Annotated in this window: 66 protein-coding genes, 1 other RNA gene and 1 pseudogene (2 of these 68 running past the window's edge); 20 read left to right on the top strand and 48 right to left on the bottom strand. The window is 35.3% G+C overall.

Annotation, left to right across the window (positions count from 1 at the left end; translation table 11 throughout):
• Positions 1–28, top strand: a transfer-messenger RNA (tmRNA) gene (ssrA, locus tag IEW94_RS10150); it begins 367 nt to the left of the window's first position.
• Positions 29–114: 86 nt separating this feature from the next.
• Here ssrA and IEW94_RS10155 read toward each other — a convergent pair.
• From IEW94_RS10155 to IEW94_RS10165, 3 genes are all read right to left on the bottom strand, one after another.
• A complete protein-coding gene (locus IEW94_RS10155; protein WP_188652596.1) occupies positions 115–387 on the bottom strand; it encodes a hypothetical protein in 273 nt (90 codons plus the stop codon).
• A gap of 49 nt (positions 388–436) precedes the next feature.
• Positions 437–1,942, bottom strand: a complete 1,506-nt coding sequence (locus tag IEW94_RS10160) for a coiled-coil domain-containing protein (RefSeq protein WP_188652597.1) — start codon at positions 1,940–1,942, stop codon at positions 437–439.
• A gap of 298 nt (positions 1,943–2,240) precedes the next feature.
• Positions 2,241–2,450, bottom strand: a complete 210-nt coding sequence (locus IEW94_RS10165; protein ID WP_188652599.1) for a hypothetical protein — start codon at positions 2,448–2,450, stop codon at positions 2,241–2,243.
• A 473-nt stretch (positions 2,451–2,923) separates the two neighbouring features.
• Here IEW94_RS10165 and IEW94_RS10170 point away from each other — a divergent pair, with 473 nt between their 5' ends.
• Positions 2,924–6,037: a cytochrome c biogenesis protein gene (locus IEW94_RS10170; protein ID WP_188652608.1), complete on the top strand. Its 3,114-nt coding sequence runs from the start codon at positions 2,924–2,926 to the stop codon at positions 6,035–6,037.
• A gap of 72 nt (positions 6,038–6,109) precedes the next feature.
• Here the strand turns inward: IEW94_RS10170 and IEW94_RS10175 are convergent, their stop codons facing one another.
• From IEW94_RS10175 to IEW94_RS10230, 12 genes are all read right to left on the bottom strand, one after another.
• Entirely contained in the window at positions 6,110–6,898 is a 789-nt protein-coding gene (locus tag IEW94_RS10175; protein WP_188652610.1) for a GW dipeptide domain-containing protein, read from the bottom strand.
• Entirely contained in the window at positions 6,895–8,523 is a 1,629-nt protein-coding gene (locus IEW94_RS10180; protein ID WP_188652612.1) for a hypothetical protein, read from the bottom strand. Before IEW94_RS10180 ends, IEW94_RS10175 begins: the two co-directional genes overlap by 4 nt.
• A gap of 14 nt (positions 8,524–8,537) precedes the next feature.
• Positions 8,538–10,184, bottom strand: coding sequence for a hypothetical protein (locus IEW94_RS10185; protein ID WP_188652614.1), 1,647 nt, complete (start codon positions 10,182–10,184; stop codon positions 8,538–8,540).
• A complete protein-coding gene (locus IEW94_RS10190; protein WP_188652616.1) occupies positions 10,163–12,010 on the bottom strand; it encodes a cytochrome c family protein in 1,848 nt (615 codons plus the stop codon). Before IEW94_RS10190 ends, IEW94_RS10185 begins: the two co-directional genes overlap by 22 nt.
• Positions 12,011–12,015: 5 nt before the next feature.
• A complete protein-coding gene (locus IEW94_RS10195) occupies positions 12,016–13,356 on the bottom strand; it encodes an NAD(P)-binding domain-containing protein (protein WP_188652617.1) in 1,341 nt (446 codons plus the stop codon).
• Positions 13,356–14,177 (bottom strand): hypothetical protein, encoded by an 822-nt coding sequence (locus tag IEW94_RS10200; protein WP_229669503.1) that lies wholly within the window; start codon positions 14,175–14,177, stop codon positions 13,356–13,358. Before IEW94_RS10200 ends, IEW94_RS10195 begins: the two co-directional genes overlap by 1 nt.
• Before the next feature lie 376 nt (positions 14,178–14,553).
• Positions 14,554–15,084 carry a hypothetical protein gene (locus IEW94_RS10205; RefSeq protein WP_188652619.1) on the bottom strand — a complete coding sequence of 177 codons (531 nt, stop codon included), beginning with the start codon at positions 15,082–15,084 and terminating at the stop codon, positions 14,554–14,556.
• Between the two features lie 109 nt (positions 15,085–15,193).
• Positions 15,194–15,478, bottom strand: a complete 285-nt coding sequence (locus IEW94_RS10210; protein ID WP_188652621.1) for a hypothetical protein — start codon at positions 15,476–15,478, stop codon at positions 15,194–15,196.
• A 281-nt stretch (positions 15,479–15,759) separates the two neighbouring features.
• The gene (locus tag IEW94_RS10215) at positions 15,760–16,170 is read right to left on the bottom strand and encodes a rhodanese-like domain-containing protein (protein ID WP_229669504.1); all 411 of its coding nucleotides are present in this window, start codon (positions 16,168–16,170) and stop codon (positions 15,760–15,762) included.
• A 9-nt stretch (positions 16,171–16,179) separates the two neighbouring features.
• A complete protein-coding gene (locus tag IEW94_RS10220) occupies positions 16,180–16,488 on the bottom strand; it encodes a rhodanese-like domain-containing protein (protein WP_188652623.1) in 309 nt (102 codons plus the stop codon).
• Positions 16,489–16,572: 84 nt separating this feature from the next.
• Positions 16,573–17,157, bottom strand: coding sequence for a thioredoxin family protein (locus tag IEW94_RS10225; RefSeq protein ID WP_373286599.1), 585 nt, complete (start codon positions 17,155–17,157; stop codon positions 16,573–16,575).
• Positions 17,158–17,190: 33 nt separating this feature from the next.
• Positions 17,191–17,739, bottom strand: coding sequence for a TlpA disulfide reductase family protein (locus tag IEW94_RS10230; protein ID WP_188652627.1), 549 nt, complete (start codon positions 17,737–17,739; stop codon positions 17,191–17,193).
• 257 nt (positions 17,740–17,996) lie between these two features.
• Between IEW94_RS10230 and IEW94_RS10235 the strand changes: the two genes are divergently transcribed.
• From IEW94_RS10235 to IEW94_RS10315, 17 genes are all read left to right on the top strand, one after another.
• On the top strand, positions 17,997–19,400 hold the full coding sequence (locus IEW94_RS10235; RefSeq protein ID WP_188652629.1) for an anthranilate synthase component I family protein: 1,404 nt from the start codon (positions 17,997–17,999) through the stop codon (positions 19,398–19,400).
• Between the two features lie 7 nt (positions 19,401–19,407).
• Positions 19,408–19,974 carry an anthranilate synthase component II gene (locus tag IEW94_RS10240; RefSeq protein ID WP_188652631.1) on the top strand — a complete coding sequence of 189 codons (567 nt, stop codon included), beginning with the start codon at positions 19,408–19,410 and terminating at the stop codon, positions 19,972–19,974.
• Between the two features lie 3 nt (positions 19,975–19,977).
• Complete coding sequence (trpD, locus tag IEW94_RS10245; protein ID WP_188652633.1) at positions 19,978–20,970, top strand: anthranilate phosphoribosyltransferase; 993 nt, start codon at positions 19,978–19,980, stop codon at positions 20,968–20,970.
• Complete coding sequence (gene trpC / locus IEW94_RS10250; RefSeq protein ID WP_188652635.1) at positions 20,967–21,752, top strand: indole-3-glycerol phosphate synthase TrpC; 786 nt, start codon at positions 20,967–20,969, stop codon at positions 21,750–21,752. The genes trpD and trpC overlap by 4 nt, the downstream gene beginning before the upstream one ends.
• Complete coding sequence (locus IEW94_RS10255) at positions 21,749–22,444, top strand: phosphoribosylanthranilate isomerase (protein ID WP_188652637.1); 696 nt, start codon at positions 21,749–21,751, stop codon at positions 22,442–22,444. The genes trpC and IEW94_RS10255 overlap by 4 nt, the downstream gene beginning before the upstream one ends.
• Positions 22,441–23,622: a tryptophan synthase subunit beta gene (gene trpB / locus IEW94_RS10260; protein WP_188652639.1), complete on the top strand. Its 1,182-nt coding sequence runs from the start codon at positions 22,441–22,443 to the stop codon at positions 23,620–23,622. The genes IEW94_RS10255 and trpB overlap by 4 nt, the downstream gene beginning before the upstream one ends.
• A 10-nt stretch (positions 23,623–23,632) precedes the next feature.
• On the top strand, positions 23,633–24,406 hold the full coding sequence (trpA, locus tag IEW94_RS10265; protein WP_188652641.1) for a tryptophan synthase subunit alpha: 774 nt from the start codon (positions 23,633–23,635) through the stop codon (positions 24,404–24,406).
• Positions 24,407–24,544: 138 nt separating this feature from the next.
• The gene (locus IEW94_RS10270) at positions 24,545–24,688 is read left to right on the top strand and encodes a hypothetical protein (RefSeq protein ID WP_188652644.1); all 144 of its coding nucleotides are present in this window, start codon (positions 24,545–24,547) and stop codon (positions 24,686–24,688) included.
• A gap of 144 nt (positions 24,689–24,832) precedes the next feature.
• A complete protein-coding gene (locus IEW94_RS10275; protein WP_188652646.1) occupies positions 24,833–26,113 on the top strand; it encodes an NAD(P)/FAD-dependent oxidoreductase in 1,281 nt (426 codons plus the stop codon).
• Positions 26,114–26,266: 153 nt separating this feature from the next.
• On the top strand, positions 26,267–26,887 hold the full coding sequence (locus IEW94_RS10280; RefSeq protein WP_188652648.1) for a TetR/AcrR family transcriptional regulator: 621 nt from the start codon (positions 26,267–26,269) through the stop codon (positions 26,885–26,887).
• Positions 26,877–28,202, top strand: coding sequence for a TolC family protein (locus tag IEW94_RS10285; RefSeq protein WP_188652650.1), 1,326 nt, complete (start codon positions 26,877–26,879; stop codon positions 28,200–28,202). Before IEW94_RS10280 ends, IEW94_RS10285 begins: the two co-directional genes overlap by 11 nt.
• 13 nt (positions 28,203–28,215) lie before the next feature.
• Positions 28,216–29,298 carry an HlyD family secretion protein gene (locus IEW94_RS10290; RefSeq protein ID WP_188652652.1) on the top strand — a complete coding sequence of 361 codons (1,083 nt, stop codon included), beginning with the start codon at positions 28,216–28,218 and terminating at the stop codon, positions 29,296–29,298.
• A 3-nt stretch (positions 29,299–29,301) separates the two neighbouring features.
• Entirely contained in the window at positions 29,302–30,879 is a 1,578-nt protein-coding gene (locus tag IEW94_RS10295) for a DHA2 family efflux MFS transporter permease subunit (protein ID WP_188652654.1), read from the top strand.
• A 131-nt stretch (positions 30,880–31,010) separates the two neighbouring features.
• Positions 31,011–31,742, top strand: coding sequence for an SIMPL domain-containing protein (locus IEW94_RS10300; protein WP_188652656.1), 732 nt, complete (start codon positions 31,011–31,013; stop codon positions 31,740–31,742).
• Between the two features lie 175 nt (positions 31,743–31,917).
• Entirely contained in the window at positions 31,918–33,441 is a 1,524-nt protein-coding gene (locus IEW94_RS10305) for a carbon-nitrogen hydrolase family protein (protein WP_188652658.1), read from the top strand.
• A 40-nt stretch (positions 33,442–33,481) separates the two neighbouring features.
• A complete protein-coding gene (locus IEW94_RS10310) occupies positions 33,482–33,844 on the top strand; it encodes an EF-hand domain-containing protein (RefSeq protein WP_188652660.1) in 363 nt (120 codons plus the stop codon).
• A gap of 97 nt (positions 33,845–33,941) precedes the next feature.
• Positions 33,942–34,397 carry a tRNA (cytidine(34)-2'-O)-methyltransferase gene (locus tag IEW94_RS10315; protein ID WP_188652662.1) on the top strand — a complete coding sequence of 152 codons (456 nt, stop codon included), beginning with the start codon at positions 33,942–33,944 and terminating at the stop codon, positions 34,395–34,397.
• Between the two features lie 4 nt (positions 34,398–34,401).
• Here the strand turns inward: IEW94_RS10315 and IEW94_RS10320 are convergent, their stop codons facing one another.
• Both IEW94_RS10320 and argS read right to left on the bottom strand, forming a co-directional pair.
• Positions 34,402–35,037, bottom strand: a complete 636-nt coding sequence (locus IEW94_RS10320) for a cation efflux transmembrane domain-containing protein (RefSeq protein ID WP_188652664.1) — start codon at positions 35,035–35,037, stop codon at positions 34,402–34,404.
• Positions 35,038–35,093: 56 nt separating this feature from the next.
• Complete coding sequence (gene argS, locus IEW94_RS10325; RefSeq protein WP_188652666.1) at positions 35,094–36,878, bottom strand: arginine--tRNA ligase; 1,785 nt, start codon at positions 36,876–36,878, stop codon at positions 35,094–35,096.
• Positions 36,879–37,328: 450 nt separating this feature from the next.
• Here argS and IEW94_RS10330 point away from each other — a divergent pair, with 450 nt between their 5' ends.
• The gene (locus tag IEW94_RS10330) at positions 37,329–39,383 is read left to right on the top strand and encodes a tetratricopeptide repeat-containing sensor histidine kinase (protein WP_188652668.1); all 2,055 of its coding nucleotides are present in this window, start codon (positions 37,329–37,331) and stop codon (positions 39,381–39,383) included.
• 1 nt (position 39,384) lies between these two features.
• Here IEW94_RS10330 and ctlX read toward each other — a convergent pair whose 3' ends face one another.
• The 31 genes and pseudogenes from ctlX to rplW all read right to left on the bottom strand — a co-directional run.
• Entirely contained in the window at positions 39,385–40,323 is a 939-nt protein-coding gene (gene ctlX / locus IEW94_RS10335) for a citrulline utilization hydrolase CtlX (RefSeq protein WP_188652670.1), read from the bottom strand.
• A 122-nt stretch (positions 40,324–40,445) separates the two neighbouring features.
• On the bottom strand, positions 40,446–41,360 hold the full coding sequence (locus IEW94_RS10340) for a dimethylarginine dimethylaminohydrolase family protein (protein WP_188652672.1): 915 nt from the start codon (positions 41,358–41,360) through the stop codon (positions 40,446–40,448).
• Positions 41,361–41,422: 62 nt separating this feature from the next.
• Positions 41,423–42,709: a citrate synthase gene (locus IEW94_RS10345; RefSeq protein WP_188652680.1), complete on the bottom strand. Its 1,287-nt coding sequence runs from the start codon at positions 42,707–42,709 to the stop codon at positions 41,423–41,425.
• 175 nt (positions 42,710–42,884) lie between these two features.
• Positions 42,885–44,177 (bottom strand): phosphopyruvate hydratase, encoded by a 1,293-nt coding sequence (gene eno / locus IEW94_RS10350; RefSeq protein WP_188652682.1) that lies wholly within the window; start codon positions 44,175–44,177, stop codon positions 42,885–42,887.
• A 154-nt stretch (positions 44,178–44,331) separates the two neighbouring features.
• Complete coding sequence (gene carA, locus IEW94_RS10355; protein WP_188652684.1) at positions 44,332–45,435, bottom strand: glutamine-hydrolyzing carbamoyl-phosphate synthase small subunit; 1,104 nt, start codon at positions 45,433–45,435, stop codon at positions 44,332–44,334.
• An 84-nt stretch (positions 45,436–45,519) separates the two neighbouring features.
• Positions 45,520–46,002 (bottom strand): 50S ribosomal protein L17, encoded by a 483-nt coding sequence (gene rplQ, locus IEW94_RS10360; protein ID WP_188652686.1) that lies wholly within the window; start codon positions 46,000–46,002, stop codon positions 45,520–45,522.
• A gap of 59 nt (positions 46,003–46,061) precedes the next feature.
• The gene (locus IEW94_RS10365; protein ID WP_188652688.1) at positions 46,062–47,054 is read right to left on the bottom strand and encodes a DNA-directed RNA polymerase subunit alpha; all 993 of its coding nucleotides are present in this window, start codon (positions 47,052–47,054) and stop codon (positions 46,062–46,064) included.
• A 98-nt stretch (positions 47,055–47,152) separates the two neighbouring features.
• Positions 47,153–47,758: a 30S ribosomal protein S4 gene (gene rpsD, locus IEW94_RS10370; RefSeq protein ID WP_188652690.1), complete on the bottom strand. Its 606-nt coding sequence runs from the start codon at positions 47,756–47,758 to the stop codon at positions 47,153–47,155.
• A 144-nt stretch (positions 47,759–47,902) separates the two neighbouring features.
• Complete coding sequence (rpsK, locus tag IEW94_RS10375; protein WP_188652692.1) at positions 47,903–48,286, bottom strand: 30S ribosomal protein S11; 384 nt, start codon at positions 48,284–48,286, stop codon at positions 47,903–47,905.
• A gap of 8 nt (positions 48,287–48,294) precedes the next feature.
• Positions 48,295–48,669: a 30S ribosomal protein S13 gene (rpsM, locus tag IEW94_RS10380; protein WP_188652694.1), complete on the bottom strand. Its 375-nt coding sequence runs from the start codon at positions 48,667–48,669 to the stop codon at positions 48,295–48,297.
• Between the two features lie 2 nt (positions 48,670–48,671).
• Positions 48,672–48,788, bottom strand: a complete 117-nt coding sequence (ykgO, locus tag IEW94_RS10385; protein WP_013305171.1) for a type B 50S ribosomal protein L36 — start codon at positions 48,786–48,788, stop codon at positions 48,672–48,674.
• Between the two features lie 4 nt (positions 48,789–48,792).
• Positions 48,793–49,009: pseudogene (gene infA / locus IEW94_RS10390) on the bottom strand (translation initiation factor IF-1).
• Positions 49,010–49,020: 11 nt separating this feature from the next.
• Positions 49,021–50,367 carry a preprotein translocase subunit SecY gene (gene secY, locus IEW94_RS10395; protein WP_188652696.1) on the bottom strand — a complete coding sequence of 449 codons (1,347 nt, stop codon included), beginning with the start codon at positions 50,365–50,367 and terminating at the stop codon, positions 49,021–49,023.
• Positions 50,368–50,380: 13 nt separating this feature from the next.
• Positions 50,381–50,833 carry a 50S ribosomal protein L15 gene (rplO, locus tag IEW94_RS10400; protein WP_188652698.1) on the bottom strand — a complete coding sequence of 151 codons (453 nt, stop codon included), beginning with the start codon at positions 50,831–50,833 and terminating at the stop codon, positions 50,381–50,383.
• Between the two features lie 14 nt (positions 50,834–50,847).
• Positions 50,848–51,030 (bottom strand): 50S ribosomal protein L30, encoded by a 183-nt coding sequence (rpmD, locus tag IEW94_RS10405; protein ID WP_188652700.1) that lies wholly within the window; start codon positions 51,028–51,030, stop codon positions 50,848–50,850.
• A gap of 11 nt (positions 51,031–51,041) precedes the next feature.
• Positions 51,042–51,566, bottom strand: a complete 525-nt coding sequence (rpsE, locus tag IEW94_RS10410) for a 30S ribosomal protein S5 (protein WP_188652702.1) — start codon at positions 51,564–51,566, stop codon at positions 51,042–51,044.
• 6 nt (positions 51,567–51,572) lie between these two features.
• Positions 51,573–51,929, bottom strand: a complete 357-nt coding sequence (gene rplR / locus IEW94_RS10415; protein WP_188652704.1) for a 50S ribosomal protein L18 — start codon at positions 51,927–51,929, stop codon at positions 51,573–51,575.
• A gap of 10 nt (positions 51,930–51,939) precedes the next feature.
• Positions 51,940–52,482 (bottom strand): 50S ribosomal protein L6, encoded by a 543-nt coding sequence (rplF, locus tag IEW94_RS10420; protein WP_188652706.1) that lies wholly within the window; start codon positions 52,480–52,482, stop codon positions 51,940–51,942.
• Between the two features lie 11 nt (positions 52,483–52,493).
• Positions 52,494–52,892 carry a 30S ribosomal protein S8 gene (gene rpsH, locus IEW94_RS10425; protein ID WP_188652708.1) on the bottom strand — a complete coding sequence of 133 codons (399 nt, stop codon included), beginning with the start codon at positions 52,890–52,892 and terminating at the stop codon, positions 52,494–52,496.
• Between the two features lie 68 nt (positions 52,893–52,960).
• Positions 52,961–53,230, bottom strand: a complete 270-nt coding sequence (rpsN, locus tag IEW94_RS10430; protein WP_188652710.1) for a 30S ribosomal protein S14 — start codon at positions 53,228–53,230, stop codon at positions 52,961–52,963.
• Between the two features lie 3 nt (positions 53,231–53,233).
• On the bottom strand, positions 53,234–53,785 hold the full coding sequence (gene rplE, locus IEW94_RS10435; protein WP_188652712.1) for a 50S ribosomal protein L5: 552 nt from the start codon (positions 53,783–53,785) through the stop codon (positions 53,234–53,236).
• A gap of 2 nt (positions 53,786–53,787) precedes the next feature.
• Entirely contained in the window at positions 53,788–54,099 is a 312-nt protein-coding gene (gene rplX, locus IEW94_RS10440; RefSeq protein ID WP_188652713.1) for a 50S ribosomal protein L24, read from the bottom strand.
• Between the two features lie 11 nt (positions 54,100–54,110).
• Positions 54,111–54,479, bottom strand: coding sequence for a 50S ribosomal protein L14 (gene rplN / locus IEW94_RS10445; protein ID WP_116038984.1), 369 nt, complete (start codon positions 54,477–54,479; stop codon positions 54,111–54,113).
• A gap of 2 nt (positions 54,480–54,481) precedes the next feature.
• Complete coding sequence (rpsQ, locus tag IEW94_RS10450; RefSeq protein WP_072399584.1) at positions 54,482–54,739, bottom strand: 30S ribosomal protein S17; 258 nt, start codon at positions 54,737–54,739, stop codon at positions 54,482–54,484.
• A gap of 14 nt (positions 54,740–54,753) precedes the next feature.
• Positions 54,754–54,945 (bottom strand): 50S ribosomal protein L29, encoded by a 192-nt coding sequence (rpmC, locus tag IEW94_RS10455; RefSeq protein ID WP_188652715.1) that lies wholly within the window; start codon positions 54,943–54,945, stop codon positions 54,754–54,756.
• Positions 54,946–54,958: 13 nt separating this feature from the next.
• Positions 54,959–55,378: a 50S ribosomal protein L16 gene (rplP, locus tag IEW94_RS10460; RefSeq protein WP_188652717.1), complete on the bottom strand. Its 420-nt coding sequence runs from the start codon at positions 55,376–55,378 to the stop codon at positions 54,959–54,961.
• Between the two features lie 21 nt (positions 55,379–55,399).
• A complete protein-coding gene (rpsC, locus tag IEW94_RS10465) occupies positions 55,400–56,125 on the bottom strand; it encodes a 30S ribosomal protein S3 (RefSeq protein WP_188652719.1) in 726 nt (241 codons plus the stop codon).
• 9 nt (positions 56,126–56,134) lie between these two features.
• On the bottom strand, positions 56,135–56,542 hold the full coding sequence (gene rplV, locus IEW94_RS10470) for a 50S ribosomal protein L22 (protein ID WP_188652721.1): 408 nt from the start codon (positions 56,540–56,542) through the stop codon (positions 56,135–56,137).
• 6 nt (positions 56,543–56,548) lie between these two features.
• On the bottom strand, positions 56,549–56,827 hold the full coding sequence (gene rpsS, locus IEW94_RS10475) for a 30S ribosomal protein S19 (protein ID WP_188652723.1): 279 nt from the start codon (positions 56,825–56,827) through the stop codon (positions 56,549–56,551).
• A 3-nt stretch (positions 56,828–56,830) separates the two neighbouring features.
• Positions 56,831–57,655 carry a 50S ribosomal protein L2 gene (gene rplB, locus IEW94_RS10480; RefSeq protein ID WP_188652725.1) on the bottom strand — a complete coding sequence of 275 codons (825 nt, stop codon included), beginning with the start codon at positions 57,653–57,655 and terminating at the stop codon, positions 56,831–56,833.
• A gap of 10 nt (positions 57,656–57,665) precedes the next feature.
• Positions 57,666–57,671: the 3' portion of a 50S ribosomal protein L23 gene (gene rplW, locus IEW94_RS10485; protein WP_188652726.1), read on the bottom strand. Its footprint extends 285 nt past the window's final position; only the last 6 of its 291 coding nucleotides appear in the window; its start codon lies off the right edge, out of view; the stop codon is at positions 57,666–57,668.

Below are 57,671 nucleotides of genomic sequence, written 5' to 3' on the forward strand. Positions count from 1 at the left end.
CCGAGTTCGAATCTCGGCGACTCCACTTTAAACCTCAAACACTACTACATTGATAATCTTCAATGGTGTTTGGGGTTTTAATTTTATATACTTCTTAATCTTCTTCCTTTAGTTTTAATCTATTACACATCCTAAACATATTCCTAAGAAGAATAAAATTATAATACCCAAACTAGTCACCAATAAATCTTTAATAAGTTGGTTAAAGCCTCCTTCTTTTTTATAGGCAATATAAGTCCTTATTGAACCAAAGACAATGTATATTAAAAAACACCCATGTAAAAAAACATAATACTTTCCTCTAATAACATATACCAATATTGCTCCGGTTAAGGCTGCTAAAGTAGCTAATGGAAGTGCCACTCTACCCAATGAAAATTTTTTCAAAATAGACATTATTAAGCCATGACTTTTTTAGATATAATAAAAGACGACATCAATCAAGACATTTTAGTTTATCCATAAAAAACTCTTTATAATCTATTTGCTCAATATATACAGAATGTTTTGTACCATTAAGACTTATGGACTTGATTGGTGATTTTTGCAAGATATTTATTTGAGAATTGGACATGACTCCTTTAAACCTAAAGTTTCCGCAATCAATATTCCATGAATGGAAAAAGGTAACTACTTGATTGTTTTCAAGGGTGACTTTTACATATGATCTATTACTTGGTAAATAACTGGCACAACCCAAATCTTGGGACAAATTAAAAAACACCTGTTTGCTATTGCCTCTTTTATACAACTCTGCGGTTAAGCTTGTATTGATTTTATAGGGTTCAGTTCGTATAATCCTTACATTATCAAAAATATCAATTTCATTCATTACATAATGACAGGTATTTCTTAATTCTTTTGTTTCAGGATTTAAATCTTTTTGTTGTTTGCTTTCCAACTCTTGTGCGGCCAGTTCTTGCCTTTTGGTTTCCAGTACTTTGGTTATGGAATCTTCAAGACGCTGTTGTCGCAATTTTTCAGCTTGTTTTCTGGCAAGCTCTGCTGCGGCTTCGGCCTGTTTTTTGGCCTCTAACACTTTCTCTATGGAATCTTCACGTCGTTGTTGGTTGAGCGCTTCCTGTTGTTTTCTTGCCAACTCTTGTGCGGCCAGTTCTTGCCTTTTGGTTTCCAGTACTTTGGCTATGGAATCTTCAAGACGCTCTTGCCGTAATTTTTCAGCTTGTTTTCTGGCAAGCTCTGCTGCGGCTTCGGCCTGTTTTTTGGCCTCTAACACTTTCTCTATGGAATCTTCACGGCGTTGTTGGTTGAGTGCTTCCTGTTGTTTTCTTGCCAACTCTTGTGCGGCCAGTTCTTGCCTTTTGGTTTCCAGTACTTTGGCTATGGAATCTTCAAGACGCTGTTGTCGCAATTTTTCAGCTTGTTTTCTGGCAAGCTCTGCGGCAGCTTCGGCCTGTTTTTTGGCCTCTAACACTTTCTCTATGGAATCTTCTCGGCGTTGTTGGTTGAGCGCTTCCTGCTCTTTCCTTGCCAACTCTTGCGCTACTTGTTCTTGCCTTTTGGTTTCCAGTACCTTGGCTATGGAATCCTCGCGGTGTTGAGGATTTTTTTCCTCTTCGGCTTTCCTTATAATTTCCTGTATTTTCCTTTTTCTGGCTTCCTCTGCTTTGATGGCCTCTATTCGTTCCCGTTCTTGAAAGGCATAAAACAAATCCATCATGTCTTCATTAATAACCAAATATTGAGAATCCACAATACCCTGCCAATCTTTATACTTTATTTTGTATTTTTCCTTACCTAAATAGTCAATAACAAGACATGGCTCATCACTTTGAAACTGAGTCAAAACTTGAACTGGTTCTTCTAGGCTTTTATAGAGTTTCCCATCTTGTGAAAACTCCGTTGGAATACTTATTTCTTGTGAATATAAATGTGACGAAATGATTGTGGTTACAAAAAGAAAATAAAAATATTTACCCATAATAGATCATTGAAACAATGCTTTTTTAAATATATAAATATTAGAATGATTCCTTTTTAAATAGAAATTCATAACACATTTAGAATGTTAAAACTTAAGTAGGAAACTGCAATACCAATATTGGTCTTTGCAATGTCATGTTCATGTATATTTAAAAAGTCCAAATTATATTTCATTAACAAAGATATTCAATAAATAACAAGTCAATTGTGGTTTTTAAAACTTTTCATTTTCACTGCAAACTAAAAACCATAATCTAACAATGGATTATGGTTTTCAGCTTTTTTGCAATATTAATTTACCAATATTTTTTTTCAAGCGTTCTGATTTTATTCAAAATATAATCAGAATTTTTGTCCATCCATTCTTTTTGCTCATCGCTGGCCTTTAAGTATTGGCTGGAATAGCTGGAATAGGCTTTTTGTGCTTGATTAGCATCTTTTTTAAAATATTCTGATTGCTTCAGGATATTTAATTTTTTCAGAAAAATACTTTCAATCTTTGGCATTTTGATGATGTTTTATTAATCTATTAATTTAAGTAAAAAAAACAGGTTTCAACATGACAAAAGTCATTTTAAAAAAGCTTATTTATTAGTTAATTAGCGTTGTAATATTGAGGTTTCCTGAGAAAGGAGCATCAATCTTGATATTATGGAGGAAAAAGGAAGTGCATTACGATGTGTTTCCTTTTTCTATTTAAAACCTTAACATATTAATAATTAAGTATTTAAAAACACTTAAGAAATAAATTTCTTTTTTATACTTTTTTTAATTTTATTTAAAACTATCCAACTAGCTCCCACTAATTTGCTGTTAGGGTTTTCTCTTTGTTAGTTGTAATATCATTATACTAAATCTGTAAAATACCGTTTATAGAGTATTCACATAAAAAATTTGATCTTTTTATCGATTAATGGTGTTTATTTTTACCCCAACCGAATAATAGTTTTATTTTTAAATACATGTTTATTAACACTTTATGAAGAAATATATCCAAATCGCACAAAAATTTATAACCTCAATGTTTAACACCAGGGCAGCTGGATTATATATCTTATTGTTTGCCGCCTCAATAGCCATTGCAACATTTGTTGAAAATGATTTTGGCACTAGTGCCGCACAAAAGATTATTTTTAAATCCTGGTGGTTTGAGCTTTTGCTTATTTTATTTGGAATTTCCATTCTTGTAAATATTTTTAAATTCAGAATGATCCAACAAAAAAAATGGCCCTTGCTCCTCTTCCATTCAGCAATCATAATCATTTTAATTGGAGCCGGTGTAACTCGTTATTTTGGTTATGAAGGTGTCATGCACATTCGTGAGAATGGCTCATCAAACAGTTTTTTGTCTGCTAACAGTTATTTGAAATTTCAGGTAAACAAAGACAATAAGACGTATAACTTTGATGAAGAAGTTCTTTTTGCATCGCTTGGCAACAATCATTTTAAAGAATCCTATAATGTTGATGGCGAAATAATTGATGTTGAAGTCAAAGATTTCATTCCAAACCCGAAGCAAATACTAGAAACCAGCAACGACGGAAAACCTACTCTAAAAATAGTTGTTTCTGGGATGAATGGACGAGAGGAATATTTTTTAACTGAAGGTGACACCAAACGCATCAACAATATCCTATATAATTTTAATGACAATGATATTCCAAATGCTTTTAATATCATGTTCAAGGGTGATTCTTTGTCTTTTAAAACCAACACAACCTTTTCGCAAATGGTCATGGCTACACAAACCCGTGATACCATTTACCCATCAAACCAATACAAACCATTAAGATTGCGGGCATTGTATTCAAACGGCACCAACAATTTTGTGTTTCCAGAATTTAATCCGAAAGGTATTGTTAAAATGGAGTCTGAAAGTGTCAAAGTCAAAAATGAGAGTACAACTGCGGTAGTCTTAGATATTTCCGTAAACGGCTCAAAACAAGAAACTACAATATATGGTGGAAAAGGAAATCCGGGAACTCCCAAAATTCTGAACTTTAATGATTTAGACTTAGCGGTTTCTTACGGATCAAAAAACATCTATGTACCTTTTACAATTACCTTGAAAAAATTCATTTTAGATAAATATCCCGGAACTGAAAGTGCGTCTTCTTATGCTAGTGAAGTGGTTCTTACTGATAACAATAACAACGTAAATATGGATTTTAGGATTTTTATGAACAATATTCTAAACTATGGTGGCTATCGGTTTTTCCAGTCATCTTTTGATAAAGATGAAAAAGGAACCTATTTAAGTGTTAACCATGATTTTTGGGGTACAAAAATTACCTATTTAGGCTATATTCTGCTCACAATTGGTTTGCTTTGGACCTTGTTCAGCAAAAAAACAAGATTTCATCAAGTCATTCAAAAAATCAAAAAACTAAGGGCTTCAAGTTCAACTTTTATTCTGATAGTTGGTTTCCTGTTGTCTTCACAATGGGCTATGCCCCAAACCCAAATATCACATCTCAAACATTCAGCCGTAAACGCTAAACATGCTGAAGCTTTTAGTGAACTTGTGGTGCAGGATTACAAAGGCAGAATGAAACCTGTTCATACGCTGTCAAGAGAGCTTATGCGGAAAATTTACAGAAAAGAGAGCTATAAAGGTCTTAATGCCGATCAAATTTTGTTAAGTATGTTGGTGAACAGCCAAGATTGGTATGGTGAAAACATTATCAAATTAGGAAACCATCAAGATATTCTAAAAGCTATTGGAGTTAGAGGCGATTATGCGTCTTATGAAGATTTTTTTGATGCTAATGGCAATTATAAATTAAGGGATGAAGTCAGGCGTGTTTATAATTTAACCCCAAAAGACCGAGGTGTTTATGAAAAGGAATTATTAAAAATTGATGAAAGACTCAATATTTTAAACATGATGTTTACCGGTGGACTATTAAAAATAATCCCAGATACCAATGATGAAAACAACACCTGGATTTCAAATCATAGCCACGGCAATGGGCATGATAGCCAGATAGCTACCAATTTTTTCAATTCGTATACAGTGGCTCTTAAAAAAGGCATTGAAACAAAAAACTATTCAGATGCTAATAGCTTGGTTGCACAGTTGAAAAACTACCAATTTAAAAACGGTGGTGATATCATGCCAAGTACAACAAAAATTCATGCCGAAATACTATTGAACAAGCTCAATGTTTTTAATAGGTTAGCACTATTATACTTTTTATTGGGTATTGCTTTCTTGTTCTTTTTATTCCTATCTGTTTTCAAACCCAGAGTTAAATTAAAAACCATTTACAAGATTTTGTTCACATTGGTAGTTATTGGATTTGCATTTCATACCATTGGATTGGGATTACGTTGGTATATTTCTGGTAGAGCACCTTGGAGCAATGGCTATGAATCCATGATTTATATTGCATGGACAACTACCTTGGCAGGCATTATTTTTACAAGAAAGTCATTTGGTGGCTTGGCGGCAACCATGGTTTTGGCCGCTACGATTCTTATGGTGTCCATGCTAAGCTTTCTAGATCCGGAAATTACGCCTTTGGTTCCTGTTTTAAAATCATATTGGTTAACTATTCATGTGTCATTAGAAGCTGGCAGTTATGGATTTTTAATGCTAGGTGCCATTATTGGCTTAATTAATTTATCGCTTCTCATTTTTACCAATAGCACAAATAAGGAACGCATTAAAGCTATCATTACCGAAATGTCTTATATAAGCGAATTAACCTTAACCGGTGGTTTAATAATGGTTAGCATAGGAACCTATTTAGGTGGTGTTTGGGCCAACGAATCCTGGGGACGCTACTGGGGTTGGGATGCCAAAGAAACATGGGCGCTTGTAACTGTTTTGGTCTATGCCTTTATACTGCACATGCGAATCATACCAAAGCTAACGGGCCTGTTTGCTTATAACGTTTCTACTATTTTTGGTCTAGCAACAGTTATTATGACTTATTACGGTGTTAATTACTATTTGTCAGGATTACATTCATACGCAACAGGTGATCCCGTTCCCATTCCAAGTTGGGTTTATATTGTTGTAGCCTGCATTGTTACCATTACCATTTTAGCTTACATTAAAAAGCGTAAGTACAAAGTTATTTCTTAAGACTTGTAGTTTATAAATAAAAAAGAGCCCAAACAAAACGTTGTTTGGGCTCTTTTTTTTAAGGCATTAGGATTATTTTACCAAAACACCGTTTTCCAATATAATATCATATTTATATCCTGCACCAAAATCTTTATCCAGTGTTACAACCGCTTTAATGGTAAAGGCCGCTCCTTCTGGAACAAAAGCATCTGATGTCACTACCAAATCAAAATCATCTTTACTGCCGTCTTTGACATGAATCCAGTTTCTGTCCATAATTCCAGCGTTTATTTTGGTACAAATACCGTCTATCTGAACTGTTTTCCCTTCGTATTTTTTGGGATTGTTGACCAATTCTGCAATTTTCATGGATCCTTGATGCTGTACCACTTTTTCAGTGTGCATAGGAATATCTTCTTTTTGAACCTCAGATGGTTTTGCGTTTCCATAATCTGTGGTAGATTGAGATACGGCATTGCCTCCGTGAACTGCCGGCACCAAAGCGCCTACCAAATATACTTTATCAAATACTCTGTTGTATTCTTTGCTTTCAAAATTGGTTTTTAATAGACCACCTTTAAAATAATAGGTCTCACCTACTTTAGCCTCCATTTTTCTGGTAGCTACCCAATACGTTTCGTCACCTTCAGTTACATGAAGATATACATATTTTGAAGTGGGCAAAACTTCCTTAACAACAACCGAATGAAGTTCATTCGTCATTGCTTGGCCAGAATCTGAAGAACCAGGTGCTGAAAACACTCCTGATGGGTCTGAAGAGCCATCTGGACTTGAGGTTATTGGAACTACCTTTGGCTCGTTTTTACATCCTATAAAAACACTTGCAATTAATACTGTAACTAATACTTTTATTTTCATCTTTTACTGTTTTTTCTGCTCATAAAAAAGCGTTTAATGATTTGAGTGTTTACCCTATAATTTGTTTCGTTATTGTATTTTGACATCTCACCTGATAAACCAATAGTGAACGATCGGTCAATATAATATGATAAATATCCGCCTATGTAGTGCTGATTAAAATCGGGCACATTGGTTGTATATTTATAATTTACAAATCTATAATAAATATCTGTACTAAACCTACTATCCCAGAACTCTCTTGAGTATCTTACAGACGCAATATTACTTTTCAAATAATTAGATGTATTCATATTGTAAGTAAATGACAACCGACCGTCTATAGGAAGCTTAGACAAGCTCATATAACCATAAATATTGTCAGATTTGTTTTGGTTGTCACTTTGAAATCGTTTACTGTAACTAAATCCGCTGTAAACATATTTAAACGGTCTAATGTTTAGTCGAGCTCTAAAGCCTTGCCTAGCTATATCTTCATCCAAAAGTTGTTCAATATCAGTTTCGTAGGTCTTATAATAAATGATGCGCTTTCTTGAATCGTAAGACAAGCTTAAATTAATTTTGCTATTAAAACGATAGCGCCCAGACACATATAAATTGGTGATTCTAGTATTATCTCTTACTGAATCGTTGACTTTATTGTACAAGTCAACTTCAAGGGTTGAAAACAAATTGAATTTCTTAAATATTGTACTTGAATGCTGAAAATAAGCAAATCTTCTGTCAATTTCGTTATTGTTTTTTTGTTCGGCAAAGCCCAATGTGGTTTGAGAGCGGAAATTCTTGTTATTAGTTAATTGACCAACATATCCGCCATATTGCAATAAATTGGAATTAAATCCATAATCATAAATATCTGGCCTAAAACCTGCAATGGCGCCTATGTAGCTATTTCCAAAAAACTTTTCTGCTTGCAATCCATCAATGGCTCCTATTGATGATATTTTATAATTGATTTTTCTACCAGCAGTTATGGAAAATGTAGAGTCTACATCATACTTTACAGCTAAATTATAAACGTTCAAATCACTTTTACTTAAAGTTCTGGTTGTATCCTTTGGATAAATACTTTGCCTATAATTAAGATAGGTTTCAACTGAAAATCTTGAGTTATTTATATGATTTGCTTCCAAAGAAAATCGGGTCATTAACCTATGGTTGTCATCACGAACTTGGGAAAAGTCACTATATGTAGCGGCAGATAACCGACCAATTATTTTTTCTTTATAGTTGGTTTTTTTCTTTGTACTCTCTATTGCCTGAATAGAGTCGTTAAAACTTATTCCAATATTTTCTTGAATCTCTTCGGTTTCAAGAATTTTATTATCTGTTTCAACTTGATATACATAAGTAATCTTATCATCTTTGTTAACTTGGCAATTATTCAATTTTAGGCAAACTACTGAGTTTGATGATTTATTGGTCACCAATAAACATTTTTCTTTATTGGGAGCTTGAAGTGTGTCGCCAATTTTAACAACGTTGGTGTTATCAAATTTCACATAAGCATTTTTTGAGGTCACAAAAGTCACCTTACCTATGATGGTTTGAAGATTATCTTGGGCCAATGCATTACCCGACAATGCCATATATAATATGGGAATAAAATAAAACGTATATCTCATGGTAATGTTTCTCCTTAATCTGCTCTTCCTGTTGGGTGACACTCATAGCATCTTTGGTTGCCTAAGTTCGTGTTGTGATCACGAGTATGACAATGAATGCAATCAAATTGCGAATAGTCATTAGGGGTTGTATGACATTCAACACAAGTATCCCATGTTTGTCCCTGCCTATGTTTACCCGAATAAATTGGGAAATACTGGTCATGATCAAAAGTTGCTGGTGTCCATCCTGGGTTTGTGGTATGACATGACGCACAATCTGTTGGGAAGCTTGATACAATATGGTTTGGATTCGTTGTATTATTATAATCCGTTTGATGACAACTTACGCATTCTGGCGAAGCATCCGCATAACTATTTGTTGTATGGCACTGCTTACAATCCTGTATATCATGACCCAATGTCAATGGGAAAAAGTCATGGTTTATGGTTGCCGGTGTCCATCCCGGGTTTGTAGTATGGCACGATGCACAATCTGTTGAGAAACCAGCATCTCTATGGACCGGGTTTTGGGTATTATCATAATCCGTTTGATGGCAATTCACACATTCCGGTGAAGCATCCGCATAATTGTTGGTTTTGTGGCATTGCGTACAGTCTTGAATATCATGACCCTGTGTTAAAGGAAAAAAGTCATGGTTTATGGTTGCTGGTGTCCATCCAGGGTTCGTGGTATGGCATGATGCACAATCTGTTGAGAAACCAGTGTCTCTATGAACTGGATTTTGAGTATTATCATAATCCGTTTGATGGCAATTAACACATTCTGGAGAAGCATCTGCATAACTGTTTGTTGTATGGCACTGTTTACAGTCTTGTATATCATGTCCCAGTGTCAATGGGAAAAAGTCATGGTTTATGTTTGCTGGCGTCCATCCTGGGTTTGTGGTATGGCAGGTTGCGCAATCTGTTGAAAAACCAACACTTGAATGATTAGGGTTATTTGTGTTATTGTAATCTGTTTGATGACAGCTTATACATTCCGGAGAAGCATCTGCATAATTATTGGTTTTATGACATTGCTTACAGTCCTGGATATCATGCCCCTGCGTTAAAGGGAAAAAGTCATGGTTTATATTTTGCAAATCCCAACCTGGCCCCAAAGGAGAGTGACATTCTATACAATCTGTTGAAAACCCAAGCTCTCTGTGATTCGGACTTCTAGTTGCATCATAGTCTTGTTTATGACAGCTTATACATTCATTTCCAATTCTATCAAACCTTAAATTTGTTTCAGAGGTGTGACATTCTGCACAACTTACAGCATTATGCGCACCAATAAGTGGAAAGCCATTTTCTTCATGAATTTCAGGAATATTATTTACAATCCACGTTTTGGTGGTATGACATTGTGTACAATCATTTCCAACTGACATACTATGAATATCTTTGTGGCATGAAGCACATTGATTTGGAGCTTCGTTGAAAACCAAGCTCTCATGACATGCTTTGCAATCCGTCTGCATGTGAGCGCCTTCCAAATTAAAATTGGTTTTTTTATTATGGTCAAATCGCATGAGATAAATATCCAATTCCCAACCTGATGGATTGTGGCATTGGTCACAGCTTATCTTTAAATTTTTACCATGTGGCGATTGTGCCATAACTGGAGAAAATATCAAGAAACCTATTGATAATATTATGTATGACAGTCTATGCATTCAAACTTTTTTAATTTATATATAACTTGGGTTTTCCCGTTAATGGTTTCACTTATGTGACAAGCCTTGCAATCTATTTCAGCGTGCTTACCTTCCAGAGGGAAATTGGTGGCGTTATGGTTGAAATTCTCTGGGAACCAACTACTTGTTACATGACATCTTGTACAGTCTGTCACACCATCAATTGCAAAAGTATCGCCATGCTTATTTTCATGGCACGATGCACAATCTGAATCCAAATTAGCAAATTTTTGAGTCATAACTGCATTGTTATCAGACTTTTCGATGAAATGACATGACTTACAATCAACTTCTTTGTGTTTACCATCTAACTTAAATTTAGTTCGGCTATGATCAAAATTGTTTATTTGGGACCAACTGTCGTTGCTATGACATATTTTACAGTCTTTATCAGGATAAAATTTCTTACTTATAAAACCTTCATGAATGTCTTTATGGCAATTATTACAATCAGGCCCAAGATTTTTAAATGTCCATCGCTGTTCCTTTTCACCTACATGGCAGGCAAAACATGGTGTAGCAACGTGCGCTCCTTTTAATGGAAACGTGGTTTCTTGGTGTTTTTCTAGCGTAAACAAACTGTAATCAAAGCCTTCTTGTAATGAATGGCATTCTTTACAATCGGGTGATATACCATTTTCCTTGAACTCGCCTTTGTGATAATCTTGATGACATTTATTACACGCCGAAAAATCAATGGTCTTGGTATAACTACCTTTATGGCATTGCCTGCAATCTACATCCAAATGTTTTCCTTCAAGCGGGTAATCTGTGAGGTTATGGTCAAACGCGTTCATACTTTTCAACGCCAGAAAAGTATTTTCAGTATGGCATTTGGCACAATCATTTCCAAACTTACCTTCATGGACATCTTTATGGCATTTCACACAATTATTTTCTTTAATGCGTAAATTGTCCTGAAAGACTTTTGTGGGATCTGTTGATTCTTTATGGCAGGTAAAGCAATCAACCTCTGAGTGCTTGCCTTTTAAAGTAAAATTGGTAGTATTATGATCAAATTTTCCTTGACCACTGAATAATTTAAAATCCGTTTCTGTGTGACAGGATTTACAATTGCCCGGTAACTTACTTTCGTGTGGGTCTTGATGACAGGATTTACAATCTTCGAATGCTAAGCCAATAAACTCTTGAAATTTCTTTCCGTTTTGTGTAGTTTCCTTATGGCATTTTATACAATCTACTTCAACGTGTTTTCCTAATAATTTAAATTTTGCATCATCATGATTAAAATTAGTTGCTGGTCTAAACGCATTAAAATCATGACACTGTTTACAATCTTTTGGAAGCGTATTTTGATGGAAATCATCATGACATGTTAAACAGTCTTGGTTTAATCCTAAAAAGGTCTTATTACGCTTTTTTAATTCTGGATCTTTAATAAACTCAGATTTGTGGCATTCTTTGCAATCAATGGTTTTATGTTTTCCTTCTAATTGATAGCCTGTTTGGTTGTGCTTAAAATTATCTTGGTCAAAACGAACCATGTCAAACTTGCGTCCGTTGTGATCACTATGACATTGAAAACAGTCCTTTTTAACAACATCTGGATTGGCATGCAATCCTTTTTTATTGTTTATGAGCGATTGAATTTCTTTGTGGCATTCCAAACATTTACTATCCAATACTTTTTCTCCAATTTCATGACATTGGGTACAATTGGTCATGCCTTCTAACTTGGCATGGGCTTGGGACAAATCTCCAGGAGATATCTGAGAATAACTGTGTGTTGCTGAAAGTAATAACAGCAAAACCAAAAGGACACTATGTTTTATAAATGCTCTCAAATCAACTAATCATGCCTTTTCATTACATACCCAAAACGTTTTGTAATATTAACACCAGACTTTTGTAAAAACCCTGTTGGCAATTCACCTCCAGCAAAAATGTAAACCAAATCATTGACGAGTTGTTCTGGTTCACCGTCATTGATTTTCATCATCACATAATCATCATGTATTGAGGTTACATTTGAATTATAAATGACTCTAACACTTCCATCTTGAATAGCTTCCTCTATACGTTCTTTGTTTTTTGGCTTGAGTCTTGAAAACTTATCATTTCTATAAGAAAGCGTAGCTTCATTTTCATCCTTCAATAGTAGAACAGTTTCAATGGCAGAATCCCCACCACCAACAACTAAAACCTTTTTGTTTTTAATTCTTTCAGGCTCAAGTAACCGATAAGCAACTTTTGTGGATTGCTCCCCTGGAATATTGAGTTTTCTTGGGGTTCCGCGTCTTCCAATGGCCAATAGTACATGGTTGCATATATATTCATCGCCCATTAATGTGGTCACTTTAAACGTGTCATTTTCTATCGGAATGATTTGCTCAACTTTTGTGTTCTCTGTGATTTTTATGTCTTGCTCCGTAATCACTTTCTTCCACAACTGCAATAATTCATCTTTTGATGTATCATATAATTTTGCTTTGCCATAAAGTGGCAAATCCATAGGAGCTGTCATCACTATTTTTGATCTGGGGAATGTATAAACAGTACCTCCTAATGAATCTTGTTCTAAAGTAACACTAGTTAACCCGTGTTGTTTTGCGGCTAATGTTGCTGAGATTCCTGCCGGTCCTGCTCCTACAATTACAACATCAATAACATTTGGTTTTGATGGTTTTTTACTTTTAACAATACTTTCAATAGCCTGTTGCCCTTGCTCAACACTGTTCTTTATCAATCCCATACCGCCTAACTCTCCTGCTATAAAAATCCCTTTTGTATTCGTTTCAAAATTTTGATTAATATGTGGCAAATCCACTCCTCTTGTTTCCGTACCAATTCTAAGTGAAATGGCTTCTACAGGACAGGCATGAAAACAAGCGCCATGACCAATGCAGTTAGCCGTATTTATAACAGTTGCCACACCATCAACTATCCCTAAAATATCTTTTTCAGGGCAATCGGCCACACAAGCGGCACTGCCAATACATGATTTTAGGTCTATGTGTGGATATAAAGAAACTGGCTCAAACAATCCTTCTTGTTTGGCTACAGTAACTTTCTTTTCTATGTCTTTTGACTTGACCCGTTTCTTTCTTGTGTAGAAAAAAACAACAATGGCACATAGCAAGAAGACTACACCATACACAATTACCTGTTCTAAAAATACTTCGTCTTCCATTAGAATATCCATTTATAACCAAACGCCAAAGTAACCGCGACATGAATGACCACAATCACCAACATAATCAATGCAAATGGCAAGTGTGCTACATGCCAATATTTAAAAAGTTTTTGCATGAGCAATAACCTACCTATCTTTCTGGATAAAGACATATCATCTTTTACCAGTTTCAAAATATAATGCCTGTCTTCTTTTGGGAAATTTTTTCTTTTAAGTTCTCTTTTAAGTTTTCTAACATCGCTAGACGATGGTTTTTCAGCATTTGATATGTTAAGAATTAATTGTTTGGTTTGGTCATCCACTTCAATCTCTTCATGAATTGTTGTGGCCAAATCAGTCTTTAATCCTTTTACCTCATTAAGAGTAAGCTCTCTTCCTTCAAGCGTTCTAGGTATTTGAATATAAATAAATCTACCTACCACACCACTTAAAACAACCGCAACCATACTCCAAAATGCAATAGACACAATCCCTCCAAATTTAAATGCCGTATGAAACAGAACCAATATTGGCCCTAACGTGCACAAAAAAATATGAAACTCTAAAAGATATTTTAACCGGATCAGTTTTGACAAAAAGTTATAGCGTTTTCTGGCAATATAAATGACAACTCCAAAAAGAATCAAAAGCGTCCCCACTATTCCCAATCCGTGTCCATAAATGCCGCTTGGCTTAAACCACTTATGTTGAGGATGGTAAAAACGTTCCTCTAAGGGTGTCATATAATAGGTGTAACCCACATAGCTTAAATAGGCAGTAACAGCTATGATTATCAAAACCATTAAGGTTATATAGGCCTTATGTACTTGTTTGTTCAATTGGTTAGTTTTTCAATTTGGGTTTGATTATATACGTGCATTGACAAGTATTTGGATTTTTTGTTTTCTGGCTGATTATATTACAACTATAAACCACTATACCCTACTCAAAATACATGTTTTAACAATTATCACTTAAAACCAATTCTGAGTTTAACAATGCTAATCACTTACTTTCTTTACTATAAACTATTAAAGCAAAACAAACATAACTAATCAAAATAAAATATATTTTATCTTTTTTGTTAATATTTAATTGATTTTATCGAATTTTAGTTAAAAAACTAAATTTTTTATATACAAAATCATAATACAAAACAAAAAAACCATGTAAGAAATAATCTTACATGGTTTTTTTGTAATGTGAAATTAAATGCTACTCTTCCATGGAATCCTGATCATCATCTCCATATAATGCATCCATAAGACCACCAAAGTCACCATAACCTTGTTGGTAGATTATTTTACCATCAGCATCAAAATCAAAAGACTCATAATATTTTAAAACTGCAGATTTAGCTTCGGTTGAATCAGTAGCAGGAACAGTAACTTGCCAATTACCATAATATCTCACTGACCCATCTGGCTCTTTTGTCTGTGGGTTAACACCCGGCAATAACACAATAGGATCTGTTAAAAATTTAAAGTCTAAATTCTTAAAAAGCATCTTATCGCTCTCCTTCATCTCTGCTAGGCTCAAGGAGTCTTTACCATTGATACCGGTGTCGCGAAGTACAAATTTATCAGAATACGTGGAATAATCCGGTGTTTCATTTTGCCAATTTTGAATATTGGCCATTACAGTCTCTGAGTTTTTGGCAAATGCTTCGTTTGCGGAATTGTCTTTTTTTTCTTGACATCCCATAAAAAGGATGACAGAAAACAACATTAAAAAAAAGTGTTTCATGTGATTTTGTTTTAGTTAGTTAATTTATAAAGTTACGATTTTTTTTACACAAACAACATAACTAACTTAAAACAAAAGTTTTAAGAAGTCAAAACAGCGGAGAAATTGTTTAACTTATTTTAAGTCTCTTAACTTCTTGTTCATTTTTCTTTTCTTCCAACTTTTGTAATTCAAGCTTGATTTCTTCGCTGCGCTTAAGTAGTTGACTTGTTTTTTCGTCTCTAATTTTTTGTTTTAAAGCCTTTTCTTCAAGTCTTAATGCTTCTTTCTTAAGCTCTAGCTTTTTAGCTTTTTTTTCCTGAATTTTTTCTAAAGCAACAGATGCATATGCATATCCATACATGCTTAAAAACAACAAAGCGATAATACCCAAAATGACGTAACCGTTTTCCATAAAACCAATAATATTAAATTATTAAAAAAATGCTTTAAAAATTAATTCTATTAAAATTTTTAAGACAATTATTAAGAATGCATAAACTTTCAGCAAAAATATAGAAATAGATTTCTGGAATAAAAATTAATAGTTGAAGGACTTAAAAAGTAGTTAAAATAAATATTTAGGGCTCAAAAACCGTTTTTCAGGATAAAATAAACGATTGGTTTACCTTTTGAGTATGAGGCAAAAACGATTAAATAAGAAGATTTTTTTTATTTTTGATAATGGTTTTCAATTTAATTGGGGTTGTTAATTTTCAACCCTTCATGTTGCCATTGGGTAATACCACCCTCTAAATTATAGATTTTAACAAAACCTGCTTTTAGCAATTTTTCAGAGCATTTGGCACTTCTCCCGCCAGACTTGCAATACACAATCACTGGTTTTTCTTTATCCAGCTTTTTTATATCCTCATCAAAAGTTGGGGAAAAATAATCAATGTTTTGGGCATTGGCAATAAACCCGGTACTGTATTCTTCAGGCGTTCTAACGTCAACTAGTTGCACGTTATCCATTTGAAGCAAGGTTTGCATTTCTTCAACGGTGACATCTTTTATTATGTCGGTATCGTGCTGCCCTTTGCAGCTAGATAAGACAGCAAAGGAAATCATCAAAAAAACAATCGCTAAACTTCTAATATTACCCATTAAATTTATTTATTCTATATCACCTTCCCACTGCAACATACCGCCCATGAGATTGTAGGCGTTTGCAAATCCTAATTGGCTCATAATCTTACAGGCTTGACCACTTCGGTTGCCTGATCTACAATAGACGTAATAATTTTTGCTTTTATCAAGCTTTTCCAATTCAGAAATAAACTCTTGCCCTCTATAAATATCAATATGGATGGCATTGGGTATTTTGCCGTCTTCTACTTCATCATCAGTCCTTACATCCAAAATAACAGCATTATTATCATTTTCAAGCTGTTCTACCCATTCTTCTTGTGTTAAATCTTCCATTTTTTTGAAATTATGAGCTACAAAAATAACATATCTTCACGACTTATAACATAATTTTTATAAGTCTTTGGAGTGAGTAAACTTTTAAGCTTTTATTGAACAACCAATGGCTTTTGTTTCTTGTTGCTTGACCTCTTCGCCTTTTAACAAAGCGTCAACAGCTTCCTCAACGTACTTGGTTTTAACAGCCGTGGGATCTTTATAATTATCATCAATGGCTCCAATGTACCTCACTATATTTCCTTTCTTGGTTTTTTGAAGCACAAACATGTGAGGTGTTTTGGTAGCACCAAATTCGGGATACACATGCTGCCCTTCATCAACCAAATAAGGGAATGTATAGCCTTTTTCTTTAGCTCTGTCCTGCATAGCCTTAAAACTATCGCCAGGCTGTACCTCAGGGTTATTTGGGTTGATAGCTATTACCGGATATCCTTTGGATGCATATTTTTTGTCTAAATCCATAATTCTACCTTCATAAGCCTGTGCAAAAGGACATGTGTTACAGGTAAATGCAATAATAAAACCTTTAGCATCTTTATAATCTGACATGGAAACCATATTTCCATCAACATTTTTTAACTCAAAATCTGATACTACATCGCCTATTTTGTAACTGTTATTTATAGTAACATCATTACTAATATAATCACTAAAAAAAGTGACCATCACAATTGAAATGAATACAGGTGTTTTCATAGGTTATTTGTTTAAAATTTTTAGCGTTTCTACTTCTAATAATTCATAAGTAAATGATTGCTCAAAAAATTTACTCGTTTTATTCTTGTAAATAATAGTTGCTGGAATGGAACCCGACCAATCTTTATCAATTTGCGGTATCCATGCGTTCATATCCACATCATCCAAGGCAATAACTTTTGATTTTAAATGGTTTTCAACAATAAATGGTTTTAATTTAGAATCATATAAGTGTGGGAAATCCAAGCTCACCAAAATAACCTTGACTTTTTTATCAATATATTTTTGATTTAATTTTTCAAAATAAGGCAACTCCTTAACACATGGTGCGCACCAGGTAGCCCAAAAATTAATGACATACGTTGTGTCATTGGCTTTGTTTAAAAAGTTTTTGAAATCATTAAAATTATAGACATCCAGCTTAACGGTTTTGGCTTTACTGGAAACATCTTGGATTTCAGTGCTACTTTCTACATTTGAATTACTTGAAGATTTCTTGTCTTTACAACTTGAAAGAACACCTAATAAAATTAACAACCATATGTACTTCATATTGCTAAAATTAATTATTACTTGATGATATGTTGAGAGTTTAACAAATTTTTAAACAAAAAAGCATAAAGTATTGTGTAATTATATTTTGATTTCTATATTTGAACCGCAATAAAAAAACAATGAATACAATTTTAAATAATACTTGGTGGTGGAGCTTTCGAAACGTCATTTCGTGAAGTAGTCGCTTGGTATATTTAAAAATTAAAATACATAAAGGCTTGTCATTCACGACAAGCCTTTTTTAATGAACAAAAATGAAAACATTTAGCTTACACACTCATTACAAAAAAATTCTGGCGGATACCATCACACCAGTTAGCATCTATTTAAAAATAAGGGATAAATACCCTAATAGTATTCTTCTGGAAAGTAGTGATTATCATGCCAATGACAACAGTTTTTCATACATCTGTTTTAACCCCATTGCCTCTATAAAGGTTGAAAACGAAACCGTTTTTCAAACATTTCCAGATGGCAGTTCCACAAAAAAAACAATTGATGAACACACCAATGTCACTGAAGAAATCCATCAATTTACCAAACGGTTTAAGATACATTCAGATACTGATTTTAAGTTCATCAACAATGGCATATTTGGTTACATAGCCTATGATGCCGTAAGATATTTTGAAGATATAACCATTTCTAAAAAAGAACATTCTGTTAACATTCCTGATATTTATTATGCGGTTTATCAAAATATTATTGCCATAAACCACTTTAAAAATGAGGCTTATATTTTTGCGCATTGTTATGACAGTGATGATACTATTGATGATATCTTACAACTGATCAAAGCCAGGAATTTTGCTTCGTATGCATTTTCTTCAAAAGGAGATATGCACTCGAATTTAACCGATGATGAATACAAACACCATGTGGAATTAGCCAAGAAACATTGTGCCAGAGGGGATGTATTCCAATTGGTTTTATCAAAAAGTTTTGCACAAGAATTCAAAGGTGATGAATTTAATGTGTACCGTGCCTTAAGAAGTATCAACCCATCACCCTATTTGTTTTATTTTGATTATGGCAACTTTAAAATATTTGGAAGTTCCCCAGAAGCCCAATTGATTGTGAGCAATGGAAAAGCTGAAATCCACCCTATTGCAGGAACATTCAAACGAACAGGAAACGATTTACAAGATGCCGAACTGGCCAAACAATTAAAGATTGATGACAAGGAAAATGCCGAACATGTTATGCTGGTTGATTTGGCCAGGAATGACCTGAGCAGAAATGGAAGTCACGTTACCGTTGACACGTATCGTGAAGTACAATTTTTTTCCCATGTTATTCATTTAGTTAGCAAGGTTACCGGGCAAAAGCACACCGATGTTCCAACCATGCAAGTGGTGGCAGACACATTCCCTGCAGGCACTTTAAGTGGCGCGCCAAAACACAGAGCCATGCAACTCATTGAGCAATATGAAAAAACGAGTCGCTCGTTTTATGGCGGCGCTATTGGTTTTATGGATTTTGAAGGCAACTTTAACCATGCCATTATGATCAGGACCTTTTTGAGCAAAAACCACAAATTGCATTGGCAAGCTGGCGCTGGTTTGGTATCTAAGTCAAATCCAGAAACTGAATTGCAAGAAGTATATAACAAATTAGGAGCATTAACAAAAGCTATTGAACTAGCAGAAAACATATAAATTAGAAATGACAAATGTATTAGTAATAGATAATTACGATAGTTTTACCTATAATCTGGTCCATTATTTAGAGGATTTGGATTGCATGGTCACTGTGTTTAGAAATGATAAATTAACATTGGAAGATGTTAAGCCTTTTGATAAAATTGTATTGTCACCCGGCCCTGGAGTTCCTAATGAAGCTGGTTTGTTAAAATCAATTATAGAACGATTTGCTCCTACCAAAAGCATCTTAGGTGTTTGTTTGGGACAACAGGCCATTGGTGAAGTTTTTGGTGGCACACTCATTAATTTACAAGATGTCTATCATGGTGTGTCCACAAAAGTGACCATTACTGTTGATGACGAACCGCTGTTTAAAGATTTGGAGAAAACCATTGAAGTAGGCCGCTATCACTCATGGGTTGTCAACCCCAATTTACCTGACTCATTAGAGGCTACATCTTTTGATGAAAACGGGCAAGTCATGTCCTTACGTCATAAAACCTATGATGTTAAAGGTGTACAATACCATCCAGAATCTGTTTTAACTCCAGATGGAAAACAAATTCTTAAAAATTGGATAAATAGTTAAGTCATGAAGAATTTACTAAATAGACTGATAAATCATGAAAGCATCTCAAGCGAAGAAGCCAAACAGGCCTTGGTCAATATATCAAATGGTATGTACAACCATAGTCAAATAGCTTCGTTTCTCACGGTGTACATGATGCGCAATATCACACTTGAAGAACTTAGGGGTTTTAGAGACGCCCTTCTGGAATTGTGTATTGCCATTGATTTAAAAGAATTTAACGCCATTGATTTATGCGGAACAGGTGGTGACGGAAAAGACACGTTTAATATTTCTACTTTAGCGTCTTTTGTAACAGCTGGTGCTGGCGTGAATGTGGCTAAGCATGGGAATTATGGCGTATCATCGGCCTGTGGATCATCAAATGTTATGGAATATTTAGGCATTAAATTTTCAAATGATGAAGATTTCCTAAAACGCTCTATTGATAAAGCAGGTATTTGTGTGTTACATGCACCGTTATTCCATCCTGCCATGAAAAACGTGGCTCCCATCAGACGTGAATTGGGTGTCAAGACTTTTTTCAATATGTTGGGCCCCATGGTTAATCCATCGTTTCCAAAAAACCAAATGGTCGGTGTTTTTAATTTAGAATTATTGCGTCTTTACGGATATTTATATCAAAATACGGATAAGAACTACTCCATAGTTCACGCTTTGGATGGCTATGATGAAATTTCATTAACTGGTAAGGCCAAAGTGATTTCAAACCAATCAGAGCGTATGTTTGCACCAGAAGATCTAGGGGTTTCACAAATAAATGAGGACGCTATTTTTGGAGGTGACTCAATTGAAGAGGCTGCCAAAATATTCATGGATGTGATACAAGGAAAAGGAACCGAAGCCCAAAACAATGTGGTTTGTGCCAATGCCGGTTTGGCCATCGCCACAACCAAGCAAATAGACCACAAACAAGGTTTTGAATTAGCCAAGGAATCATTACTTTCCGGTAAAGGACTGAAAGCGTTACAAACATTAATTGAGTTGAGCAAATGACCATTCTAGATAACATAGTAGCTGATAAGCGGATAGAAGTTGATTTAAAAAAATCAATAATTCCTGTCAAACAATTGGAACAATCTGCCTTGTTTAATAGAAATACAATATCATTGGCAAACAATTTAAAGAACAGTGATTCGGGCATTATAGCAGAACACAAACGCAGATCACCCTCAAAATCTATAATCAATCAAAAATCAAATGTATTTGATGTAGCAAAAGGCTATGAAAACGCTGGTGTTTGTGGCATGTCTGTATTAACCGATGGCAAGTATTTTGGTGGTTCATTAGACGATTTGTTGGTTGCAAGAGCCAGTTGTAATTTACCATTGCTACGGAAAGAATTTATAATTGATGAGTATCAAATCATAGAAGCCAAAGCTTATGGCGCCGATGTAATTTTATTGATTGCAGCTATTTTAACCAGACATGAAATCAAGCAATTTTCTGAATTGGCCAAAAGCTTACAACTTGATGTCCTTTTAGAAGTCCATAATGAAGAGGAACTCCACAAATCCATTATGCCAAGCCTGGATATGTTGGGTGTGAACAACAGAAATCTCAAAACCTTTGAAGTCAGTTTAGATATTAGCAAAACCTTGAGTAAGCTTATCCCAAACAACTTTGTAAAAGTGTCTGAAAGTGGCATTAGCTCAATAGAAGCTATTAAAGAACTAAAACCTTACGGCTACCAAGGATTTTTAATAGGTGAAAATTTTATGAAAACAGACAATGCAGGAGAAAGCTCTAAACAATTCATTAAAAACCTGACAAAATGAAGCTAAAAGTCTGTGGCATGAAATATCTGGATAACATAGAACAGGTTGCGGCTTTGCATCCAGACTATCTGGGCTTTATATTTTACGAAAAATCAGCACGCTACTTTGATGGTGAAATTCCTAAAATTTCAAAATCCATAAAAAAAGTAGGCGTATTTGTTAATGCTGAAATAAATGATATACTTGAAAAAATAAATGCATATCATTTGCAGGTTGTACAACTTCATGGTCATGAATCTCCAGAGTATTGTGAAAAATTGAAACGTCATTACGAGGAGGGAAACGACGAAGTAATCCCTTCAAAAGATACAGATTGCTTCAACTCAAAAAAAGAGTCTCGCAATGACAACCAATTAGAAATCATCAAAGTATTTTCAATCAAGGATCATTTTAATTTTGATTTGTTGGAACCCTATGAATCCGTTTGTGATTACTTTTTGTTCGATACCAAGGGCAAATTACCAGGAGGCAACGGCTATACATTTGATTGGACTATTTTAAACAAATACCCATCTAACAAACCATTCTTTTTAAGTGGTGGCATTGGCTTGGAAGCATTAGAAAACATCATACAATTTCAAAAAAATAAGGCTTCAAAATATTGTTTCGCTATCGATGTGAACAGTCAATTTGAAATAGAGCCTGGATTAAAAGACATTGAAAAACTAAAAGAATTTAAATCTCAACTATGAGCTATAATGTAAACGAAAAAGGATACTATGGTGAATTTGGGGGAGCTTACATCCCTGAAATGCTCTATCCTAATGTAGAAGAATTGCGCCAAAACTATCTTAAAGTCATGGCCGAACCTTCCTTTAAAAAAGAGTTCAACCAGCTTTTAAAAGATTATGTGGGACGTCCTTCACCTCTTTATTTCGCCAAGCGATTAAGCGAAACATATAACACCAAAATTTATTTAAAACGTGAGGACCTCAACCACACAGGAGCCCACAAAATCAACAATACTATTGGACAGATTTTAATGGCCAAACGATTAGGAAAAAACAGGATTATAGCCGAAACCGGTGCCGGTCAGCATGGTGTGGCAACTGCTACTGTTTGTGCCCTTATGGGATTGGAGTGCATTGTGTATATGGGTGAAATTGATATTGCACGACAAGCACCCAATGTAGCCCGAATGAAAATGCTTGGAGCTACCGTTGTGCCGGCCTTATCGGGTAGCAGAACGTTGAAAGATGCTACTAATGAAGCCATTCGTGATTGGATTAATAATCCTGTTGACACACATTATATTATTGGTTCTGCAATTGGCCCACATCCCTATCCTGATATGGTAACACGGTTTCAGTCTGTTATTTCAGAGGAAATCAAATGGCAGTTACAAGAACATGAAGGCCGTGAAAACCCTGATTATGTGGTGGCGTGTATTGGTGGTGGCAGTAACGCTGCCGGAACCTACTATCATTTTTTGCATGAAGACGATGTAAATATCATTGCTGTGGAAGCAGCTGGTTTGGGCATTGACTCTGGCGAGAGTGCCGCAACATCTGTTTTAGGTAAAGAAGGGATTATTCATGGTTGCAAAACCCTGTTGATGCAAACCAAAGATGGACAAATCACAGAGCCCTACTCTATTTCCGCTGGATTGGATTACCCTGGCGTTGGCCCCATGCATGCTCATTTAGCAAAAACCGGGCGCGCCGAATTTATGTCAATTACCGATGATGACGCCATGAAAGCAGGTTTGAAATTATGCCAGTTGGAAGGCATTATTCCCGCCATTGAAAGCTCACATGCCTTAGCTATTTTTGAACATAAAACATTCAAACCAGATGATATAATTGTCGTTAGCTTATCTGGAAGAGGTGATAAAGATTTAGATACCTATATCAATTATTTTAAACTTTAAGTTTTTTTCGATGAATAGAATACAACAAAAATTACAAGAAAACAAAAAACTGCTTTCTATATATTTTACGGCTGGTTATCCTAATTTGGACGACACGGTTTCCATCATTCAAGACTTAGAAAAAAACGGTGTTGATATGATTGAAATAGGCTTGCCCTTTAGCGATCCACTGGCTGACGGACCAACCATTCAAGCTAGTTCTACACAAGCTCTAAAAAATTGTATGACCACAGAAGTCCTTTTTAACCAATTAAAGGATATCCGGAAAACGGTTCAAATTCCATTAATCATTATGGGCTATTTCAACCCAATGTTACAATACGGTGTAGAAGCATTTTGTGAAAAATGTAAGGAAATTGGCATAGATGGCTTAATCATTCCTGATTTACCTGTTGATGTGTATAGTGAACAATACCAAAGCATCTTTGAAAAATACGGCTTAATCAATGTCTTTTTAATTACGCCTCAAACCAGTGTAGAACGCATCAACTTTATCGATTCCATTTCAAACGGATTTATCTACATGGTCAGTAGTGCCAGTGTAACAGGAAGCCAGTCTGGTTTTGGAACAGAACAAACGGATTACTTTAAACGAATTGCAGCTATGAACCTAAAAAATCCACAAATTATTGGGTTTGGAATTTCAGACAATAAGACCTTTTCGCAAGCCACAGAATATGCAAAAGGAGCCATTATTGGTAGTGCTTTTATAAAACATTTAAACAGTAATGGAACACGTTCAATCAAATCTTTTTTACAATCAATTTTAATTGATAAAAAATAGCTAAACAGATAATTAACTAGGCTGGTAGTTCGCTTTTTATCAAAAATTTTAACAATTACATCAAGGGTTTTAAGACGTTTTTAATAAAATTTCGCCTCAATATTTTTATCTTATGATTGAATCTTAAAAAGAAAAATTATGGGAATTATAAAAGACAAAAAGAAATTTGAACGATCTAAAGAACAAAAAAATCCAATTGATACAAACATCGATATTGACAACCATAAGGAAACATTTGATATTGACGAAAAAACAATAAAAAAACAGCAAAACAAAAAATAATGAGTATCCGACTTTTTTCATCAGAAAAAGTTTTATTAAAAATTAAAAAGGCACCATATAGTTTGGTGCTTTTTTTAAAGATTTAACAAGAAAAAGTCGTCTTTCTAACGACTAATTGAGAACTTTGTAGTTCAAAAAATTGCCATGGATACTGTTCAAAAAATAGTTATTGTCGGAGCTGGATTTGCCGGATTGCGGCTTGCTCAAGACTTAATAAACAACCCAAATTTTGAAATTTACTTAATTGACAAGCACAACTTTCATCAATTTCAACCATTGATGTATCAAGTAGCCACGGCTCGGTTGGAACCTGCAAGTATTTCTTTTCCACTGCGGAAAGTATTTCAAAAGGCTAAAAATGTTAAGATTAGAATTGCCAAGGTGAAGCATGTTGATTACAACAAAAAATTCATAACAACATCAATTGGAACATTTGATTATGATCATTTAGTAATCGCAATAGGCTGTACCACCAATTATTTTGGAAATAACAATTTGAAGGATTATGCTTATCCCATGAAAACCATTCCAGAGGCCATTCAGCTTAGGAACCGTATTCTGCAAACTTTTGAAGATGCTTTAAATACCACGGACCAAGACAAACTTCAATCCTTATTAAATTTTGTGATTGTTGGCGGTGGCCCAACCGGAGTTGAGTTGGCAGGCGCTTTATCAGAAATGAAACGTTATATTCTTCCTAAGGATTATCCTGATAAAGATTTCTCTAAATTAACCATTTACCTATTGGAAGGTGCACCCCACACACTGAACCCCATGAGTGAAGGTTCAAAAAAAATGTCCCAAAAATATCTAGAAGAGTTGGGGGTTATTGTTAAAACCAATACGATTGTTAGCGATTATGACGGCTCGGTCGTTACTTTGAACAATGGCGAGAAAATACATTCTAAAAATGTTATTTGGGCAGCCGGTGTTACTGGTAACTTTATTGAAGGGTTTCCTAAAGAAAGCTTTACAAGAGGAAACCGATTAGTCGTCAACCGATTTAATGAAGTTAAACATTTAGAACATGTTTATGCCTTGGGAGATATTGCCTTTATGGAAACCCAAAAGTATCCACATGGGCACCCTCAGGTTGCAAGTGTTGCACTTCAGCAGGCTGAACTGTTGGCTAAAAACCTTAAAAGCATTAGTAAACAAAAAGCCAAAAAAGAATTTGAATATACCGATAAAGGCTCCATGGCCACTATAGGCAAACGCAAGGCAGTTGTTGACCTACCCAAGTTCAGTTTTCAAGGGCGCATGGCCTGGTTTACCTGGATGTTTATCCACCTCATGCTGATACTGAGCGTTAAAAACAAGCTTTTAATTTTTATGAACTGGACCATTAGCTATTTTAATAACGACAGCACCTTGAGAATCATCATGAAACCTGCCAAAAATAAGGTTAAAACCAAAGTAGATTAATTCCCTTAAAATCAGTTCTCTCCTAACTATTTAAATCATTCAGCTTATAAGCGAAAAGGTTATAGTGTTAAAATTCTATAAAAATTAATTTAAACAAACGTTTAATTTAAACAAATGTTTAAATTTGCGTCGTAATTTCAAAATTTAAGTGTTGTGGAATTAAACGATAAGCAAATTCAAATTCTGGAAACCGCCGAAAAATTATTTTCAGAAAACGGTTTTGATGGTGCTTCTGTTCGCCAAATAGCAAAAGCAGCAGAGGTTAACATAGCCATGATTTCATATTATTTTGGATCAAAGGAAAAGTTGTTGGAATCACTTTTCTTATACAGAATGTCTGATTTTAAAATGCAATTGGAGTCTGTAATTTCAAAAAACACTTCTTACATTGAAACTTTGGATGCTATCATAGCCTTAATTGTTAAACGTGTTCACCGAAATAGGCGCACCCATAAAATCATCAATTTTGAGTATTCCAATAGTTGTCGACAAATTGACTTTGAAAGTTACTTGGAACAGAAAAAGGAAAACCTAAAGGTGATTGAGACCTTTGTTAAAAACGGCCAAAAAGAAGGCGTGTTTATCAAAAACGTAAATATCAATTTGCTAACGCCTACCATTTTAGGGACCTACTTTCATTTTTATTACAACAAAAAATATTACAAAACCTTATTGAATCTGGAAGATGATAATTCCATTGAACAGTATGTTCATAACGAACTTACGCATCATATACAAAACACAGTAAAAGCATTACTCACTTATGACAAGTAAATTTTTAACCAGCCTTGTTATTGTATTTATTAGCATATCAAACCTCAAGGCACAACAGATACAACCAATAACCCTTGAAGAGGCCGTACAGATGGCTTTGCAAAACAGTGACGCCTCAAAACTGGCGGACACAAAGGTTTTATCTGCCCAAAACGAATTAAACGTTACCAAAAACCTGCAATATCCCGATGTAAAATTATCAGGACAGTACCTGTATTTGGCCAATGCAAATGTCGATTTAAAAATAAATACAGGCAATAACTCTGGTTCAAGCAACACAGGAAACAACAATGCTCCAAATGTCCATCAATTATTACTTGGACAAGCAAATGTTTCGCTTCCTTTATTTTCTGGTTTTAAACTTAATAACACCATTAAGGCCAGTGAAAGTTTGTATAAAGCAGCCGATTATAAATCAAAAAACGACAAGGAACAACTCAGCCTTGAGGTCATTAACGATTATTTGAGCTTATACAAAGCAAGGCAAACCATTATCCTTATTGAAACTAATTTAAAAAGTGCCCACCAGCGTGTCGTTGATTTTTCAGCAAAGGAACAAAACGGTTTACTGGCAAGAAATGATTTACTGAAAGCCCAAATCCAAGAATCAAACATTGAATTATCACTTGAAGATGCCAAAAAAAATGAAGCTATTTTAAACTATCGGTTAGCGATGCTTTTAAAACTTCCGGAAGGCACCAAAACTGATATTGTTGCTCCAGAATTTGGCTTGGTTTCAAACCAACCTGTAACAGATGTTATCAATAGAAATGATTTGGAAGCCCTTCGGTATCAAGAACAAGCTGCTGAACAGCAAATAAAAGTGGCCAAGAGCAAATATTTTCCATCGCTAGCATTATCAGGCGGTTACATTGCTTTGGATTTACAAAACGCATTGACCGTTACCAATGCCATGAATATTGGTATTGGTGTTTCGTATAACCTATCGGATTTATTCAAGGCTAAAAGTGATGTTAGGTTGGCCAAGACGAAAACCAAAGAACTTCAGTATACAATCAATATGAAGACCGATCAAATAAAGGTTGACATAGAAAATGCCAAACAAGATTATCAATTGGCAATAAAAAAATATCATGTGTATACAGAATCACAAATACAAGCCGAAGAAAATTATCGCATTGTAAAAGACAAGTATGACAATGGTTTGGCCGATACCAATGATTTACTGGAAGCTGACGTTGATCAACTTCAAGCCAAACTAAATGTAGCTTATGCCAAGGCAGGTATTACCCAAAAATATTACGAATTATTGGCCGCTCAAGGTCAACTCAACAACACATTAAATCAACAATAATTCTTTTATCAACATGGAACAAAAGAAAAAGACCAATAAAAAATTTATCATCATTATTTCTGTATTAGTTTCCATAGGAGTTATTTATGGAAGTTACAAATTCATTCACTCCTTATCACACGAAGAAACCGATGATGCCCAAATAGAAGCCAACATGAATCCCATAATTCCGCATGTAGGAGGTTATATTAAAAAGGTATATGTTACAGACAATCAAAAAGTACAAAAAGGCGACACCCTATTTGTGATTGACGATAGGGATTACGTGGTTCAACTTGAGCAAGCCAAAGCTCAACTGGCAGCTGCTGAAAGTGGTTTAACAGTCTCGCAAGTCAGCATTGGCTCTTATAAAGCTAATACGTCAACTGCAGAAGCTCAGGTAAACTCAACGAAGAGTACCATTGAAACTGCAAAAACCAAATTATGGCGAGCTACTAATGATTTTGAGCGTTATGAAAATCTGTATAAAAACCATTCCATAACGGCTCAACAATATGAACAAGCATTGGCTGCCAAACAAGAAGCCGAACAGCAATTAGAAACATTACAAAGTCAGCAAAAAGCAACACAAAGCCAAAAGAATGCTGCAGTACAACAAACCCAAATTTCAGAAAAACAAGTATCTGTTGCAGAGGCCAATGTAAAAAGCGCCCAAGCTCAAGTAGATGCTGCAAAACTGAATTTAAGCTATACGGTTGTCACTGCTCCTATTGATGGGCAATTGTCAAATGTAAGCATACAAACCGGACAGTTTGTTCAACCGGGACAAGCATTGTTCTATTTGGTTAACACTCAAGAAAAATGGGTAGTGGCTAATTTTAAGGAAACCCAACTGGAAAAAATGGAAATTGGCCAAAAAGTAAGCATTAAGGCCGATGCGTTTCCTGGTGAAACATTCCAAGCTGAAGTATCAGCTTTCTCACCAGCCACAGGGGCTCGTTTTTCATTGTTGCCGCCGGATAATGCAACTGGAAACTTTGTAAAAACCATTCAGCGGTTACCGGTAAAAATAGACTTCACAAAAAACAACGATTCCAATAAATTACAAAAATTACGTTCAGGAATGAACGTGGTTGTCGATGTCCATTTAAAATAAATTATGCTACAAGACGAAAACGACTTAGTAGAATACGGCTTCAGACGGGTTATTATAACTATTACGGCTATTCTGTGTGCCCTTTTGGAAATAGTGGATACAACCATTGTCAATGTGGCGCTCAATGATATGCGTGGTAGTTTGGGAGCATCGTTAACTGATATTGCTTGGGTAATAACCGCTTACGCTATTGCCAACGTCATCATCATACCCATGACCAGTTGGCTGTCAAAACAATTTGGCAGGCGCAATTATTTTGCCACCTCAATTATCATTTTCACGATGGCTTCCTTTTTATGTGGTAACGCTGATAATATTTGGGAGCTGGTCATTTTTAGGTTTATTCAAGGTTTAGGTGGTGGTGCGCTGTTAGTTACGGCCCAAACCATCATTACCGAAAGTTATCCAGTTGCGAAACGTGGTATGGCGCAAGCCATTTACGGCATGGGTGTTATTGTTGGACCAACTTTAGGGCCTCCTTTAGGTGGTTATTTGGTAGATAATTACTCATGGCCTTACATCTTTTATATCAATCTCCCTATTGGTATTTTAGCTGCTTTTTTGACTTTTATTTATGTTAGAAGTCCAAAATACGGCAAAAAACTAAGAGCAAATCAAGTCGATTGGATAGGGATAGTGCTTTTGGCTACGTTTATTGGGTCTTTACAATTTGTCTTGGAACACGGTCAACAAGACGATTGGTTTAACAATGGTCTTATTGTGGCCTTAAGCGTCGCTTCATTATTTGGTTTAATTCTTTTTATATGGCGCGAAATGACCTACGAACATCCCATTGTAAATTTAAGGGTACTAAAGGATGGCAATCTAAGAATAGGAACCATTATGACTTTTATTATGGGATTTGGTTTGTATGGTTCAACGTTTATCATTCCTATTTATACGCAATCCGTTTTAGGTTTTACAGCCACAGATGCCGGTTTGCTACTCATCCCCAGCTCAATTACCACGGGAATCATGATGCCGTTTATTGGTAAGATGTTACAAAATGGTGTGCCTCAAAAATATCTGGTCACTGGTGGATTTACCATCTTTTTCATTTATAGCTTATGGATGTATCTCATTATGACCCCAGATACTGGAGCGGAACATTTCTTTTGGCCTTTAGTGGTTAGAGGTATTGGTTTGGGACTACTATTTGTACCTATCACCACACTGTCATTATCCACATTAAAAGGCAAGGATATTGGGGATGGCGCAGCGTTTACTGGTATGACACGGCAATTGGGCGGTTCCTTTGGAATAGCTATCATCACAACATTTATTGCTCGTTGGACTCAACAACATCGCGTGGATTTGTTGCCAAACATAACGGCCGTGGACTTTAACGTACAACAACGCCTACATGGTTTGCAGCAACTTTTTATAAGTAAAGGGTATGCTATCAATGAAGCCTTAAATAAAGCCTATAAGATGTTGGATTATACAGTTAATAGACAAGCCACCGTTTTATCTTATATGGATGTTTTTATTTTTCTGGGTGTTTTATTCTTGCTCTGTGTTCCTTTTGTGCTATTGATAAAAAAGGGAGCTGGAAAGATAGATACCAGTGCAGCTCATTAGATAGATTTGTATAAGAATAGATTGAATACAGTAAAATACCTCAAACATTTCAAAACGTTTTGTTATTTTAAAAAAACTAAAAACAATATTTTTAACGTATATTTTATATTATCAATCTTAATTCTGTAAACATGAAAAAAAACCTTAGTGCCATTGTATTTGCCATTGCCATTGTTATCGCCTCAGTTATATTGGGACATGCCGTAATTAATAGAAACAAAAAAGCAGGAACCATATCAGTTACAGGATTGGGAAAAACCGATTTTACTTCAGACCTTATTGTTTGGGAAGCCAAATTTTCGCAAGTAAACAGCGATTTAAAACAGGCCTATGCCGATTTAAAAAAAGACAAGGAAACCATTTCTGAATACTTCAAATCAAAAGGATTAAGTGATAGCGTCATTGTTTTTAACGCTGTTGAAACCAATAAAAACTTCAAACAAAACTACACCTCAGACGGGAAATATCTGGGACAAGAATTTACTGGCTACACATTAAGCCAAACGGTTCAGATTAATTCTAAAGATGTTGAAAAAGTCGAAAAAATTTCCAGGGAGGTCACAGAACTGTTAAACAAAGGCATTCAACTGTATTCCATGGCGCCAAGATATTATTACACAAAATTGGAAGATCTAAAAATTGAAATGGTTTCCAGAGCGACTGAAAATGCACGCTTACGAGCCAAAAGCATTTCAGAGAATTCTGGAGCTAGCTTAGGCGAACTATCCACTGCGCAAATGGGAATTTTTCAAATTACTGGACAAAACTCCAATGAAGACTATTCTTGGGGAGGTGCCTACAATACCTCATCAAAGGAAAAAACAGCTTCCATTACCATGAAACTCACCTATTTGGTGAAATAACTTTTAACATCATAAAACACCTTTCACTTTTTATTGGTCTTAGCTTTATGATATTACCATAAAATTCATTATCATTAAGACTATGAAATGTCCGTTAACAATTAATTTCAAACCAAGCAAAATGATAATTGGGGCATTCCATCTGACCTTTAAAAAAGCATATAAGTATTAACAGATGAAAGACATTGAAAATATTGAACTGGCTTACCTGAGTTTAGACGACTATCAGGAACTTAAAAAAGCCATGATAGCATCTTACACAACCATGCCAGATGCCATTTGGGATGAACACCACATTAGGACGTTGATTAAAAAATTCCCGGAGGGCCAGGTTGTTATAAAAATAAACAATCATATAGCCGGCTGTGCCTTATCCATTATTGTAGATTACAGCAAATTTGATGACAACCATACCTACAAAGAAATAACGGGAAATTACACCTTTAATACGCATACCAATACTGGAGACATGATGTATGGAATTGACATATTCATCAAACCAGAATTTAGAGGATTGCGTTTAGGCAGACGACTTTACGACTACAGAAAAGAGCTGTGCGAACGATTAAACTTGAAAGGTCTTGCTTTTGGTGGAAGAATTCCTAATTACCATAAATATTCAGATGCCCTAACACCTAAAGAATATATTGAAAAGGTTAGACGAAAAGAAATCCATGATCCGGTTTTGAACTTTCAAATATCCAATGATTTTCATCCAGCTAGGATTTTAAAAAATTATTTGGAAGGGGATGCCTCATCGCAAGAATATGCCGTACTGCTGGAATGGGACAATATTTATTACGAAAAAAACAACAAAAAGGCTACTACAGTAAAAAAAATTGTTCGACTGGGCTTGGTGCAATGGCAAATGCGGTTGTATAAAGACTTGGATGAATTGATGCAGCAAGCCGAGTTTTTTGTGGATGCTGTTTCTGGATATCGCAGTGATTTTGCATTGTTTCCAGAGTTTTTCAACGCCCCTTTAATGGCCGAAAACAATCATTTATCAACTCCTGAGGCCATTCGTGAATTAGCAAAACACACCAATGAAATAGTACAGCGCTTTTCAAGATTGGCCATCTCATACAACATCAACATCATAACAGGAAGCATGCCCGAAATGGTTGGCAATACACTTCACAATGTCGGTTATTTATGCCGTCGTGATGGTAGTATGGAACGTTATGAAAAATTACACGTTACACCCGATGAAGCCAAGGTTTGGGGTATGGTTGGTGGCAACCAGTTAAAAGCGTTTGATACGGATTGTGGTAAAATAGGCATCTTGATATGTTACGATTCTGAATTCCCCGAATTAAGCAGGTTATTAGCTGATGAAGGCATGGATATTTTATTTATTCCCTTTTTAACCGATACCCAGAATGGCTTTTCCCGCGTGAGGCATTGTGCCCAAGCCCGTGCCATTGAAAACGAATGCTATGTAGCCATTGCAGGCAGTGTTGGTAATTTACCAAAGGTTCAAAACATGGATATCCAGTTTGCACAATCCATGGTATTTACACCTTGTGATTTTGCGTTTCCTACCAACGGTGTTAAGGCCGAAGCAACCCAAAATACCGAAATGATTTTAATAGCAGATGTTGATATTGATTTGTTGAGAGAGCTCAATCAGTTTGGAAGTGTGAGAAACTTAAAAGATCGACGTAAGGATCTTTTCGAACTAAAAAAATTACCATAATTTTTAACTTTAAAAATAAACAAACCATTTCCATTAAACCTTGTTGAAAAAAAAATGTCTTATGCATCGTATTAACAATTTAAAACAATATCCAATGAAATTCAATAGCTTAACAATCGTTATTCTGGCATTAGGTTTAATTGGCTTTACCCAAGCAAACGCCCAAAACAAAAAACCCGATCCCCAAAAAATGTTTAACAGCATTGACACCAACAAAGATGGTTCTATCTCTTTAGAAGAATTTAAAGCAAAAAAAAGAAAGCAAGAAGTAAAACCAGAGGTGTTAGAAAAAAGATATGCTCACATGGATGCTGACAACAATGGTTCTGTTACTTTAGAAGAATTTAAAGCTGGGCTTGCAAAAGGCAAAGGCATGAAAGACAAAAAGAAAAAAGAAAAATAGACATTCTGTTTATCCTTGATTTTTAATATAACCCATGAGCATTCATGGGTTATATTTTTTTTACATTTGGCCATGTTTTTATTTTAATCAACAACCAATGCCATTAAACATTGTTCTTATTGAACCCGAAATTCCCAATAACACAGGTAACATAGGTCGGTTAGCACTAGCAACCGGATCAAAATTGCATTTGGTAAGACCTTTTGGTTTTGAGATTGATGATGCCCGTTTGAAACGCGCTGGATTGGATTACTGGCAACACCTTGAAGTCATTTATTATAACAACACTGAAGAATTTTTTGATAAAAACAAAAATGCCAATATGGTGTTTTTGTCCAGTCATGGTACACAAAACCATTGGGATATTAAATATTTGGACAATATGTTTTTGGTATTCGGAAAAGAATCGGTTGGATTGCCAAAGCCCATACTAAAAGAACACGCCGAAAATTTGTTTAAAATCCCAATGTACAGTTCTAAAGTGCGCAGTCTTAACCTAGCGAACGCTGTTGGAATCGTTGTATATGAAGGTTTAAAATTTTTGGATTTGTAGTTGATTAACAACTGATACAACCACAATATTTATCACTCTTTGCCTTTTCAAAACATTCTTTGCCTTCTTTAAACGCAAAATACGAAAGCGCCAAGGTTCCAATACTATCTATGTAAGATATTTGAAATAGTTCGTAAATTCCACTACTCAACAGTAAAATAACAGACATGTAAATGCAAACCATGGTGCAATTTGCATCTGCTAGAATAGGTTCAGAATTTAATTGATTTCCAACCTTTCGTTTCCAGGCAACCAGTATCCACATTACCAGTATTGAAAGAACCGATATAATCAATCCCCAAAACGTCGTTATAGGCTTATGGTCAATCCAAATATTATAGAAGCTTGTTATAACTAACCCAATTACAAGTAAATAAAAAGCATACCCAGTAACTTTTAAAGCCGTTCTTTCAAAGTCATCCCGTTTACTATCTGGATTCTTTTTTATTCTGATGATCATATGTGCTATTCCAAGTCCGGAAATGACTTCTATAAAACTATCTGAACCAAAACCAAACAAGGTCAAACTTTCGTCTTCAAACCCCAAAAACGTTGAAACCACACCTTCAGCTATGTTATAAACTATAGTGAAAATGGCTAATCCAAAAGCTATTTTATACAATTGCTTTGTATCTGGCATGAGTTATTGTGCTTTAATTCTTTTAAAATTACGAAAAAAACAAGCACTTCAAGATTTTACATACGTTCTGGCACATTAATACCCAATAGGCCAAAGGCGCTCTTGATGGTCAATGCCACTTTTTTGGATAGCTGAACCCTAATGATTTTTTCATTTAAGTCATCGGCACCTAAGATGGATACATTCTGGTAAAACGAATTGAATTCCTTAACCAAATCATAGGTATAATTGGCTATCAAAGCAGGGCTGTGGGTGTCTGCGGCATTTTGTATAACTTCAGGAAATAATTCCAACTGTTTGATTAATTCCTTTTCTTTTTGATGCAAAGACAGCTCGTCTGCGTTCAGGGTTATATTATATTCAAAATCGGCTTTCCGGATTATGGATTGTATCCTGGCGTAAGTATATTGAATAAAAGGTCCTGTATTTCCTTGAAAATCTATGGATTCTTTAGGATCGAACAGAATTCGCTTTTTAGGATCCACTTTCAAAATAAAATATTTTAACGCTCCTAAACCAATGGTTTTGTAAAGGTCCTGTTTTTCAGTTTCAGAATACCCATCAAGTTTACCAAGCTCTTCAGATATTTCTCCTGCTGTAGCTGCCATTTCATCAATTAAATCATCGGCATCAACCACGGTTCCTTCCCTACTCTTCATTTTTCCCGAAGGTAAATCAACCATACCATAACTTAGATGGTATAGGTTATCGGCCCAATCAAATCCTAATTTCTTTAAGATTAAAAACAACACTTTAAAATGGTAATCTTGCTCATTTCCAACGGTATAAACCATACCGCCAACATCTGGAAAATCCTTGATTCGCTGAATGGCCGTTCCGATATCCTGGGTCATGTAAACCGCTGTTCCATCTGCTCGCTGCACAATTTTTTTATCCAAACCATCTTGGGTCAAATCGCACCAAACCGAACCGTCTTCCTCTTTTTCAAAAACGCCTTTTTTTAATCCTTCTGCCACAAATTCCTTTCCTAACAAGTAGGTATTGCTTTCATAATACAGCACATCAAAATCAACACCTAAATTTTTATAGGTAATATCAAAACCATCATACACCCAATGGTTCATCATGTTCCATAAAGCCACGATTTCTTTATCTCCAGCTTCCCATTTTTGAAGCATGTTTTGGGCATCTAACAAAATTGGTGCTTGTTTTTTGGCTTCTTCTTCTGTTTTACCTTGACCAATCAAGATTTCAATTTCTTTCTTGTATTCTTGGTCAAACTTCACATAATAATTACCAACCAATTTATCACCTTTTAAGCCTGTACTTTCTGGCGTTTCACCGTTTCCAAATCGTTTCCATGCCAACATACTTTTACAAATATGGATGCCTCTATCATTAATGATTTGGGTTTTGTAAACTTTCTTGCCAGATGCCTTTAAAATTTCGGCTACACTATAGCCTAATAAGTTATTCCTAATATGACCTAAATGAAGCGGTTTATTGGTATTTGGCGAGGAGTATTCAACCATGACGGCTTTATCCTGTGCTTTGGGCCGTACAAAACCATATTGGTCATCCGTATAGATAGTATTGAAAAACTGAATGTAATAGGCGTCTTTAATTTCAATGTTCAAAAATCCTTTCACCACATTAAATGCCTTGACCTCACCTACATTATAAACTAAATAATTACCAATATCCGTTCCTATTTGCACGGGATTTCCTTTAACAAAACGAAGCATTGGGAAAATAACGACTGTAATATCTCCCGCAAATTCCTTACGGGTAGCTTGAAATTCCACAGTATCTATTGAAACACCGTAAGATGATTGCACCGCTTGTTTGACGTGGTTTAATAAGGTTTCTTGAAGATTCATTAATCGTGTTTTTTTAGGTGAGCAAAGATAAAACTTTTATCAATGTTTGTTTGCTAAAATGCGCTTTAATAGTCATCTGCACACAAAAGAAGTACAGTACCGCAATTTGAAAAATTCTGCCTCTGAAAACAACTCAAAAGAATATACATTTATTTGTACAAAAACAATTTCAACCTTGCATTTTTTCTATGTTTTTTGCCGTTCATCTATTCGTCGATTTTTTGATAAATGATCATGTTCATTTAATCTAATTTATTGGTAGAAAAACGCAGAAATTAGATTTTTAAAATGGTTTTTGCAACTTTTGTTTGTGTATTGCTATTATAATTCAAAAATATATTATTTATTTTTTAAAACTAACTAAGTACAACTCAAGTAACGTAGTCTTAATTCCCTCAACAAGAAACATTATATGATTATAATATTACCGGTTGTATTCTAATATATTGTATGAGGAAAATAATTACTTTGATTCTATTTTTATCGGTGTTCTTTGGTTTTTCTCAAACTAAAGAGATAGATAGTCTTTCCTTACAATTAGCGTTTCAAGAATCAGATAGTTTAAAAGTTGAAACCTCCATAAAACTTATCAAGAAGCTTTATGATATCCAAGAATACGATAGAGCATTAAAATATATCTTTGAAAGTGAAAAGCTTTCAAGTAACATAAATTACACGTTGGGCATTGCTGAAGTGACCTACTACAAATCCTTAATTTACGCCAAAAAGGATGATTACATCAATGCTATGTCTGGTTATACCAAATCAAAAGCCTTATTTGGTCAATTACAAGACACTCTAGGTATAGCAAAAGTCAATAATAGTATAGGATTAATTGAGATTAATAGGGGCAATTACATAAAAGGGTTGCAATATTCTTTAGCTGCCATAAAAGAGCTGGAGAAAAACCATTTATATCCAGACTTGTCTTCTGCATACTTTAATGTGGCTAGGGCCTATTACAAAATGAATGCCTATGATAAAGCCATTGACTTTTACCAAAAAACACTGGAACTTCAAAAGCAATTGAACAATACGGATGGCATAATAGAGTCCAATAGCCGATTGGCCGAAATGTACTCCATTCAAAAAGAATACAGAAAATCCATTGAATATTACGAAACCGTCTTAAAGTATGTAGAAAACAATAATGATTCCATTAGAGGTAACATTTTGCCAAAATTAGGAGGTGAATATTTAAAGTTCAATGATTACGATAAAGCAGCAAATTATTTACTTCAGGGATTGGCCCTTAACAGAAAATCACAAAACAAACTGGGGCTGACCACTGCTTTAAACAATCTTGGAGAATTAAATTTACGCCAAAAGAAATTAATTCTTGCTGAAAATCAGCTGCAAGAAGCAGGTGCCATTGCTAAATCCATTAACAATAAACCAGAACTACTCAGGTATTACGGCTTAATGAAATCTTTGGATTCTGCCAGAAATAAATTTCAAAGTGCATTTGTTTGGCAACGGCAATACTATCACCTTAAAGACTCCCTTGAAAAAAAGGAAATCATCAAAGATACCATATCTGATGCTACACTTGAACTAAACCCTGACTTTGTTTCATCTACAGATACTTCAAAAATGGAAGCGTCTCAAGGCGAAACATTTTTAGTTTCCAGCAAATACAATAGACTACAATTTATTTTTTATGCCTTATTGGCCGCCTTAGCTATAGTCTCTACATTTTTAATCTTAATTTATCTTAAGCGAAATAATAGCATCAAATACACCCAAGAGCTTGAAGAAAAAAACATAAAAATTGAATTACAGAACAAAGCCTTTCAAGAACAGACCGAACATCTTGAAAATGTCAACAACGTTAAAGACAAACTTTTCTCAATTGTGTCGCATGATTTGAAAGATTCGCTTTCCTCTATCAATGGCTTTATTGATTTATTAAGAGATGGATCCTTAACCCGTGAAGAATTTGATAACTTAATTCCGGAATTGAGTGAAAATGCCAATAATGCATCCTTATTATTGTTTAACTTGCTTAATTGGTCCAAGTCACAAATGCAATCTTTGGAACCAAATCCTAGTTTGTTTGATGTTCAAGAAGTTTTTGAAGATAAAATAAAATTAATTGAGCAACGACTGGAAAGCAAAGGCATTGACTTAATAGATCACTCCCTACGTGATTTTGTCTATGCTGACAAAAGCATGTTTGAAATTGTAATTCAAAACCTATTGGCTAATGCCGTGAAATTCTGTAAAAAAGGTGATACCATTACGGTTTCAAACCACATAAGTAATGGAAGTTGTATTATAAGTGTAGCCGATACCGGTGTTGGAATATCAAAAGAAAACATTGAAAAACTATTTAAAAACAATTCCTTTACAACCATTGGTACTAAAAACGAAAAAGGAACCGGGCTTGGTTTATCTATTTGTAAAGAGTTGGTTGAGTTAAACCATGGTAAAATTTGGGTTGAAAGCAATTTAAACGTTGGCAGTACTTTCTATGTACAATTGCCTAAATCTAAACCATCATAACTTAAGCTTGAGGTAAAAACACCTCAGCCATCATACAGCGCGCGCTTCCGCCACCACAAGTTTCAATAGTATCCAAAGAACTGGCCACAATATCTGTATTATGCTTTTTAAGGGTTTCTATTTGATTATTTGTAAGTGAATCATAAGCTGCTTGGCTCATTACTAGATACAATTTATTATTAGCCCCTTTCACCTGCAACATGTTACCAGCAAAATTATTGACTTGAGATTCTGTTATATCAATAATTTCTTTTCCGTCTTCTTTTAAATGCTTAATCACATTCTTGCGCTCTTTCTTGTCATCAATACTTGCTAAACAAATGACGGCAAATGTTTCTCCTAGAGCCATCATCACGTTGGTATGATAAATGGGCATTCGCTTTCCATTAACCGTTTGATTGGCAGTAAAAACAACAGGTGTGTATTCAAAATCTTCACAAAATTCAATAAGCAAGTCTTCATTAGCTCTGGGTGACAAGGCACAATAGGCTTTTCTATGAACTCTATCCAACAAAAGGCTTCCCGTCCCTTCAAGAAAAACAGATACTGTTTCGGCATCTGTGTAATCAACTATTTGGTTGATTTCAAAACCCTTTTCTTCCAACAAATCCAAAATATCCTCACGACGCTCAAACCTGCGATTTTCAGCAAACATGGGGTATAACCCTACATTTCCATTTTGGTGAAAAGATATCCAATTATTTGGGAAAATAGAATCGGGTGTATTAGGTTCAACAGTATCTTGAACTACAATCACATTAACTCCAATATTTTGAAGTTTTTTCACAAAAGCATCAAATTCTTGTTGCGCTTTGGCATTAACGGTTTCGGGCAATACATTATCGATTGCTTTTTGATAATAGTTATTAACTGCTGTTTGCTCGTTCATCCTGAAATTAACAGGACGAACCATTAAAATGGTATTTGTAGTTTGTTGCATTACTGATAAATTATGCTACAAAAGTAAGTCTATTTGAATAGATATAAGGATTTGGTTCTATCTTTTTGATTGACAAAACTTAAGATTGCACATCAATTTATAAATTAAGATAAATAAAAAACTCAGTCCCTAATCAATGGCAATGTGGAGCAACGCAATAAACCTTCTTGCTTGGCAATTTCAGCATAAGGCACTTCTTCAACCGTAAATCCTTGCTCTCGTAACCAGGTATTCAGCCGTGTGAAGTTTTTTTCTGAAATAATGACCTCTTCAGAAATGGAGAACACATTACTGTTCATGTTGTACATTTCCTCTTTGGTGATTTCAAAAACATTGTCTTTACCAAAAAAATCAACCAGCCACTGGTACTCGCGTTCTATAAGAAAGCCGTTTTTGTGCAGAATAGCCTTATTGGTTCCTATGGGCTGAAAGCAACAATCTAAATGCAGTGCATTTTCTTTAGGGTCTGTATTGGATTTTCTTAGCTCAAAGCTCTTAACCGTTTTATGAGGAAACAGTTCCTGAATGGCTATAACGGCATCCATATTGGTTCTGGCGGTAATATAATCTGGATAATCATCACCAGAATAGGTTCCCACAAAAATATAGTCATTCCATGGCATCACATCTCCGCCTTCGGCATGACATTCCTCTGGCAGGATTATTCTATTTTCAGGAGCTATTTGTTCCCAAACATAACGTATGGCTTCTATTTCTTTTTCCCTATTGGGTAAAATATTTGCCCTGATGATTTTATCCTCGATAACAAAAGCTATATCACGCGAAAAAATCTGGTTACAATCTTTGATGACTTCTGGTCTATATACTGTGACATCATATTTTTTAAAAACAGCAGCCACCGCTTCCATTTCAATGATCATATCTTCCTCCTTAGGATACGTTCCTGCTTTTATGTGCTCTATACTTTTAGGGTCGTAACAATCCTCGATTTTTGGAACAGGCCCATTGCTTTGCGCGGTTCCCAAAATAACAGATCGCAATCTGGAAGTTTCATTTTGTATATTGAGCTGTATCATGGCGCTAAGATAAAAAAAAGCCTCATAGAAACTATGAAGCTTTTTATTTTGAATTGTATAATTTATCGTTTATCAATCTCCACAAAAGATCGTTGTGTAGCTCCAACATAAAGTTGTCTTGGTCTACCAATTGGTTCTTTTCCTAAACGCATTTCACGCCATTGTGCGATCCATCCTGGCAAACGTCCAAGGGCAAACATAACCGTGAACATATCTGTAGGTATGCCCATAGCTCTGTAAATGATACCTGAATAGAAATCAACATTTGGATACAATTTACGGTCAACAAAATACGGATCTTGTAAAGCTTCTTTTTCTAATCCTTTGGCTATGTCCAATATAGGATCTTCAACACCTAAATCTTCTAAAACCTCATCGGCTGCCTTTTTAATGATTCGCGCTCTGGGGTCGAAATTTTTATACACACGGTGACCAAATCCCATTAAACGGAATGGATCATCTTTGTCCTTAGCTTTAGCCATATACTTTTTGGTATCACCTCCATCAGCTTTTATGGCTTCAAGCATTTCTAAAACAGCCTGATTGGCTCCACCATGAAGCGGCCCCCAAAGTGCTGAAATTCCAGCTGAGAGTGATGCAAAAAGACCTGCATGGGATGAACCTGTAATTCTAACGGTAGAAGTAGAACAGTTTTGCTCGTGGTCTGCATGTAAAATCAACAGTTTGTCAAGCGCATCAACCAAAACCCTGCTTTGTGTATATTCTTCATTTGGTTGTCTAAACATCATTTTCAAAACGTTCTCAACATATCCAAGATTTTTATCACCGTAGTCTAACGGTAATCCTTGTTTTTTTCTATGTGTCCAAGCTACCAATACTGGGAATTTACCCATTATCTTAACGATGGCACGGTACATATCCTCTTCAGAATTAACATTTACTGAAGATGGATTAAATGCTGTTAATGCACTGGTAAGGGACGATAAAACTCCCATTGGATGACCAGATTTAGGAAACGCATCCAGAATTTTTTTTATGTCTTCATCAACTACTGATTGCGCTTTTATATCTGCATGAAATTTATCACGTTGTGCTTGAGTGGGAAGTTCTCCAAAAATCAACAGAAACGCTACTTCTAAAAAATCTGCTTTTTCAGCCAATTCCTCAATAGAATAGCCACGGTATCTCAAGATTCCTTTTTCACCATCTAAAAACGTAATGGCACTCTCACAAGAACCCGTGTTTTTATACCCAGAATCCAACGTAATTATTCCTCCTGTTGCACTTCTTAGATTGGAAATATCTATGGCAACCTCATTCTCTGTTCCTATTTTTAACGGGAATTCGTGTTTTTCCCCATTAATCTCTAAAGTAGCAGTATTTGACATGTTTTTTTAAATATTTATTATGTATTTTGTTGCTCGCTAATTTACGAAATAACTTACTACTATTATAATTTCTTAATAAGGAATTGGAATAAATGTATCGCTGAAAATTATAAAAAAAGAAAGCGATTATTAAATGTATTTAATAATCGCTTTTTAGTTATAGAAAGTAAGATGGCTACTTAACTTTAAATGCTTTTTCTTGTGGGAAATAAGCAACTTCGCCTAATTCTTCTTCAATACGCAACAGTTGGTTATATTTTGCCATACGGTCACTACGTGAGGCTGAACCTGTTTTAATTTGACCACAGTTTAAAGCTACAGCTAAATCGGCGATGGTATTATCTTCAGTTTCACCAGAACGATGCGACATGACCGTTGTATATCCAGCATTTTTGGCCATGTTTACAGCGGCAATCGTTTCAGTTAAAGAACCGATTTGGTTTACTTTTATTAAGATTGAGTTTGCTATCCCTTCATCAATACCACGTGATAAACGTTCTACATTGGTCACAAATAAATCATCACCAACCAGTTGTACTTTATTTCCTATCTTATCAGTTAATAGTTTCCAACCTTCCCAATCATTTTCATCCATACCATCCTCAATAGAGATGATTGGGTATTTAGCTACCAATTCAGCTAAGTAATCAGCTTGTTCTGCACTGCTTCTAATTTTTCCTGAATCACCTTCAAATTTGGTGTAATCATATTTTCCATCCACATAAAATTCAGCAGAAGCACAGTCCAAAGCAATCATAACGTCACCACCAAATGTATAGCCTGCATTTTCAACGGCCTTTTTAATGGAATCTAAAGCATCTTCAGTTCCTCCAGCCAACGTTGGTGCAAATCCACCTTCATCTCCAACAGCGGTACTTAAACCTCTGTCATGCAAAACCTTTTTAAGGTTATGGAAAATCTCTGTCCCCATTTGCATAGCATGTGTAAAGTTTTTGGCTTTAACTGGCATAATCATAAATTCCTGAAATGCAATTGGCGCATCACTATGAGAGCCACCATTGATGATATTCATCATGGGTACTGGAAGTGTGTTGGCAGATACCCCACCAACATAGCGATATAATGGCAACCCTAATTCAGCAGCAGCAGCCTTAGCAACCGCTAAAGATACACCTAATATGGCGTTGGCACCTAATTTTGATTTGTTTGGTGTTCCGTCTAAATCAATCATCATTTGATCGATTAAGTTTTGTTCAAAAACAGACACACCAAGTAGTTCTTGGGCTATAATAGAATTTACGTTATCAACTGCTTTTAAAACGCCTTTCCCCATATATGCCTTCCCACCGTCTCTTAATTCAACGGCTTCATGTTCTCCTGTTGAAGCTCCCGATGGAACAGCAGCTCTACCTAATACATCATTTTCTGTAACGACATCTACTTCAATAGTAGGGTTCCCTCTAGAATCCAAAATCTGTCTAGCATGGATGTTAATTATTATACTCATAAGTACACTTTTTAAAACTTTTTAATATTCAAATTTACGGTTAAATCTCCTTTTAATTTACATGTTTTTAAAGAATTACACAAATTCTTATCTACAACGTTTTAGTAACTTAAAAGCCTTAAAAAAACAGATTATTTTTTAAGGCTTTTTGTTATTATTTTTTAATGTTTTCGATAAACTGGTCGAAAAGATAGGATGAATCATGCGGTCCTGGACTAGCTTCTGGATGGTATTGAACCGAAAAACAGTTTTTGGATTTCATGGCCAATCCTGCCACCGTGTCATCATTTAAATGAACATGGGTGACTTCTAAATCTGGATGTGTCTCAGCTTCTTCTCTATTGACTGCAAAACCATGGTTTTGAGAGGTGATTTCACCTTTACCGGTTTTTAAGTTTTTTACCGGATGATTGATCCCTCTATGTCCATTATGCATTTTATACGTAGATACACCATTGGCCAATGCAATTACTTGATGCCCAAGACAAATTCCAAAAAGCGGCAAGTCTCTTTTGATGATTTCTTTAGCCAAAGTTTGTGCCTCAACTAAAGGTTCTGGATCACCAGGTCCATTGGATAAAAAGTATCCATCCGGATTAAAAGATTCTAGTTCTTCAAACGTTGCGTTGTATGGAAACACCTTGATATAAGCATCTCGTTTAGCAATATTGCGAAGGATATTCTTTTTTATCCCTATGTCGAGTGCTGAAATTTTATAAGTAGCATTTTCATTTCCAAAATAATACGGCTCTTTGGTAGACACTTTTGAGGCCAACTCCAAACCATTCATACTTGGTACGTCAGCTAATTGTTTTTTAAGGCCTTCTATATTATCAACTTCACTGGAAATAACAGCATTCATGGCGCCGTGGTCTCTAATGTAGCTTACCAATGCTCTGGTATCAACATCTGAGATAGCAAACAAATTATTGTCGTTTAAAAAATCTTCTAAGGAACTATCGGCTGCATCACGAGAGTAGTCATAACTAAAGTTTTTACAGATAAGTCCAGCAATTTTAATTGAATCTGATTCAACTTCATCAACGTTGGTTCCATAATTTCCAATATGAGCATTGGTGGTTACCATTAATTGCCCAAAATAAGATGGGTCTGTAAAAATCTCCTGATACCCGGTCATTCCTGTATTGAAGCATACTTCCCCAAAGGCTGTTCCTTGTTTGTTTCCAACAGATTTCCCATAAAAAATGGTTCCATCAGCTAATAAAATAATGGCTATTTGTCTTTTTTGGTATTTCATTTTATAAAAAGGTTTCGCAAAATTGCAAAAAAAAGGATAAACTAAAAACAGTTTATCCTTTAATTTTATGAATGTTTATAACATTTATTCTTCTTCATCATTGGTTGCTTTCGGCTCTACAACAGGAGCTGCAGGAGTTTCAGTTTTACTGCCACCTCTTCTACTTCTTCTTGTTGTTTTCTTTTTAGCTTTACCAGCATTGTAGATTTCGTTATAATCCACCAATTCAATCATGGCCATATCAGCATTATCACCCAAACGGTTTCCAAGTTTAATGATTCTTGTATATCCTCCTGGTCTATCCGCAACCTTAGCAGCAACATCTCTAAACAACTCAGCTACGGCCTCTTTTTGTCTTAAACGAGCCATAACTATACGTCTGTTATGAGTAGTATCTTCTTTTGATTTGGTAATCATAGGCTCAACAAATTGCTGTAAAGCTTTTGCTTTTGCAACGGTTGTATTAATACGTTTGTGCTCAATTAATGAACATGCCATATTAGCCAACATTGATTTTCTGTGAGCGGTTTTTCTACCTAAATGGTTTATTTTTTTTCCGTGTCTCATGACATTTGTTTTATCATCTTGCTACCAAACTCGACGTGCGAGGAGCAAAATATGATTAATTAATCTTTATCTAATTTATATTTGCTTAAGTCCATTCCAAAGTTCAACCCTTTAACAATAACAAGCTCTTCAAGCTCAGTCAAGGATTTTTTACCAAAATTACGGAACTTCATTAAGTCGTTTTTGTTGAATGATACTAAGTCACCTAATGTATCAACCTCTGCTGCTTTTAAACAATTCAATGCACGAACAGACAAGTCCATGTCAATTAATTTGGTTTTAAGCAACTGTCTCATATGAAGTGATTCTTCATCATAGGTTTCAGTTTGCGCAATTTCATCAGCTTCTAATGTAATACGCTCGTCTGAGAATAACATGAAGTGGTGAATTAGCGTTTTTGCAGCCTCGGTTAAAGCATCTTGAGGTGTTATAGAACCATCTGTAATGATTTCAAAAACCAATTTTTCATAATCGGTTTTTTGCTCAACACGATAGTTTTCTATACTGTACTTAACGTTTTTTATAGGTGTATAAATTGAATCTGTAAAGATAGTCCCTATTGGCGCTGATGGTTTGTTGTTTTCTTCAGCAGGCACATAACCTCTACCTTTTTCGATGGTAATTTCCATATTTAGGCTCACTTTTGGATCTAAATTACAGATAACCAATTCTGAGTTCAATACTTGAAAACCAGAGATGAATTTTTGAAAATCACCAGCTGTGATTTGTTCTTGCCCAGAAATAGAAATTGAGATAGACTCATTGTCTATATCTTCAATTTGTCTTTTAAAACGAACTTGTTTTAAATTTAAAATGATTTCTGTAACATCTTCAACCACACCTGATATTGCTGAAAACTCATGATCTACACCTTCAATTCTAACCGATGTAATTGCAAATCCTTCCAAAGAAGATAATAAAACTCTTCTTAAAGCATTTCCTACTGTTAAGCCATAACCAGGTTCTAAAGGTCTAAATTCAAATTTACCTTCAAAATCGGTTGAATCAATCATGATTACTTTGTCCGGCTTTTGGAAATTAAATACTGCCATACTTTTTTCTTCGTTTTAATTGTTATTTAGTTGCGCGGTTTATAAGTTTGAAGAAGTACTAATAAACCCTTTGGCCAAATACCAATATTGTTAATTTATTATTTAGAATATAATTCGACGATGAATTGTTCGTTAATGTTTTCTGGAATTTGAATTCTAGAAGGAACAGAAACATACGTTCCTTGTTTGGTTTCATTATTCCAAGTAATCCATTCGTAAACGTGGCTAGAGTTTGATAATGATTTATCAATAGCTTCAAGCGATTTTGATTTTTCTCTAACCGCAACAACATCACCAGCATTTAAAGAGTAAGATGGAATGTTTACCACTTCTCCATTAACGGTGATATGTCTGTGAGACACTAATTGTCTTGCAGCACTGCGTGAAGGAGCAATACCCATTCTAAAAACAACATTGTCTAGTCTAGACTCACAAAGTTGTAAAAGAACTTCACCAGTAATGCCTTGAGCGGCTCTAGCTTTTTTAAACATATTTCTGAACTGACGCTCTAACACACCATACGTGTATTTTGCTTTTTGCTTTTCCATTAACTGGATTGCATATTCAGATTTTTTTCCACGACGCTTGTTTGCACCATGTTGACCTGGAGGGTAATTTCTTTTTTCAAAAGATTTATCTTCTCCAAAAATAGCCTCTCCAAATTTTCGAGCTATTTTAGTTTTAGGACCAGTATATCTTGCCATTTTATAAATTTAGTTGTGGGAGTGTTTATGAATTAAGGTCTTAATCTTATCCTTCGATAAACGTTGATCTCCCGTTGATACTTGATTAATTTTTGATTTACGAAGTACGATATTCGATTATATAAAATCTGAAATCGAAATTCGTTAAACTCTTCTACGTTTTGGAGGTCTACATCCATTGTGTGGTAGTGGTGTTACGTCAATGATTTCAGTAACTTCAATACCAGCGTTATGGATAGAACGGATGGCAGATTCTCTACCATTTCCTGGACCTTTAACATACACCTTTACTTTCTTCAAGCCAGCTTCTTGAGCTACTTTTGAAGCATCTTCTGCTGCCAATTGAGCTGCATAAGGTGTGTTTTTCTTAGAACCTCTAAATCCCATCTTACCAGCTGAAGACCATGCTATAACATCACCTTTTTTGTTGGTAAGCGAAATAATAATGTTGTTAAAAGAAGCTGTAACATGAGCTTCACCAACAGAATCTACAATAACTTTACGTTTTTTAGTACTTGTCTTTGCCATATTACTTATTATTTAGTTGCTTTTTTCTTGTTAGCAACTGTTTTTCTTCTACCTTTTCTAGTTCTAGAGTTGTTTTTTGTACGTTGTCCTCTCAAAGGAAGACCAGCTCTATGGCGAATACCTCTGTAACATCCAATATCCATTAATCGCTTAATGCTCAATTGTGTTTCAGAACGTAATTCACCTTCAATAGTAAAGGCTGATACAGCTTCACGAATATGTCCAATTTGGTCGTCTGTCCAGTCTTGAACTTTAATACTCTCGTCAACTTTAGCGGTTGCCAAAATGTCTTTTGCTCTACTTTTACCTATTCCATAGATATAAGTTAAAGCGATAACTCCTCTTTTGTTTTTTGGTATGTCTACACCTGCAATTCTTGCCATAACTACCCTTGTCTTTGTTTGAATCTAGGATTCTTTTTGTTAATTACGTAAAGTCTACCTTTTCGTCGCACGATTTTGCAATCGGCGCTTCTTTTTTTAACGGATGCTCTTACTTTCATCGTATTAGTATCTATAAGTTATTCGAGCCTTAGATAAATCATAAGGACTCATTTCCAATTTTACTTTGTCTCCTGGTAATAATTTTATGTAATGCATACGCATCCTTACCAGAGATATGCGCAGTCACAATATGACCGTTTTCCAATTCAACACGAAACATTGCATTTGATAATGCTTCTATTATCGTACCGTCTTGTTCTATTGCTGCTTGTTTTGCCATGTATCTATAAATTAAGCTATTGCTTTTCTATTTTTACCGGTTTTCATCAAGCCATCATAATGTCTATTCAACAAGTATGAATTTACCTGTTGCATAGTATCAATGGCTACACCAACTAATATGATTAGAGAGGTTCCACCAAAGAATAACGCCCATCCTTGCTGTACATTCATAAGTTTAACGATCATGGCTGGGAACACAGCTATCAAGGCTAAAAATATGGATCCTGGCAAAGTAATTTGCGACATTATTTTATCTAAATATTCAGAGGTTTCTGATCCTGGTCTAATACCTGGAATAAAACCACCACTACGTTTTAAGTCATCTGCCATTTTGTTTGTTGGTACTGTAATTGCCGTGTAAAAGTATGTAAATACAATAATTAAAAAGGCAAATAACATATTATACCAAAAACCAAAAATATCAGAAAATTGTGCCTGCATCCATGCTCCAACAGCAGAGTCTTTCAAAAATGATGATCTACCAATTAAACCTGGGACAAACATGATAGCCTGTGCAAAAATGATTGGCATTACACCAGAAGCATTCAGCTTTAATGGAATGTATTGTCTTGAACCAGCCATTACATTCTTTTCATAACTTCCGGATGCTGTACGTCTTGCATATTGAACAGCTATTTTTCTAACGGCCATTACCAATAATATACAAGCTAAAATAACCACAAACCAAATAACCAATTCAAAAAGAATAAGCATGACATTATTACCTTCTAATCTATTGGCTGCATTTTGAATAAATGCTTGAGGCATTCTAGCTATAATACCTACCATGATTAACAATGAAATACCATTACCAATACCTTTATCGGTAATTTTCTCTCCCAACCACATAGCAAAAATAGTTCCTGTTACCAAAATACTCACTGATGAGAAATAAAATAAAAATCCACTTCCCAACAAGAATGCACTTTGTGGAATTCCTAATGCTGGTAAACTTGCTAAATAACCAGGTGCTTGTAATAAACAGATAGCAATGGTTAACCAACGTGTAATTTGATTAATTTTCTTTTGGCCACTGGCGCCTTCTTTTTGTAGTTTTTGTAAATATGGAATCGCAATTCCCATTAACTGTACCACAATAGAAGCAGAAATGTATGGCATAATACCTAATGCAAATACAGATGCTTTTGCAAACGCACCACCTGTAAAGGCATTAAGAAGTCCTAATAATCCCGAGTCTGTACTATTGGCTAAGCCTTCCAACTGAGCAGCATCGATACCTGGTAAGGTAATGTGCGCACCAAAACGATAGACTAAAATTAAACCAATGGTAACCGTTATGCGGTTTCTTAGTTCTTCTATTTTCCAAACATTCTTTATTGACTCTATAAATTTCATATACTTTAATATGTTATAAAGTTACAACTTCACCACCAGCAGCTTCAATTGCAGCTTTTGCTGTCGCTGTAAATTTATGAGCAGATACTTTTAATTTTGCTTTTAACTCACCTCTTCCTAATATTTTAACTAGATCATTCTTTCCGGCCAAACCATTGGTGAATAAGGTTTCAAAATCAACAGCATCCTTAATTTTCTTGTCATCAACCAGTTTTTGTAAGGTATCTAAATTCACACCTTGGTATTCCACGCGATTGATATTAGTAAAACCAAATTTAGGAACACGTCTTTGAAGTGGCATTTGCCCTCCTTCAAATCCAATCTTTTTAGAATAACCAGAACGAGATTTAGCTCCTTTGTGACCACGTGTGGCAGTACCACCTTTGCCAGAGCCTTGCCCTCTACCAATTCTTTTTCCTTGGTTTTTAACTGAACCTTCTGCAGGTTTTAAATTACTTAAATCCATTTCAGTATTTATTGTTATTTAATTTCTTCAACAGAAACTAAGTGATTGACTTTACTAACCATACCAAGTATACTTGATGTGGCTTCGTGCTCTACTACTTGACCAATCTTTTTTAGACCAAGAGACTCTAAAGTTCTTTTTTGTCTTTGTGTGCGATTGATTGCGCTTTTAACCTTTGTTACTTTTATCTTTGCCATCTCTATCGTGATTATGCGTTAAAAACTTTTTCAAGTGTAATTCCTCTATCCAAAGCTATGGTGCTGGCATCTCTTAACTGTAATAAAGCATCAAATGTAGCTTTTACAACATTATGAGGGTTTGAAGATCCTTGAGATTTTGATAATACATCATGAACCCCTACGGCTTCAAGTACTGTTCTTACAGCACCACCAGCAATTACTCCTGTACCAGGAGCAGCAGGAATAATGTTTACTCTGGCTCCACCATATTTACCTTTTTGCTCATGTGGTAAAGTTCCCTTTTTAATAGGAATTCTTACAAGGTTTTTCTTGGCATCTTCAATGGCTTTTGCAATAGCACTAGCCACGTCTTTTGATTTACCCAATCCTTGTCCTACAACACCAGCTTCATCACCAACCACTACAATTGCTGAAAAACCAAATGCTCTACCACCTTTAGTTACTTTAGTAACCCTTTGTACACCAACTAAACGATCTTTAAGATCCAATCCACCTGGTTTTACTAACTCTGCGCTTTTGTATTTTCGATACATAATTTCTTAGAATTTAAGTCCTGCTTCTCTAGCTCCTTCAGCTAATGATTTTACTCTACCGTGGTATAAATACCCGCCTCTATCAAAAGAGATTGTTTCTACACCTGCTTTTAAAGCTTTTTCGGCAACAGCTTTTCCTACTAAAGCAGCTGCTTCGGTTTTGTTAACTTTTGCAGTACTAATGTCTTTATCTCTTGAAGATGCTGCACTGATTGTTACACCTGTAACATCATCAACAATTTGAGCATAAATTTCTTTATTACTTCTAAAAACAGATAATCTTGGTCTAGCTTCTGTACCAGAAACTATTTTACGGATTCTGTTTTTTATTCTTATTCTTCTTTTGTGTTTTGTCAATGCCATAACTTACTTATTAAGCTGATTTACCTGCTTTTCTTCTTATGATTTCACCAACAAACTTGATACCTTTTCCTTTGTAAGGCTCTGGTCTTCTAAAATCACGGATTTTGGCCGCAACTTGACCAACAAGTTGTTTGTCAAACGATGTTAGCTTCACTACTGGGTTTTTACCTTTTTCTGAAATTGTTTCAACTTTTACCTCTGGGGCTACTTCTAAAACAATATTGTGTGAAAATCCTAAAGCTAAATCTAATTTTTGGCCTTGGTTTGATGCTCTATATCCTACACCTACCAATTCCAATTCTTTAGTCCATCCTTTTGATACGCCTTCAATCATGTTACGCATTAAAGATCTGTAAAGACCGTGTTTTGCTTTTTGGTCTTTTGAATCAGAAGAACGAGTTACTAAAACATTGCCATCTTCAACTTTAATATCTACAGAATCGAAATTTTGGGTTAACTCACCTAATTTTCCTTTTACTGTAACTACGCCGTCTTTTACATCAACTGTAACGCCATCTGGAATTACTACTGGGTTATTACCTATTCTTGACATGTCTTATCTTTTTAGTAAACGTAACACAATACTTCGCCACCTACATTGTCTCTTTTGGCTTGTTTGCCTGTCATTACGCCGTGAGACGTAGAAACTATGGCAACACCAAGACCATTAAGAATCCTTGGTAGGTCTTTTGAACTTGCGTATTTACGTAAACCTGGTTTACTTATTCTTTCAATCTTCTTGATTACAGGTTCTTTAGTTTCTTTATTGTACTTAAGAGCTATTTTAATAGTTCCTTGTACAGTAGAATCATCAAACTTGTAACTTAAAATATATCCTTGTTCGAATAATATTTTAGTGATGTCTTTTTTCAAATTAGACGCCGGTATCTCAACCACTCTGTGGTTGGCACGCACTGCGTTTCTAATTCTTGTCAAATAATCCGCTATTGGATCTGTGTACATAATGAATTGATTTTGCGATTTTGGTTTTCAACCTGTGTTGAACCTTAAACCTGATTATTAAAATAATATTACCAACTTGCTTTTCTTACTCCAGGTATCAAGCCTTGATTGGCCATTTCCCTAAAGGTTACACGTGAAATACCAAAATCCCTCATATAGCCTTTTGGTCTTCCTGTTAATTTACATCTATTATGCTGACGAATAGGAGATGCGTTTTTTGGTAGCTTTTGTAATGCATCATAATCGCCAGCTTCTTTTAAAGCTTTACGTTTTTCAGCATACTTAGCTACTGTTTTAGATCTTTTTACCTCACGGGCTTTCATTGATTCTTTAGCCATATCTTAGTTCTTTTGAAAAGGTAATCCTAATTCGGTTAATAATGATTTTGCTTCTTTATCGGTTTCAGCAGACGTTACAAATGTAATATCCATACCAGAGATTTTATTCACTTTGTCAATATTGATCTCTGGGAAGATGATTTGCTCGGTAATACCTAAATTGTAATTACCGCGTCCGTCAAATCCTGTTGCTTTTATGCCGTTAAAATCTCTTACACGAGGTAAGGCAGTAGTAACCAATCTATCTAAAAACTCATACATTCTTTCACCACGTAAAGTTACTTTTGCCCCAATTGGCATGCCTTTACGCAATTTGAAAGATGCAACGTCTTTTTTAGATATTGTTGCTACGGCTTTTTGTCCTGTTATAGTTGTTAATTCTTCTACAGCGTAGTCAATTAACTTTTTGTCTGCAACCGCTGCACCAACTCCTTTAGATACTACTATCTTTTTAAGTTTAGGCACTTGCATGACGTTACTATAACCAAATTCGTCTGTAAGAGCAGCAATTACTTTGCTGTTATACTCTTCTTTAAGTCTGGGTGAATATGCCATAACTATATTACTTCATTTGATTTTGTTGAAAATCTTACTTTCTTGTCGCCTTCCATTCTGTATCCAACTCGTGTTGTTTCGCCTTTTTTGGTTAACAATGATAAATTGGAAATATGAATAGGAGCTTCTTTTTCCACGATTCCTCCTTGAGGGTTTTGTGCACTTGGTTTTGTATGTTTCTTAACCATGTTCACACCTTCAACGATCGCTTTGTTCTTATCTACTAATACTTGTTGTACTTTGCCTTCGGCTCCTTTATGGTCTCCGGCAATGACTTTAACAGTATCTCCTGATTTTATTTTAAGCTTTGTCATCTTATAATTCATTAAAGCACTTCAGGTGCCAATGATACAATTTTCATGAACTGTTTGTCACGAAGTTCTCTAGCAACCGGACCAAATACACGGGTTCCTCTCATTTCTCCTTGCGGATTTAAAAGCACACAGGCATTATCATCAAATCTGATGTAGGATCCGTCTGGTCGTCTTACTTCTTTTACGGTACGCACAACAACTGCGGTAGAAACAGCACCTTTTTTAATGTTGCCGTTAGGGGTTGCATCTTTTACAGACACAACTATTTTGTCTCCTACAGAAGCGTATCTTCTTTTAGTACCACCTAGAACACGTATTGTTAATACTTCTTTTGCTCCAGTGTTATCTGCTACTTTAAGTCTTGATTCTTGTTGTACCATAATTACTTAGCTCTTTCAATTATTTCAACTAATCTCCAACATTTAGATTTACTTAAAGGTCTAGTTTCCATGATCTTTACGGTATCTCCAATGTTACAATCGTTTGTTTCGTCGTGTGCAACATATTTTTTTGTTTTTAACACGAACTTACCATACATAGGGTGTTTTACTTTTTTAACCTCAGCAACTACAATTGATTTTTGCATTTTGTTACTGGTAACAACTCCTATACGTTCTTTTCTTAAATTTCTTGTTTCCATCTCTTATAGCAGAATTATTGTAATTCTCTTTTAGTTAATTCTGTCGCAATTCTAGCTACAGTACGTCTTATGGTACGTAACTGAATTGGATTTTCTAAAGGAGATATTGCATGAGCTAATTTTAGGTCAGAATAACTCTTTTTTGTCTCACTAAGTTTCTCTTGCAACTCAGCTACAGATAATTCTTTAATTTCTGATTGTTTCATAATATCAAATAAATTATGCTTCGTAATCTCTAGCGATTATAAACTTAGTTTTAACAGGTAACTTTTGGGCTGCCAAACGTAACGCTTCTTTTGCGATCTCTAATGGCACTCCTCCTACTTCAAAAAGTACTCTACCTGGCTTTACAACGGCTACCCAATACTCAACGGCACCTTTACCTTTACCCATACGTACCTCAAGAGGTTTTTTGGTGATTGGCTTATCTGGAAATATCTTGATCCAAATCTGGCCTTCCCTTTTCATGTAACGTGTAGCGGCAATACGTGCTGCTTCAATTTGACGCGATGTTAAAAACTCTGAGTCTAGTGATTTTATTCCAAAAGTTCCGTTTGAAAGTTGGTGTCCTCTTTGGGACAGACCTTTCATACGTCCTTTTTGCTGCTTACGAAATTTTGTTCTTTTAGGCTGTAACATTTTTCTTTACTTTATAAAAAATTACTTTCTACGACGTGGTTTAGAATTGTTTCCTCCACGCCCTGCGGCTGCACCTTTTCCTTGCTTTTTGGACAATCCAACAAGCGGAGAAAGTTCTCTTTTACCATATACTTCACCCTTCATGATCCATACCTTAACACCCAATCTACCATAAGTAGTGTGTGCCTCAACTAAAGCATAATCAATGTCGGCTCTAAAGGTTGACAAAGGAATACGGCCTTCTTTATAGTGTTCAGAACGTGCCATTTCAGCACCATTTAAACGACCACTGATTTGAACCTTAATTCCTTCAGCATTCATACGCATAGTAGCAGCGATAGCCATTTTTATTGCACGTCTGTATGAAATCCTGTTTTCAATTTGACGAGCAATACTTGATGCTACTAAAAACGCATCCAGTTCGGGTCTTTTAATTTCAAAGATGTTGATCTGAACCTCTTTTCCGGTAATTTTCTTAAGCTCTTCTTTTAACTTGTCTACCTCTTGACCGCCTTTACCAATAATGATACCTGGGCGAGCCGTAGTGATAGTAACGGTTACAAGTTTAAGTGTACGCTCAATAATTACTCTACTTACACTAGCTTTAGATAAACGTACGTGTACGTATTTTCTAATTTTATCGTCTTCGGCAAGCTTATCTCCATAATCATTACCTCCGTACCAGTTAGATTCCCATCCTCTGATAATACCTAAGCGATTTCCGATTGGATTTGTTTTTTGTCCCATACTTCTATCTTAGCTTTGTGTGTTATTGTTAGCTCCAACAACCAATGTAACGTGGTTGGAACGTTTTCTAATTCTGTGAGCGCGACCTTGAGGTGCTGGACGTAACCTTTTTAACATGGCGCCCCCATCAACTCTAATCTCTTTTACTATTAATTCAGCCTCTTCAATATTTGCTTCTTCATTTTTAGATTGCCAGTTTGCAATTGCAGACAATAACAATTTTTCTAATTTAGCTGAAGCTTCTTTTTGGTTGAATTTCAAAATACTAAGCGCTTTTTCTACGCGTTCACCTCTTACCAAATCGGCTACTAAACGCATCTTTCTTGGTGATGTAGGACAATTATTAAGCTTAGCAAAAGCGATATGCTTTTTCTCTTCCTTAATAGCGTCTGCCATTTGTTTTTTACGACTTCCCATTGCTTACTATTTTTTACCTTTGTTTTTAGCACCTGCGTGACCTCTAAATGATCGTGTTGGTGAAAATTCTCCTAATTTATGACCTACCATGTTTTCAGTTACATAAACTGGCACAAATTGACGGCCATTATGAACAGCTATGGTTTGACCAACAAAATCTGGAGTAATCATACTGGCTCTTGACCAAGTTTTGATGACTGTTTTTTTGTTGGATTCAACATTCACAGCTACTTTTCTTTCTAATTTATAATGAACGTAAGGTCCTTTTTTTAATGATCTTGCCATGTCTTATTTCTTTCTACGTTCTACAATATATTTGTTTGTTGGATTCTTTTTAGAACGCGTTCTATAGCCTTTAGCAGGAATTCCTTTTCTTGAACGAGGATGCCCTCCTGAAGCACGTCCTTCACCACCACCCATTGGGTGATCTACAGGGTTCATTACAACTGGTCTTGTTCTTGGTCTTCTTCCTAACCATCTTGTTCTACCAGCTTTTCCTGAAACCAACAATTGATGATCTGAGTTTGACACTACTCCTATGGTAGCCAAACAATTTACTAGCACCAATCGGGTTTCACCTGAAGGTAATTTGATGGTTGCAAATTTTCCGTCACGCGCCATTAATTGTGCAAATGCACCGGCACTACGCGCCATAACAGCACCTTGACCTGGTCTTAACTCTACACAAGAAATAATGGTTCCCAAAGGAATTTGGCTTAATGGCATAGCGTTCCCAATTTCTGGAGCAGCGCTTTCACCTGATACAACCGTTTGACCTACTTGCAATCCATTTTGTGCAATGATGTATCGTTTTTCGCCATCTTGATAGTTCAACAAAGCGATAAAAGCTGTTCTGTTTGGATCGTACTCGATAGATTTAACTTCAGCAGGGATTCCTGCTTTGTTTCTTTTGAAATCTATGATACGATACTTCTTTTTATGACCACCACCTATGTAGCGCATGGTCATTTTTCCTTGACTGTTTCTACCACCAGACTTTTTGTTCGGAGCTAATAAACTTTTCTCCGGCTTATCAGTAGTAATGGCGTCAAATCCATTAACTACTCTAAATCGCTGTCCTGGTGTGATTGGTTTTAATTTTCTTACTGACATTAGTCTTTAATTACAT

Origin of the sequence: Yeosuana aromativorans, from assembly GCF_014646655.1 — a bacterium.
Lineage (GTDB): Bacteria > Bacteroidota > Bacteroidia > Flavobacteriales > Flavobacteriaceae > Yeosuana > Yeosuana aromativorans.

Excerpts from the sequence above, each read along its gene's own strand:
- IEW94_RS10160 (WP_188652597.1), bottom strand. The coding sequence starts at position 1,942 with ATGGGTAAATATTTTTATTTTCTTTTTGTAACCACAATCATTTCGTCA.
- IEW94_RS10165 (WP_188652599.1), bottom strand. The coding sequence starts at position 2,450 with ATGCCAAAGATTGAAAGTATTTTTCTGAAAAAATTAAATATCCTGAAG.
- IEW94_RS10170 (WP_188652608.1), top strand. The coding sequence starts at position 2,924 with ATGAAGAAATATATCCAAATCGCACAAAAATTTATAACCTCAATGTTT.
- IEW94_RS10175 (WP_188652610.1), bottom strand. The coding sequence starts at position 6,898 with ATGAAAATAAAAGTATTAGTTACAGTATTAATTGCAAGTGTTTTTATA.
- IEW94_RS10180 (WP_188652612.1), bottom strand. The coding sequence starts at position 8,523 with ATGAGATATACGTTTTATTTTATTCCCATATTATATATGGCATTGTCG.
- IEW94_RS10185 (WP_188652614.1), bottom strand. The coding sequence starts at position 10,184 with ATGCATAGACTGTCATACATAATATTATCAATAGGTTTCTTGATATTT.
- IEW94_RS10195 (WP_188652617.1), bottom strand. The coding sequence starts at position 13,356 with ATGGAAGACGAAGTATTTTTAGAACAGGTAATTGTGTATGGTGTAGTC.
- IEW94_RS10205 (WP_188652619.1), bottom strand. The coding sequence starts at position 15,084 with ATGAAACACTTTTTTTTAATGTTGTTTTCTGTCATCCTTTTTATGGGA.
- IEW94_RS10210 (WP_188652621.1), bottom strand. The coding sequence starts at position 15,478 with ATGGAAAACGGTTACGTCATTTTGGGTATTATCGCTTTGTTGTTTTTA.
- IEW94_RS10215 (WP_229669504.1), bottom strand. The coding sequence starts at position 16,170 with ATGGGTAATATTAGAAGTTTAGCGATTGTTTTTTTGATGATTTCCTTT.
- IEW94_RS10220 (WP_188652623.1), bottom strand. The coding sequence starts at position 16,488 with ATGGAAGATTTAACACAAGAAGAATGGGTAGAACAGCTTGAAAATGAT.
- IEW94_RS10225 (WP_373286599.1), bottom strand. The coding sequence starts at position 17,157 with ATGGTCACTTTTTTTAGTGATTATATTAGTAATGATGTTACTATAAAT.
- IEW94_RS10230 (WP_188652627.1), bottom strand. The coding sequence starts at position 17,739 with ATGAAGTACATATGGTTGTTAATTTTATTAGGTGTTCTTTCAAGTTGT.
- IEW94_RS10235 (WP_188652629.1), top strand. The coding sequence starts at position 17,997 with ATGAAAACATTTAGCTTACACACTCATTACAAAAAAATTCTGGCGGAT.
- IEW94_RS10240 (WP_188652631.1), top strand. The coding sequence starts at position 19,408 with ATGACAAATGTATTAGTAATAGATAATTACGATAGTTTTACCTATAAT.
- trpD (WP_188652633.1), top strand. The coding sequence starts at position 19,978 with ATGAAGAATTTACTAAATAGACTGATAAATCATGAAAGCATCTCAAGC.
- trpC (WP_188652635.1), top strand. The coding sequence starts at position 20,967 with ATGACCATTCTAGATAACATAGTAGCTGATAAGCGGATAGAAGTTGAT.
- IEW94_RS10255 (WP_188652637.1), top strand. The coding sequence starts at position 21,749 with ATGAAGCTAAAAGTCTGTGGCATGAAATATCTGGATAACATAGAACAG.
- trpB (WP_188652639.1), top strand. The coding sequence starts at position 22,441 with ATGAGCTATAATGTAAACGAAAAAGGATACTATGGTGAATTTGGGGGA.
- trpA (WP_188652641.1), top strand. The coding sequence starts at position 23,633 with ATGAATAGAATACAACAAAAATTACAAGAAAACAAAAAACTGCTTTCT.
- IEW94_RS10270 (WP_188652644.1), top strand. The coding sequence starts at position 24,545 with ATGGGAATTATAAAAGACAAAAAGAAATTTGAACGATCTAAAGAACAA.
- IEW94_RS10275 (WP_188652646.1), top strand. The coding sequence starts at position 24,833 with ATGGATACTGTTCAAAAAATAGTTATTGTCGGAGCTGGATTTGCCGGA.
- IEW94_RS10285 (WP_188652650.1), top strand. The coding sequence starts at position 26,877 with ATGACAAGTAAATTTTTAACCAGCCTTGTTATTGTATTTATTAGCATA.
- IEW94_RS10290 (WP_188652652.1), top strand. The coding sequence starts at position 28,216 with ATGGAACAAAAGAAAAAGACCAATAAAAAATTTATCATCATTATTTCT.
- IEW94_RS10295 (WP_188652654.1), top strand. The coding sequence starts at position 29,302 with ATGCTACAAGACGAAAACGACTTAGTAGAATACGGCTTCAGACGGGTT.
- IEW94_RS10300 (WP_188652656.1), top strand. The coding sequence starts at position 31,011 with ATGAAAAAAAACCTTAGTGCCATTGTATTTGCCATTGCCATTGTTATC.
- IEW94_RS10305 (WP_188652658.1), top strand. The coding sequence starts at position 31,918 with ATGAAAGACATTGAAAATATTGAACTGGCTTACCTGAGTTTAGACGAC.
- IEW94_RS10315 (WP_188652662.1), top strand. The coding sequence starts at position 33,942 with ATGCCATTAAACATTGTTCTTATTGAACCCGAAATTCCCAATAACACA.
- IEW94_RS10320 (WP_188652664.1), bottom strand. The coding sequence starts at position 35,037 with ATGCCAGATACAAAGCAATTGTATAAAATAGCTTTTGGATTAGCCATT.
- argS (WP_188652666.1), bottom strand. The coding sequence starts at position 36,878 with ATGAATCTTCAAGAAACCTTATTAAACCACGTCAAACAAGCGGTGCAA.
- IEW94_RS10330 (WP_188652668.1), top strand. The coding sequence starts at position 37,329 with ATGAGGAAAATAATTACTTTGATTCTATTTTTATCGGTGTTCTTTGGT.
- ctlX (WP_188652670.1), bottom strand. The coding sequence starts at position 40,323 with ATGCAACAAACTACAAATACCATTTTAATGGTTCGTCCTGTTAATTTC.
- IEW94_RS10340 (WP_188652672.1), bottom strand. The coding sequence starts at position 41,360 with ATGATACAGCTCAATATACAAAATGAAACTTCCAGATTGCGATCTGTT.
- IEW94_RS10345 (WP_188652680.1), bottom strand. The coding sequence starts at position 42,709 with ATGTCAAATACTGCTACTTTAGAGATTAATGGGGAAAAACACGAATTC.
- eno (WP_188652682.1), bottom strand. The coding sequence starts at position 44,177 with ATGAGTATAATAATTAACATCCATGCTAGACAGATTTTGGATTCTAGA.
- carA (WP_188652684.1), bottom strand. The coding sequence starts at position 45,435 with ATGAAATACCAAAAAAGACAAATAGCCATTATTTTATTAGCTGATGGA.
- rplQ (WP_188652686.1), bottom strand. The coding sequence starts at position 46,002 with ATGAGACACGGAAAAAAAATAAACCATTTAGGTAGAAAAACCGCTCAC.
- IEW94_RS10365 (WP_188652688.1), bottom strand. The coding sequence starts at position 47,054 with ATGGCAGTATTTAATTTCCAAAAGCCGGACAAAGTAATCATGATTGAT.
- rpsD (WP_188652690.1), bottom strand. The coding sequence starts at position 47,758 with ATGGCAAGATATACTGGTCCTAAAACTAAAATAGCTCGAAAATTTGGA.
- rpsK (WP_188652692.1), bottom strand. The coding sequence starts at position 48,286 with ATGGCAAAGACAAGTACTAAAAAACGTAAAGTTATTGTAGATTCTGTT.
- rpsM (WP_188652694.1), bottom strand. The coding sequence starts at position 48,669 with ATGGCAAGAATTGCAGGTGTAGACATACCAAAAAACAAAAGAGGAGTT.
- ykgO (WP_013305171.1), bottom strand. The coding sequence starts at position 48,788 with ATGAAAGTAAGAGCATCCGTTAAAAAAAGAAGCGCCGATTGCAAAATC.
- secY (WP_188652696.1), bottom strand. The coding sequence starts at position 50,367 with ATGAAATTTATAGAGTCAATAAAGAATGTTTGGAAAATAGAAGAACTA.
- rplO (WP_188652698.1), bottom strand. The coding sequence starts at position 50,833 with ATGGATTTAAGTAATTTAAAACCTGCAGAAGGTTCAGTTAAAAACCAA.
- rpmD (WP_188652700.1), bottom strand. The coding sequence starts at position 51,030 with ATGGCAAAGATAAAAGTAACAAAGGTTAAAAGCGCAATCAATCGCACA.
- rpsE (WP_188652702.1), bottom strand. The coding sequence starts at position 51,566 with ATGTATCGAAAATACAAAAGCGCAGAGTTAGTAAAACCAGGTGGATTG.
- rplR (WP_188652704.1), bottom strand. The coding sequence starts at position 51,929 with ATGGCATTGACAAAACACAAAAGAAGAATAAGAATAAAAAACAGAATC.
- rplF (WP_188652706.1), bottom strand. The coding sequence starts at position 52,482 with ATGTCAAGAATAGGTAATAACCCAGTAGTAATTCCAGATGGCGTTACA.
- rpsH (WP_188652708.1), bottom strand. The coding sequence starts at position 52,892 with ATGTACACAGATCCAATAGCGGATTATTTGACAAGAATTAGAAACGCA.
- rpsN (WP_188652710.1), bottom strand. The coding sequence starts at position 53,230 with ATGGCTAAAGAATCAATGAAAGCCCGTGAGGTAAAAAGATCTAAAACA.
- rplE (WP_188652712.1), bottom strand. The coding sequence starts at position 53,785 with ATGGCATATTCACCCAGACTTAAAGAAGAGTATAACAGCAAAGTAATT.
- rplX (WP_188652713.1), bottom strand. The coding sequence starts at position 54,099 with ATGACAAAGCTTAAAATAAAATCAGGAGATACTGTTAAAGTCATTGCC.
- rplN (WP_116038984.1), bottom strand. The coding sequence starts at position 54,479 with ATGGTACAACAAGAATCAAGACTTAAAGTAGCAGATAACACTGGAGCA.
- rpsQ (WP_072399584.1), bottom strand. The coding sequence starts at position 54,739 with ATGGAAACAAGAAATTTAAGAAAAGAACGTATAGGAGTTGTTACCAGT.
- rpmC (WP_188652715.1), bottom strand. The coding sequence starts at position 54,945 with ATGAAACAATCAGAAATTAAAGAATTATCTGTAGCTGAGTTGCAAGAG.
- rplP (WP_188652717.1), bottom strand. The coding sequence starts at position 55,378 with ATGTTACAGCCTAAAAGAACAAAATTTCGTAAGCAGCAAAAAGGACGT.
- rpsC (WP_188652719.1), bottom strand. The coding sequence starts at position 56,125 with ATGGGACAAAAAACAAATCCAATCGGAAATCGCTTAGGTATTATCAGA.
- rplV (WP_188652721.1), bottom strand. The coding sequence starts at position 56,542 with ATGGGAAGTCGTAAAAAACAAATGGCAGACGCTATTAAGGAAGAGAAA.
- rpsS (WP_188652723.1), bottom strand. The coding sequence starts at position 56,827 with ATGGCAAGATCATTAAAAAAAGGACCTTACGTTCATTATAAATTAGAA.
- rplB (WP_188652725.1), bottom strand. The coding sequence starts at position 57,655 with ATGTCAGTAAGAAAATTAAAACCAATCACACCAGGACAGCGATTTAGA.